General features: G+C 64.8%; 58 protein-coding genes (1 of these 58 running past the window's edge). 2 read left to right on the top strand and 56 right to left on the bottom strand.

The features are described from left to right. The 12 genes from EXR94_11760 to EXR94_11815 form a co-directional block, all read right to left on the bottom strand. A partial coding sequence (locus EXR94_11760) for a hypothetical protein (GenBank protein MSR03393.1) occupies positions 1–123 on the bottom strand: 123 nt, incomplete at its 3' end. Positions 124–174: 51 nt separating this feature from the next. Beyond that, positions 175–804 carry a regulatory protein RecX gene (locus EXR94_11765; GenBank protein MSR03394.1) on the bottom strand — a complete coding sequence of 210 codons (630 nt, stop codon included), beginning with the start codon at positions 802–804 and terminating at the stop codon, positions 175–177. Next, positions 791–1,846, bottom strand: coding sequence for a recombinase RecA (gene recA / locus EXR94_11770; GenBank protein MSR03395.1), 1,056 nt, complete (start codon positions 1,844–1,846; stop codon positions 791–793). Before recA ends, EXR94_11765 begins: the two co-directional genes overlap by 14 nt. A 117-nt stretch (positions 1,847–1,963) precedes the next feature. Next, positions 1,964–2,374: a YraN family protein gene (locus EXR94_11775; protein ID MSR03396.1), complete on the bottom strand. Its 411-nt coding sequence runs from the start codon at positions 2,372–2,374 to the stop codon at positions 1,964–1,966. A gap of 377 nt (positions 2,375–2,751) precedes the next feature. Next, entirely contained in the window at positions 2,752–5,007 is a 2,256-nt protein-coding gene (locus EXR94_11780) for a hypothetical protein (GenBank protein MSR03397.1), read from the bottom strand. Next, positions 5,004–5,741, bottom strand: a complete 738-nt coding sequence (locus EXR94_11785; protein MSR03398.1) for a 2-phosphosulfolactate phosphatase — start codon at positions 5,739–5,741, stop codon at positions 5,004–5,006. The genes EXR94_11780 and EXR94_11785 overlap by 4 nt, the downstream gene beginning before the upstream one ends. Next, positions 5,738–7,096: an acetyl-CoA carboxylase biotin carboxylase subunit gene (gene accC, locus EXR94_11790; protein ID MSR03399.1), complete on the bottom strand. Its 1,359-nt coding sequence runs from the start codon at positions 7,094–7,096 to the stop codon at positions 5,738–5,740. The genes EXR94_11785 and accC overlap by 4 nt, the downstream gene beginning before the upstream one ends. A 92-nt stretch (positions 7,097–7,188) precedes the next feature. Beyond that, positions 7,189–7,524 carry a hypothetical protein gene (locus EXR94_11795; protein ID MSR03400.1) on the bottom strand — a complete coding sequence of 112 codons (336 nt, stop codon included), beginning with the start codon at positions 7,522–7,524 and terminating at the stop codon, positions 7,189–7,191. Further along, positions 7,517–7,984 (bottom strand): acetyl-CoA carboxylase biotin carboxyl carrier protein, encoded by a 468-nt coding sequence (accB, locus tag EXR94_11800; GenBank protein ID MSR03401.1) that lies wholly within the window; start codon positions 7,982–7,984, stop codon positions 7,517–7,519. The genes EXR94_11795 and accB overlap by 8 nt, the downstream gene beginning before the upstream one ends. An 82-nt stretch (positions 7,985–8,066) precedes the next feature. Continuing rightward, complete coding sequence (locus EXR94_11805; GenBank protein ID MSR03402.1) at positions 8,067–9,149, bottom strand: aminopeptidase P family protein; 1,083 nt, start codon at positions 9,147–9,149, stop codon at positions 8,067–8,069. Continuing rightward, on the bottom strand, positions 9,142–9,579 hold the full coding sequence (gene aroQ / locus EXR94_11810) for a type II 3-dehydroquinate dehydratase (GenBank protein MSR03403.1): 438 nt from the start codon (positions 9,577–9,579) through the stop codon (positions 9,142–9,144). Before aroQ ends, EXR94_11805 begins: the two co-directional genes overlap by 8 nt. Next, complete coding sequence (locus tag EXR94_11815; protein ID MSR03404.1) at positions 9,579–10,772, bottom strand: tetratricopeptide repeat protein; 1,194 nt, start codon at positions 10,770–10,772, stop codon at positions 9,579–9,581. The genes aroQ and EXR94_11815 overlap by 1 nt, the downstream gene beginning before the upstream one ends. A 168-nt stretch (positions 10,773–10,940) precedes the next feature. On the opposite strand from EXR94_11815, the gene EXR94_11820 reads away from it, so the two are divergent. Further along, a complete protein-coding gene (locus tag EXR94_11820; protein MSR03405.1) occupies positions 10,941–12,794 on the top strand; it encodes a hypothetical protein in 1,854 nt (617 codons plus the stop codon). 89 nt (positions 12,795–12,883) lie between these two features. Here EXR94_11820 and EXR94_11825 read toward each other — a convergent pair whose 3' ends face one another. The 34 genes from EXR94_11825 to gmd form a co-directional block, all read right to left on the bottom strand. Next, positions 12,884–13,132 (bottom strand): twin-arginine translocase TatA/TatE family subunit, encoded by a 249-nt coding sequence (locus tag EXR94_11825; GenBank protein ID MSR03406.1) that lies wholly within the window; start codon positions 13,130–13,132, stop codon positions 12,884–12,886. Positions 13,133–13,145: 13 nt separating this feature from the next. Further along, entirely contained in the window at positions 13,146–13,418 is a 273-nt protein-coding gene (locus EXR94_11830) for a DUF4321 domain-containing protein (protein ID MSR03407.1), read from the bottom strand. Positions 13,419–13,421: 3 nt separating this feature from the next. Further along, entirely contained in the window at positions 13,422–15,182 is a 1,761-nt protein-coding gene (locus EXR94_11835; protein MSR03408.1) for a hypothetical protein, read from the bottom strand. A gap of 175 nt (positions 15,183–15,357) precedes the next feature. After that, on the bottom strand, positions 15,358–18,885 hold the full coding sequence (tatC, locus tag EXR94_11840; GenBank protein MSR03409.1) for a twin-arginine translocase subunit TatC: 3,528 nt from the start codon (positions 18,883–18,885) through the stop codon (positions 15,358–15,360). 13 nt (positions 18,886–18,898) lie between these two features. Next, complete coding sequence (locus tag EXR94_11845; protein MSR03410.1) at positions 18,899–19,687, bottom strand: tetratricopeptide repeat protein; 789 nt, start codon at positions 19,685–19,687, stop codon at positions 18,899–18,901. Further along, complete coding sequence (locus EXR94_11850) at positions 19,684–20,244, bottom strand: peptidoglycan-associated lipoprotein (protein ID MSR03411.1); 561 nt, start codon at positions 20,242–20,244, stop codon at positions 19,684–19,686. Before EXR94_11850 ends, EXR94_11845 begins: the two co-directional genes overlap by 4 nt. A gap of 43 nt (positions 20,245–20,287) precedes the next feature. After that, positions 20,288–21,583, bottom strand: a complete 1,296-nt coding sequence (locus tag EXR94_11855; protein ID MSR03412.1) for a hypothetical protein — start codon at positions 21,581–21,583, stop codon at positions 20,288–20,290. Continuing rightward, positions 21,580–22,272, bottom strand: a complete 693-nt coding sequence (locus EXR94_11860) for a hypothetical protein (protein MSR03413.1) — start codon at positions 22,270–22,272, stop codon at positions 21,580–21,582. The genes EXR94_11855 and EXR94_11860 overlap by 4 nt, the downstream gene beginning before the upstream one ends. After that, complete coding sequence (locus tag EXR94_11865) at positions 22,269–22,706, bottom strand: ExbD/TolR family protein (GenBank protein ID MSR03414.1); 438 nt, start codon at positions 22,704–22,706, stop codon at positions 22,269–22,271. Before EXR94_11865 ends, EXR94_11860 begins: the two co-directional genes overlap by 4 nt. Further along, the gene (locus EXR94_11870; protein ID MSR03415.1) at positions 22,706–23,455 is read right to left on the bottom strand and encodes a hypothetical protein; all 750 of its coding nucleotides are present in this window, start codon (positions 23,453–23,455) and stop codon (positions 22,706–22,708) included. The genes EXR94_11865 and EXR94_11870 overlap by 1 nt, the downstream gene beginning before the upstream one ends. Positions 23,456–23,570: 115 nt before the next feature. Continuing rightward, positions 23,571–24,779, bottom strand: a complete 1,209-nt coding sequence (locus tag EXR94_11875) for a LysM domain-containing protein (GenBank protein ID MSR03416.1) — start codon at positions 24,777–24,779, stop codon at positions 23,571–23,573. Then, positions 24,751–25,227, bottom strand: coding sequence for a single-stranded DNA-binding protein (gene ssb / locus EXR94_11880; protein MSR03417.1), 477 nt, complete (start codon positions 25,225–25,227; stop codon positions 24,751–24,753). Before ssb ends, EXR94_11875 begins: the two co-directional genes overlap by 29 nt. Positions 25,228–25,324: 97 nt before the next feature. Next, positions 25,325–25,837 carry a ribosomal-protein-alanine N-acetyltransferase gene (gene rimI / locus EXR94_11885; protein ID MSR03418.1) on the bottom strand — a complete coding sequence of 171 codons (513 nt, stop codon included), beginning with the start codon at positions 25,835–25,837 and terminating at the stop codon, positions 25,325–25,327. Further along, the gene (tsaB, locus tag EXR94_11890; GenBank protein MSR03419.1) at positions 25,755–26,654 is read right to left on the bottom strand and encodes a tRNA (adenosine(37)-N6)-threonylcarbamoyltransferase complex dimerization subunit type 1 TsaB; all 900 of its coding nucleotides are present in this window, start codon (positions 26,652–26,654) and stop codon (positions 25,755–25,757) included. Before tsaB ends, rimI begins: the two co-directional genes overlap by 83 nt. After that, on the bottom strand, positions 26,471–26,878 hold the full coding sequence (tsaE, locus tag EXR94_11895; GenBank protein ID MSR03420.1) for a tRNA (adenosine(37)-N6)-threonylcarbamoyltransferase complex ATPase subunit type 1 TsaE: 408 nt from the start codon (positions 26,876–26,878) through the stop codon (positions 26,471–26,473). Before tsaE ends, tsaB begins: the two co-directional genes overlap by 184 nt. Position 26,879: 1 nt before the next feature. Beyond that, entirely contained in the window at positions 26,880–28,943 is a 2,064-nt protein-coding gene (gene uvrB / locus EXR94_11900) for an excinuclease ABC subunit UvrB (protein ID MSR03421.1), read from the bottom strand. 52 nt (positions 28,944–28,995) lie between these two features. Next, the gene (locus EXR94_11905; protein MSR03422.1) at positions 28,996–29,403 is read right to left on the bottom strand and encodes an EVE domain-containing protein; all 408 of its coding nucleotides are present in this window, start codon (positions 29,401–29,403) and stop codon (positions 28,996–28,998) included. 20 nt (positions 29,404–29,423) lie between these two features. Continuing rightward, the gene (locus EXR94_11910) at positions 29,424–31,586 is read right to left on the bottom strand and encodes a bifunctional (p)ppGpp synthetase/guanosine-3',5'-bis(diphosphate) 3'-pyrophosphohydrolase (GenBank protein MSR03423.1); all 2,163 of its coding nucleotides are present in this window, start codon (positions 31,584–31,586) and stop codon (positions 29,424–29,426) included. Continuing rightward, the gene (gene radC, locus EXR94_11915) at positions 31,583–32,266 is read right to left on the bottom strand and encodes a DNA repair protein RadC (GenBank protein MSR03424.1); all 684 of its coding nucleotides are present in this window, start codon (positions 32,264–32,266) and stop codon (positions 31,583–31,585) included. Before radC ends, EXR94_11910 begins: the two co-directional genes overlap by 4 nt. Before the next feature lie 120 nt (positions 32,267–32,386). Continuing rightward, a complete protein-coding gene (gene secA, locus EXR94_11920; protein ID MSR03425.1) occupies positions 32,387–35,530 on the bottom strand; it encodes a preprotein translocase subunit SecA in 3,144 nt (1,047 codons plus the stop codon). Then, a complete protein-coding gene (gene nadD / locus EXR94_11925; protein ID MSR03426.1) occupies positions 35,530–36,099 on the bottom strand; it encodes a nicotinate (nicotinamide) nucleotide adenylyltransferase in 570 nt (189 codons plus the stop codon). Before nadD ends, secA begins: the two co-directional genes overlap by 1 nt. A gap of 1 nt (position 36,100) precedes the next feature. After that, positions 36,101–36,898, bottom strand: a complete 798-nt coding sequence (gene bamD, locus EXR94_11930; GenBank protein MSR03427.1) for an outer membrane protein assembly factor BamD — start codon at positions 36,896–36,898, stop codon at positions 36,101–36,103. Continuing rightward, positions 36,895–37,806, bottom strand: a complete 912-nt coding sequence (locus EXR94_11935) for a hypothetical protein (GenBank protein MSR03428.1) — start codon at positions 37,804–37,806, stop codon at positions 36,895–36,897. The genes bamD and EXR94_11935 overlap by 4 nt, the downstream gene beginning before the upstream one ends. Beyond that, positions 37,803–38,510, bottom strand: a complete 708-nt coding sequence (locus EXR94_11940; GenBank protein ID MSR03429.1) for a tetratricopeptide repeat protein — start codon at positions 38,508–38,510, stop codon at positions 37,803–37,805. Before EXR94_11940 ends, EXR94_11935 begins: the two co-directional genes overlap by 4 nt. Positions 38,511–38,675: 165 nt before the next feature. Next, a complete protein-coding gene (locus EXR94_11945) occupies positions 38,676–39,608 on the bottom strand; it encodes an SDR family oxidoreductase (protein MSR03430.1) in 933 nt (310 codons plus the stop codon). After that, the gene (locus EXR94_11950; protein ID MSR03431.1) at positions 39,605–40,909 is read right to left on the bottom strand and encodes a UDP-glucose/GDP-mannose dehydrogenase family protein; all 1,305 of its coding nucleotides are present in this window, start codon (positions 40,907–40,909) and stop codon (positions 39,605–39,607) included. The genes EXR94_11945 and EXR94_11950 overlap by 4 nt, the downstream gene beginning before the upstream one ends. Position 40,910: 1 nt before the next feature. Further along, positions 40,911–42,203: a nucleotide sugar dehydrogenase gene (locus EXR94_11955; protein ID MSR03432.1), complete on the bottom strand. Its 1,293-nt coding sequence runs from the start codon at positions 42,201–42,203 to the stop codon at positions 40,911–40,913. Positions 42,204–42,206: 3 nt separating this feature from the next. Beyond that, positions 42,207–43,400, bottom strand: a complete 1,194-nt coding sequence (locus tag EXR94_11960; protein ID MSR03433.1) for a Gfo/Idh/MocA family oxidoreductase — start codon at positions 43,398–43,400, stop codon at positions 42,207–42,209. Then, positions 43,214–44,329, bottom strand: a complete 1,116-nt coding sequence (locus EXR94_11965; GenBank protein MSR03434.1) for a DegT/DnrJ/EryC1/StrS family aminotransferase — start codon at positions 44,327–44,329, stop codon at positions 43,214–43,216. Before EXR94_11965 ends, EXR94_11960 begins: the two co-directional genes overlap by 187 nt. A gap of 160 nt (positions 44,330–44,489) precedes the next feature. Continuing rightward, a complete protein-coding gene (locus EXR94_11970; protein ID MSR03435.1) occupies positions 44,490–45,059 on the bottom strand; it encodes an N-acetyltransferase in 570 nt (189 codons plus the stop codon). Next, positions 45,052–46,011, bottom strand: coding sequence for a UDP-N-acetylmuramate dehydrogenase (gene murB / locus EXR94_11975; protein MSR03436.1), 960 nt, complete (start codon positions 46,009–46,011; stop codon positions 45,052–45,054). The genes EXR94_11970 and murB overlap by 8 nt, the downstream gene beginning before the upstream one ends. Beyond that, on the bottom strand, positions 46,008–49,286 hold the full coding sequence (carB, locus tag EXR94_11980) for a carbamoyl-phosphate synthase large subunit (protein ID MSR03437.1): 3,279 nt from the start codon (positions 49,284–49,286) through the stop codon (positions 46,008–46,010). Before carB ends, murB begins: the two co-directional genes overlap by 4 nt. Further along, complete coding sequence (locus EXR94_11985) at positions 49,270–50,220, bottom strand: NAD-dependent epimerase/dehydratase family protein (protein ID MSR03438.1); 951 nt, start codon at positions 50,218–50,220, stop codon at positions 49,270–49,272. The genes carB and EXR94_11985 overlap by 17 nt, the downstream gene beginning before the upstream one ends. Then, positions 50,217–51,182, bottom strand: a complete 966-nt coding sequence (gene gmd, locus EXR94_11990) for a GDP-mannose 4,6-dehydratase (protein ID MSR03439.1) — start codon at positions 51,180–51,182, stop codon at positions 50,217–50,219. The genes EXR94_11985 and gmd overlap by 4 nt, the downstream gene beginning before the upstream one ends. A gap of 83 nt (positions 51,183–51,265) precedes the next feature. Here gmd and rpmB point away from each other — a divergent pair, with 83 nt between their 5' ends. Next, positions 51,266–51,457, top strand: a complete 192-nt coding sequence (gene rpmB, locus EXR94_11995; protein MSR03440.1) for a 50S ribosomal protein L28 — start codon at positions 51,266–51,268, stop codon at positions 51,455–51,457. A 76-nt stretch (positions 51,458–51,533) separates the two neighbouring features. Here rpmB and EXR94_12000 read toward each other — a convergent pair whose 3' ends face one another. The 10 genes from EXR94_12000 to EXR94_12045 form a co-directional block, all read right to left on the bottom strand. Next, positions 51,534–51,890 (bottom strand): 50S ribosomal protein L17, encoded by a 357-nt coding sequence (locus EXR94_12000; GenBank protein MSR03441.1) that lies wholly within the window; start codon positions 51,888–51,890, stop codon positions 51,534–51,536. Continuing rightward, entirely contained in the window at positions 51,890–52,936 is a 1,047-nt protein-coding gene (locus EXR94_12005) for a DNA-directed RNA polymerase subunit alpha (GenBank protein ID MSR03442.1), read from the bottom strand. The genes EXR94_12000 and EXR94_12005 overlap by 1 nt, the downstream gene beginning before the upstream one ends. A gap of 13 nt (positions 52,937–52,949) precedes the next feature. Further along, positions 52,950–53,594 carry a 30S ribosomal protein S4 gene (locus EXR94_12010; GenBank protein ID MSR03443.1) on the bottom strand — a complete coding sequence of 215 codons (645 nt, stop codon included), beginning with the start codon at positions 53,592–53,594 and terminating at the stop codon, positions 52,950–52,952. A 3-nt stretch (positions 53,595–53,597) separates the two neighbouring features. After that, entirely contained in the window at positions 53,598–54,035 is a 438-nt protein-coding gene (locus EXR94_12015) for a 30S ribosomal protein S11 (protein MSR03444.1), read from the bottom strand. Positions 54,036–54,038: 3 nt separating this feature from the next. Next, entirely contained in the window at positions 54,039–54,419 is a 381-nt protein-coding gene (locus EXR94_12020) for a 30S ribosomal protein S13 (GenBank protein ID MSR03445.1), read from the bottom strand. 3 nt (positions 54,420–54,422) lie between these two features. Then, positions 54,423–54,539 carry a 50S ribosomal protein L36 gene (locus EXR94_12025; GenBank protein ID MSR03446.1) on the bottom strand — a complete coding sequence of 39 codons (117 nt, stop codon included), beginning with the start codon at positions 54,537–54,539 and terminating at the stop codon, positions 54,423–54,425. A 378-nt stretch (positions 54,540–54,917) separates the two neighbouring features. Continuing rightward, positions 54,918–55,142 carry a hypothetical protein gene (locus EXR94_12030; protein ID MSR03447.1) on the bottom strand — a complete coding sequence of 75 codons (225 nt, stop codon included), beginning with the start codon at positions 55,140–55,142 and terminating at the stop codon, positions 54,918–54,920. Next, positions 55,139–55,924 (bottom strand): orotidine-5'-phosphate decarboxylase, encoded by a 786-nt coding sequence (locus tag EXR94_12035; GenBank protein MSR03448.1) that lies wholly within the window; start codon positions 55,922–55,924, stop codon positions 55,139–55,141. The genes EXR94_12030 and EXR94_12035 overlap by 4 nt, the downstream gene beginning before the upstream one ends. After that, complete coding sequence (locus tag EXR94_12040) at positions 55,812–56,744, bottom strand: dihydroorotate dehydrogenase (protein MSR03449.1); 933 nt, start codon at positions 56,742–56,744, stop codon at positions 55,812–55,814. The genes EXR94_12035 and EXR94_12040 overlap by 113 nt, the downstream gene beginning before the upstream one ends. Then, positions 56,684–57,671 carry the 3' portion of an N-acetylmuramoyl-L-alanine amidase gene (locus tag EXR94_12045; GenBank protein ID MSR03450.1) on the bottom strand. 251 nt of this gene lie beyond the right edge of the window, so the window shows 988 of its 1,239 coding nt (coding positions 252–1,239); its start codon lies off the right edge, out of view — the gene reads right to left on this strand; its stop codon occupies positions 56,684–56,686. Before EXR94_12045 ends, EXR94_12040 begins: the two co-directional genes overlap by 61 nt.

Consider the following 57,671-nt stretch of genomic DNA (forward strand, 5'->3'; position numbering starts at 1 on the left):
GCCGGCGTTGGTGAACAACAGGGTTGGATCATCGGCCGGAACCAGCGCCGACGAGGGGACTTCGCGATGCCCTTTGGCCGCGAAGTAGTCGAGAAAAAGTCTCCGAATCGTGCGTGCGTGCATGAGGCGGAATATAGGGAGTGACCCCCGGATCCGTGAGGCGGGCGGCCCGCCCTAGGCGACCGCCCGGATCAGCCGCACGACCTCGGATCCGGTATATCCGCGGCGGGCCAAGTAGGCCAGCAGCCGGCGCCGGACCGTAGCCGGTGGCAGCCCCTTGAGCTGCCCGGCGCGCCGGGCAATCAGGCCCTCGATGGCCGCCTGGGCCACCTCCGGCGCGCTCAACCCTTCGAGCGCCGTTTCCACCAAATCCTTGGCGACCCCCATTTGCACCAGCTCCCGCCGCAACCGGGCCGGGCCCCGCCCCCGCTCCGAACGCGAGCGGACGTAGAAAACGGCAAACGCCCGATCATCCAGATAGCCACCGGCTGCGGCCCGGTCCAGCGCCAACTGGACCATGTCGGGCGGATGGCCCTTGAGCGCCAGCCGCCGCTCCAAGTCGCGGCGCGCAAGCGGTCGCCGGCCGAGCAGTCGAATCACCGTGCGGTACGCGGCCTCCTGGTCAATCGCCCGGCTCAGCCGACCCGCTTGGTCGGGGCCGATGACGACCCCGACCTCCAGCCCCTCCTGACGAATCGCGTCCGCCGGCACGAGGAACACCGTTTTCCCACCGATGACGATGCGGACGGTTCCCTCGCGCCGGATGTCGGGCTCGATCGCCTCGATCGGCCTATTCGGCGTCACTCTCGTCCTCAGGGGGGCCGAGCCCCGGTTTCACCCCGAGCCATTCCTTGACCTTCTGCTCAACCTCGGCCAGCATGACCTGATTGTCCCGGATGAACAGCTTGGCGTTCTCCCGGCCTTGGCCGATCCGTTGCTCGCCGTAGGAGTACCAGGCGCCCGACTTCTGGATGATGTTGGCTTCCGAAGCCAGATCGACCAACAGCCCGGTGTGGCTGATGCCTTCGTCGAACAGAATGTCGAACTCCGCCTGTTTGAATGGCGGCGCCACCTTGTTCTTGACCACTTTAACCCGGACCCGGTTGCCGATGATGTTCTCCCGTTCTTTGACCGGACCGACCCGCCGGATATCGAGCCGGAGCGAGGCGTAGAACTTGAGCGCTTTACCGCCGGTCGTGGTCTCCGGATTCCCGAACATCACCCCGATCTTTTCGCGGAGCTGATTGATGAACACAACCGACGCATTGGAGCGGTGAATCGCCCCGGCCAGCTTCCGAAGCGCCTGGCTCATCAGCCGCGCCTGCAAGCCCATGTGACTGTCGCCCATTTCGCCTTCGATTTCGGCCTTTGGCACCAGCGCCGCCACCGAGTCGATGATCACCAAATCCACCGCGCCCGAGCGGACCAGGATCTCGACGATTTCGAGCCCCTGCTCCCCGGTATCGGGCTGCGACACCAGCAGGCTGTCCACATCCACGCCGAGCCGCCGGGCGTAGTCCACGTCCAAAGCATGCTCGGCGTCCACGTACGCCGCCGTTCCCCCGGTTTTCTGGACGTTGGCCGCCAAGTGGAGACACAACGTCGTCTTGCCCGACGACTCCGGACCGTAGATCTCGGTAATCCGGCCCCGCGGGATTCCGCCGATCCCGACCGCGGCATCGAGGTTCACCGCCCCGGTCGAAATGGCCCCGATTCGCTCCTTGGGCGCATCGGTTCCCATCCGCATGATGGAACCCTTGCCGAGCTGTTTTTCGATCTGGGCAATGGCGAGGTTGAGGGCCTTCCGGCGGTCGGCGGTGTGCCGAGATTCTTCTACAGGTGGCATTACGAGGGTTCCTTTTGGGCTTGAAGTACGCTTGTACCAACGTGGCCGTTTTTGATCCACAACATTACTTCAATGAATCTAGTGCCGAACATTATCCGAAGCAAGGGGTACACTTTTTCACTTTCCCACACCCCTCCAGGCGTCTTCGATGTGGAGAACATGTGGAAAACCTCCCACCGGCCAGCTCACTTCCACCACATCAAACCGGTACGCATCGTTCGGCCGACCTCGCCGAGCGATCCAGATTCCGGCCACCAAGCCCAGAACCTGGCGCTTCCGCCAGCCAATCGATTCGGCCCCGGTACCGAAGGCCACCCCCGAGCGCGCCTTCACCTCGACGAAGGCGACCAGAGCGCCCCGGCGGGCAATCAGGTCGAGGTCGTGGTGCCCGAACCGGAATCGGTGGGCTTCAATCCGCCAGCCGAGCGACTCGAGGTACTTGGCGGCGGCCAGTTCGCCGGCCAGGCCCCGCCGGTGACGAGGGTCGCGCCATTCGGCGGCGGGTCGGACCACGTTGGGCATCGGCATGAGCCAACATAGGAACGGACCGCCGGATCAAATAACCTTTCGAGCCCGGGCCAGGGCCTAATCAGCGCGATTTGGTTTCACGCTGACAATTGGTTCGGGGCGGCCAAGACGCCCGCCCCAGACTCCACCTATGGTTCGCTCCAGTGGGTCCGACCCCTTCTTCCCGGAGCTTCTCGATGGCGATTGCCCGCCTCTTCCTCCTGCTCGCCACGGCCCCACTGCAGGGGCAAGAACCAAAGCCGGCGGGCGGGTTGGATATGGGGGCCAGTTCCTGATCGTGATTCCGGAACTGGATCTGGTCGCGGTCGTCACGGCGGGCAACTACAACCAATATCGGATCTGGCGGGCGTTCCGGGAGTTCGCAGTACGGGGGGTCCCTACCCGCAGTACTCGTCCAATTGATCGAAACTGATCAGCACTTCGCGCGGTTTGCTGCCATCCGGCGGCCCGAGAATGCCCGCCGCGTGCAGTTGGTCGATGACCCGGGCGGCCCGGCCGTACCCGATCCGGAGCTTCCGCTGCAACAGCGAGGTCGAGCCGCCTTGGTTCTGGAGGCAGGCCTCGGCCGCCTCCCGGAAGAGCTGGTCCCGGTCGGCGGTGGCGGCGCCCTCGGGGCCGCCGGCCTCATCCGACTCCTGGGCTCGCATGAACTCGAGAATATCGGCTTCGTCCCGTTCCTTCTGCTCGGCCGCCCGGCGGGCTTCGCGCCGGACCCGGAACCACTCCATCACGGCCTCGGTCTCTTCGGTGCCGATATAGGCGCCTTGAATCCGCATCGGCTCGCTCTTGCCCGGGGGCAGGAACAGCATGTCGCCATTGCCTAACAGCGCCTCGGCGCCGTTCTGATCGAGGATGGTCCGGCTATCGACCTTCGAGGCAACCCGGAACCCGATCCGGCTCGGAAAGTTCGCCTTGATGAGACCGGTCAGGACGTTCACCGACGGCCGCTGGGTGGCGAGAATCAGGTGAATCCCGATAGCCCGGGCTTTCTGGGCCAACATCGCGAGTGGGGTTTCGACCTCGGCCGCGACGGTCATCATCAAATCCGCCAACTCGTCGACGACGATGACGATGTACGGCAGGATCCCTTCGCCATAGATATCGGATGGCGGCAGGTCGGGCGCCGTCGTCTCCACTTGGTTGCTGATGTCCTTGAGCGTCGGCGTTGGCCGGAGCGGGTTCCGAAGGGACTTACCCTCCTCGAGCTTGCGGTTGAAGTCGGCGATGTTCCTCGACCCGTTGGCGTGCAGCAGCTCGTACCGCCGGTTCATCTCGTAGACGGCCCACTTCAGGACCCGGGCGGCATCGTTGTTGTTGGTGACGACCTTGTGCCGGAGGTGGGGCAAATCATTGTACATCGAGAGCTCGACCATCTTCGGATCGACCATCAGGAAGCGGAGCTGCTTGGCGGTGTACCGATAGACGAGACAGCTGATGATGCTGTTGATCCCGACCGATTTGCCGGTGCCGGTGGCGCCGGCAATCAGGAGGTGGGGCATCTTCGCCAAATCGGCAATGACCGGTTTGCCCTCCAGGTCCCGGCCTAACACGACGGGCAGGATGGCCTTGGACCGATCCCACTCTTCGGCCTCGAGCATTTCACGGAGCGTAACCATCCGCGGCGAGGGATTCGGCACCTCGACCCCCACCGCACCTTTGCCGGGAATCGGCGCGACCCGGATGCTCGAGGCCCGCATCGTAATGGCCAAGTCATCGGCGAGCGCGATGATCCGCCCCGCCTTGACGCCCGGCGCCGGCACCACTTCGAACTGGGTCACCACCGGCCCGCTGGTCCGCCCCGCGATGGTGCCGTCGACCTTGAAGGTGCGGAGCGTGTCCATCAACAGTTGGCCCAATTTGTCGAGGGCGGCGGCGTCGGCGGTCGTGTCCTGGGCCGGAGGAGACTGCAGCAACTCGACCGGTGGGAGTTCGTTCTCGTCACCGGTTGGCAGGACCGCGGCGACCGCGGCCTTGAGGGCTTTGGCCACCTTGGCCGCCGGCTTCTTCTTCTCCGGCTTGGGCTCCGGCTCGGGCGGGGCCTCGACCACTTGATCGTCGTCCACCAGCGGGGTCGGTACGGCCTTGGCCACTCGCTTCGCTTCCGCGGGGGCCTCGGCCGGCACCGGCACCACCCCGGGCCGGTCGGCCTTCTCGAGCCGCCGGAGCGGATGCCAGGCCAGCGTCAAGATCGTCAGGGCCGACCCCGACAGGAACGCCAACAACAGACCCCCGGTCTTCCCGATCAGACCGGTCGCGCCGTAGGCCAACAAACCGGGCACGATTCCGGTGGCCCGGGCCGGCACGGTCCAGTCGAGCAGCGGCGGATCGAAGGCGGCCGGCGCGGCGCCGGTCACCACCCCGATGGTGAACGGGACGATCAGCGCCAAGCCGCCGAGCAGGAGCGCGGTCCGTTTCATGTCAAGGCGGGGCAACCGGTCGAAGCCGGCCAGGGCCAGCGCCAACCCCAGCACCGGCAGGCCCACCGCCCCGGCGCCCAGCCCCTTCCAGAGCAGGCTGCCTAACGTCCGGCCCACCGCCCCGGTTGGAATCTCGGGCACCAGGCAGAGCCCGGCAAAGACGCCGAGCACCAGGGCCGACAGGGCGCCAAGCCGGCGGCGGTCGTCGGTCGTCATCCGGGCATCCCCACCAACCGCCGGTCGTGAAACACCGGTAACACCGGATAGCGGTCCTGTTTGGCCGCCTCGCTCACGTCGTCCGACATCCCGATGGCCTCGAGGCCCCGGCCCGCGGCCGAACCCACCAGCGGCAGATCCCAGCGGCGGCCGTACCGGCGTACCAAGTCGACCGCGGCCACCGCGGCATCGTTCAAGCCATCGAGCCGAGTCCGGCTGCCTAACGTCTCTATCACCAGCCGGCCGGCCGTGTAGGCGTCGTCGAGCCCGAACCGCCCGTCCCGCCCGGCACACATGATCAAGAGGTCGAGGCCGTCGGCCAACAGCTGCCGGGCCCGGGCGCCCGCCACCGAGAGATTGACCGCCGAGACGACATACACATGGGCCGCACCCACGGTCGCGAGGAGCGCCCCCGTGCCATTGGTGGTGGTCATCACCAAGGTTTTGCCCTTGACCCGCGACTCGGTCATTTCAAGGGGGCTGTTCCCGAGGCCGAAGCCGGGAACCGGTTTGCCATGCCGTTCGCCGGTCAGGACGACATCGTCCGATCCGAGCGTTTGGAGCAGCTTCATCGCCTCTTCGATCGAACCGACCGGGATGATGCTCTTAGCGCCGTGCCAGAGCGCCGCGCTCATCGTGGTGGTGGCCCGGAGCACGTCGATCACGAATACCCCCCGGCCCGCGACCTCATCTTTCGCGAGGCTCGCAGGCGTGAAGGCGACATCGAGACTCATGGTTCCGGACGAAGGAGCTGGTTTTCCCGCTCGAGGAAACGGGTGTCGATGGTGCCGGCCACGAAATCGGGATGCCGAATCACCCGGGCCAAGAACGGAATCGTGGTCGTGACCCCTTCGAGAATGAAGCTGTCGAGGGCTTGCCCCATCCGCCGGAGCGCCTCATGCCGGTCCCGGCCATGCACGATGACCTTGGCCAGCAAGGAGTCGTAGTGGGGCGGGACCCGGTACCCGGCGTAGACATGGGTGTCGACCCGGACCCCAGGCCCGCCCGGAGGATGGTACGCGGTGATCAAACCCGGCGACGGCTGAAAGTTCCGATAGGGGTCCTCGGCGTTCACCCGGCATTCGATGGCATGACCCCGGAGACAGTTGAAGTTGACCGGGAAGCTGAGCGGCTCGCCCGCCGCCACCCGGACTTGCTCCTTGACCAAGTCAAACCCGGTGACCATTTCAGTAACCGGATGTTCGACTTGAATCCGGGTGTTCATTTCCATGAAGTAGAACGAGCCATCGGTATCGAGCAGAAACTCGATCGTCCCCGCGCCGACATAGCCGATGGCCGCCGCCAACGACACCGCCGCGGACCCCATCTGATCCCGGAGTTCGGCCGTCAGGGCCGGGCTCGGGCTCTCTTCGATCAGTTTCTGGTGGCGCCGCTGCACCGAGCAGTCGCGCTCGCCCAAATGCATGACCCGTCCATGCTGGTCGCCGATGATCTGGATTTCGACGTGGCGGGGATGCTCGAGGTACTTCTCGACATACACATCGCCGTTGCCGAAGGCGGACAGCGCTTCGTTCTGTGCCAGTCCGAACAACTGGCCGAACTGGTCGGCGTCATGGGCGATCCGCATGCCCTTCCCGCCCCCACCGGCCGTCGCCTTGATGATGACCGGGAACCCGATCTCCTGGGCCACCACCAGCGCCTCATCGACATCCGCCAGGATCCCCGCCGAGCCCGGCACCGTCGGCACCCCGGCCTCCTTGGCCAGTCGGCGGGCGGAGGCCTTGTCACCCATTTGCCGGATCTGATCGGGGGTCGGGCCGATGAAGGTGATGTTGGAGGCCCGGCAGATCTCGGCAAATTCGGCGTTTTCGGCCAAGAAACCGTAGCCCGGGTGAATGGCGTCGGCCCCGGTGATTTCGGCCGCCGCGATCAGCCGCGGGATATTGAGATAGGAACTCCGGCTCGGCGCCGGCCCGATGCAGACGTCGTCATCGGCAAACCGGACATGGAGCGACTCCCGGTCGGCCTCACTGTAGACGGCGACCGTGTGGACTCCGAGTTCCCGACAGGCGCGAATCACCCGAAGGGCGATCTCGCCGCGATTAGCGATCAGAACCTTATTAAACATGCCGGTCGTTGGAGGTAGTTCGACGCCGAAACACCCCGAGTCCGCCATCTGGCTGACCCGGGCTTCCCGGTTTCAACGTCGAAGAATGCCGATCAGGTCAGCGACACGTCTCTGGTCAAGTCCGACGGCGCCCAGTTGATCCCCGGAACATCGGCGAACGTCCGGTCCGAGGCCGCCGTCACCCCAGCGGCCCGCAAGGCGAACTCGCTCGGGTTACTCGCGTAGAACAGGGCACCGTCATAACGGATGACGCCCCGCTTGTACCACTGCATCAAGGATTGGTCGAACGACAGCATCCCGTACCCGACCGAACCTTCGGAGATCAGGTCGGGAATGTTGAGCGATTTCTCCAGGCTCCGGACGCTCTCGGCCACCGCCGCCGAATTGATCAAGACCTCCGCCGCCCCACCGCCGACCGGCTCACCCATTGGGATCCACCCGGTAAAGGACCTGGCCGAACTCAACCGGAGCCGAATCCTCCATGCACACCTCGCGAATGACTCCGCCGAACTCGGCCTCGATCTCGTTCATGATCTTCATCGCCTCGATGATGCACACCGTCCGCCCGGGCGAGACCCGGGCCCCGGCCTTGACGTACGGCTCGGACCCCGGCTCCGGGGATGCATAAAAGGTACCCACCATGGGCGACTTGATCTCTTTGAGCGTCGAGCGGACCGGCTCGGCCGGCGCCGGGGGCCCGGGGGGCGAGGCCGGGGCGGCTGGCATGGTATGCATCGGCATCATGGCCATCCCGGCCGGGGCCGAAAAGCCGTTGGAGGTCCGAGTCAGCACGACCCCGGTACCGAACCAGCCTTTCAGCTCGATCGAACCCACCTCGGGGGTTTCCCGGAGCAGGTCGACCAACCGCCGGACGTCCTTGATGTCGATCCCCTTGATCCCGGGGACCTTCTCGAACACTGCAACGAGTGCCTTGATCTCTTCAGGATTCATCGGTTACCGACGGCGCATGTTAGGTCAGTTCCATTAAGTCGGTTTTGCCGTCGGACAGGCAGACGGCCTGGTGCTCGAGCAAAACCACGTCGTCCTCGATCCGGACGCCCCCCCAACCTTCAAAATAGACGCCTGGCTCGACTGTGACCACCGCCCCCACCGGCAAGCGGGCCTCGTTCGTCTGGGAAAGCCGCGGCGCTTCATGCACTTCGAGCCCCAATCCATGGCCCAGCGAGTGACCAAACGCCTCCCCCATCCCCGCCCGGGCAATCAGGTCACGAGCCAGGGAATCGGCCTCCCGCCCGGTTAACCCGGCCCTGAGGCCCTCCCGGGCCCGCATTTGGGCCTTCTGGACGACCTCGTACACCAATCGCTGCCGTTCGTCGGCCCGGGCCCCGACCACGAACGTCCGGGTAATGTCGGAACAGTACCCGCCCACCTGGGCCCCGAAGTCCATCACCAGAAAGTCGCCCGACTGGATCGGCCGGGCGGTCGAACGGGCATGGGGCAGCGCACTCCGAGGGCCGGACGCCACAATCGACTGAAACGGGTGCCATTCGCTGCCGCGACGGCGAAGTTCCGCCTCCAGGTCGGAGGCGACCTCGAGTTCAGTGCGGCCCGCCCGGATCCCGGACTCGACCGCCGCCAGGGCCTCAGTCGCCAACCGGGCGGCCTCGCCGATCGCGGCAATTTCGGCTTCGTCCTTCGTGGCCCGAAGCTGCTCGACCACGTTACTCACTGGGACGAGTTCGAGGCCCGCCGGCTTCAGTTGATCCAGATCGGCCAGGGTAGTCCAGGCCCGGTCGATCCCCACCCGGGTAATCTGGTGGGCGGCCAGGGCCTGTCGGATCCCATCCCACAAGCTGGATCGTTCGACCCGGAGGTCGACGCTCCGCCCGACTTCTGCCGGGGCTTGGGTCGCGTACCGAAAATCGGTCACCAACACCACCCGTGCTCCGGTCACCAGCATCTTGGCCGAGGTGCCGGAGAATCCCGTCAGATACCTAATGTTGGCAGACCCGGTCACGATCATCGCCTCGAGCCCGAGATCCGCCAGTCCCTTCCGGAGCGCCGCCTGCCGCCGTTCCGTGCCGCTAGCCATCCGTCAGCCGGGCCGCCAGAGCCCGGAGGCCGAGCAAATAGCTCTGGGGCCCAAACCCGGCAATGACGCCGAGCGCCAAGTCGGCGACCAGCGAATGCCGCCGCACCTCATCCCGGGCAAACGGGTTCGAGAGATGCACTTCGACGAATGGGGTCCGGACCGCCAACAGCGCGTCCCGAATGGCCAGACTGGTGTGGGTGTAAGCCCCGGCATTCAAGATCAAGCCGTCGGCCCGGCCCGGCAGTGACTGGATCTGATCGATCAGGGCACCCTCATGGTTGCTCTGCGACCATTCGATGGTCATTCCAAGGTGCGCCGCCTCAACCCGGACGAGCGACTCCACTTGGTCGAGGGTGGCCCGGCCATAGACCTCGGGCTCCCGGGCGCCCAACAGGTTCAGATTGGGTCCGTTGAGGACGGTGACCCGCATTACCGGCGGAGCCCTTTCAGCCAACCGGTGAAGCTCTCGAGGTCATCGCCCGCGCCCGGCTCTTCAGCGTAGAACTCATCGAAGCTGGGCCCGGCTTCGGCCGACACAGGCGCGCTTTGGGTCCGCCGGTCTTCGCCGAAGACCGCCCCGAGACTCAAGCCCGAAGGAAGCTTGGCCTCCGGCGGTCTCGGTCGGCTGGCCGACAGCAACTGCTCGAAGAAGGACCGCACCGAGGTTCCCCCGATCAGCACGGCGGCAAACCCGGGAAGCGACAACGCCCCCGCCGGCTTGAGCTCAGCTTCGAGCCGCTCGATCGCCAGCCGGATCCGCTGGTCATCGGAGCTTCGGCCGACCAGCTGGCTGTAGACCGCGAGGGCGAGTTCCCGGTGCCCCTGCCGGAGGAAAATCTCCGCCATGGTTTCGGTCACCACCAGGTCGGGCTCCGCTTCCACGCCCGTCACCGCGGCTTGATCGTCGGCATCAAGCGACTGGTCGACTCCAACGTCGGCTTCAGCCACGACGGGGTCACCGACCTCAACCCGAAGTGACTCCGAGTCTCCCGCCTGCTGGTACTCGGTCGACGAGGCGGAAGAAAGCTCGATGGGGTCGTACCGCAGCACCTGGATCTGGTCTGAAGAATCGTCAACGATCTCGGCCCGGGGGAGGGTGTCGTCGCTTGCGGCGATCGGATCCCGGACCGCCTCAGCCACTTCGAGGAGCGGGCTTTCCACCTCCGGTTCAGCGACCGGTACCGGGGCCAGGTCGGCCGGCGGCGGGTTCGAGCCGGCCAGCGCCGACCGAACCCGGTCCCACTGCGAGCGGGCTTCCTCGTTGTTGCGATCGAAATCGAGCAACCGCTCCAACCGCCGCGCCGCGTCCGGGTAGCGCCCCGCCCGCTCGGCAATCTCCGCCAAGCCCTTCAGGGCAATTCCGTTTTCCGGATCGAGATCGAGGACCCGGCCATAGGAGGCATCCGCCGCGCCATCGGCCCCGGAATCGACCAGACAGCGACCGCGGACAATATGGGCCGGCACGTAGTTGGGATGCTGGGCGAGACCGGCCGTGAGCAGTTCCAGGGCCTCCGGCACCATCCCATCCTTGCGGTATGCTTCGGCCAAGGGCGCGAAGGTCAGCCCGAGCCGGTTTTCCTGCCACCGGCGTTGGAGTTTCTCGATTTCGCGGGATGGCGCCATAGGTTTTCGTGTCTTATGCGCTAAGTTGTTGCGGCATTTGAGGTAACATTAGTACTTCGGAACCGGACCTGTCAATCGGCAACCCAACCCGACCGCTTGAGCAACACCCCGACGCAGGTTACCTTTTCCGGTTTCCCAGCTGTGGTTTTTCTCGGAGCGTATCGCCCCATGATGCAAGCATTTCGAAACGCAGCGAAGCCAGTCATCTTCGTGGTGACCATCTCGTTCTTTGCCTGGCTCGTGTTTGACCTGAGTGGGCTCGGCACCAGCACTGGGAGCATCTTTTCGTCCCAATCGGTCGGGAAAGTCAACGGCCGCTCGATCGATGTCCGGGCCTTTGACCAGCGGGTCCAGAACGTGATGTCCCAACAGCAACAGCAAGGGGCATCGCTCGGGCTCGACCAGATCCAGGAAATTCGCAATCAGGTCTGGGATGAATCAATCCGCGAGGTGCTGCTCCGGGCCGAATACGGGAAACGGGGCCTCTCGGTGTCGTCGGACGAAGTGGCGGACGCGATTCGGAACGTCCCGCTGCCGGACCTTCAACAGGTCCCAACCTTCCAAACCGACGGCCAGTTCGACATGGAGAAGTATCGGCGCTGGCTCGCGTCTGCGGAAGGCCAGCAGTACGTCCCCGGCCTCGAAGCCCAATATCGCGACCAACTGCTCCAGGCTAAGCTGTTCCGTTCCGTGGTGTCGGACGTGTTCATCTCCGACGCCACGCTCTGGGAGCGCTACCGCGACGAGCGAGAGCAGGCCAAGGTCGGGATGGTCCGGATCGACCCGGCCACGACGGTCACCGATCAGAGCGCACCGGTCACGGCTCAGGAGGCCGAGGCCTACTATGGCCAGCACCGCGATGAATTCAAGCGCGAGAAGAGTGCCTTCCTGAGCTACTTGTACGTGCCGCGAACCACCGTGACCTCCGACTCCGCGGCCGCCATGGCCCGGGCGGTGGCCGCTCGCGACGAAATCACGAAGGGCGCTCCGTTCGACGAGGTGGCCCGCCGTGAGTCATCCGACAGCCTGAGCGCCGCCAAAGGCGGCGACCTCGGTCAGTTGAAGCGTTCCGATCTCCCGGCGCCAGTGGCCACTGCCATGGCAAGCTTGCCGCTCAACACCGTGTCGGCCCCGGTTCTGAGCCAGTTCGGCTATCACCTCCTCAAGGTCGAGAGCCGCACCGGCGATTCAGTGCGGGCCCGCCACATCGTGATCCCCGTCGAGGTCACCGGGGCACACCGCGACCAGCTTGACAAGATCGCGGATTCCCTCGAACTCCTCGCCGCCGAGAAACTCGACCCGTCGGCGATCGATACCACCGCGCGGGCCCTCGGCCTCACGGTCCGGCGAGTCGGTCCGGTCACCGAGGGATCCCGGGTCTTCGTACCCGAAGGTGGGCAGGTGCCGGATGCCGGGGTGTGGGCGTTCCAGGCCAAGCCGGGCGAGCACAGTCAGATCATCGAAGCGCCGAACGCGTTCTACGTCTTCCGGCTCGACAGCACCCAGAAGGCGGGGGTCCCCCCTCTCTCGGCCGTCAAAGCGGAGGTCGAGGCCAAGGTCCGATCCGGCAAGAAGACCGAGGAGGCCAAACGGATGGCCGGGAATCTGGCGAAGCAGGTCGCCGCTGGCACCGGCCTGGCCAACGCCGCCAGGGGGATGGGCTTCGAATACCGCGAAATAGGGCCCTTCGCGCGACTGACGTCACCCTTGGGAGCGCCGACCCTCATTGGGACGGCGTTCTCTTTGAAGCAGGGGGAGATCGGCGGACCGGTGACCCTCAATGCCAGGACCGGCGACGCGGGGGTCTACGTGTTTGAGGGTCTCGGGATTACGGCGGCCGACTCGGCCGACTTCGTGAAGAACCTCCCGTCGATCCGCCAGCAGGCCCTGCAGTCAGCCAAGCGAAGCCGGGTTCAGGCGTATCTTGCCGCGCTTCGGGAGTCGGCGACGGTGGTCGACCGCCGGTCGGAGATCTACAAGACCGCGGCGCAAACCACCGCAGCCTTGCCGGCCTCGCGTTAGCGGGACGGCCGGCTCGGTCCGAAACGCCAAACGGGGCGACCACTCAGTGGTCGCCCCGTTTTCCGTTCGGTGCCGGCCCCGAATCTGACTTACTGCGAGAGCCGCTTTGGTTCACTCGATGTCGGCGGTTGGGCGGGGGCATCGAGTTGGCGCGACGGGGCTGCCCGGTCATCGGTGCCGCTGGTGACGGCGTCCGACGTGTCGGAGAGACTCCGCTTGAACTCCCGAATTCCCTTGCCAAGCGACTGCCCGATTTCCGGGAGCCGTTTGGCGCCGAAGACCAACAAGGCAATCAGGCCGAGAACGAGGATTTCGGTAAAGCCGATATTCGAGAACATGGGGAGACTCCTGCTAGAAAAGCGACCGGGCAACCAAGTAGGCTATCAGCACACCAAGCACACTAAGCAGCGATACCTCAACCCCGACAGGGCCGAGAGTGAAGTCTAGCACGAGGAGCTTCATGGTGACAGGTCCGAACTCACCCCGGGCGGCTGTGGTAAAGAACGCCCGGGCCGGACTTTCCGGTAGAATCCGGCTCAGGAATGCCTGGAGGAAACCGCCTAACAGAAAGCCAGTCACCAAGATGGCGACGTAGTAGCGGGGCCGACGGGGTCCGGATGTCATGGCCTAATTTCGGCGTTCCATGACGAACGTCACGGCGGCTCGAAGGAGCTCGCGATCGGGGCCCGGCGCCAGCCATTCCAGTTCCCGGGCCGCCTCATCCGCCAGGCGCTGGGCCCGGCCCCGGGCATACTCGAGTCCGCCGGCGGTCCGAACGTGCTCCACCACCCCCGCCACTTGTTCGGCAGTGGGATCCGGAGCGGCCATGAGGGCGTTGACATCGCTCCGTTGCGGACCGGTCAGCCTGGGCAACGCGTGAATCAGCGGCAAGGTCACCTTGTGCTCCCTGAGATCGTGGCCAGTGGGCTTTCCGGTCACCGTTTCGACTTCGGTAAAGTCAAGCAGGTCATCGACGATCTGAAAGGCCATCCCGAGCGCATTTCCGAACCTGGCCATGGCCGCGCGCACCTCTTGAGACGCCCGAAGGGCGCCGCACTCGCACGCCCCCGAGAGGAGGGAGGCCGTTTTAGCCCGAATCAGGAGATCGTAGCTCTCTTCGCTGAAGGTCAGCGGGTCGTGGGCCAGCAGCTGCCGCATCTCCCCGATGGTCATCTCGTTGGTGACCCGGCCGAGCACTTCGAGCGGTTTGAGGTCGGCGAGGTTGACCAACTCGATCACGGCCCGCGAATAGAGATAATCGCCCATGATCACCGACACCTGGTGACTGAAGAGCGCGTTGATCGTCGGCATCCCGCGGCGGAGGACGGAGTGATCGACGGAGTCGTCGTGCACCAAGGTGGCGAGGTGAATCAGCTCGACAACGGCGGCCAACCGGACCACCCGGTCATCGAGCGAGCCGGTGGCCCGATTGACGAGGAACAGCAGGGTCGGGCGGAGCATCTTGCCCTGCATCCGCAGGAGATGCGAATTGACGTCCCCAATCAGCGCAAAGTCGGCCTCGATCGCCCGGCCGATCTGGGTCCGGACCCCCTCGAGATTGTCGTGCAGGTCGGCCTGCAGATCGGCGAGCGACACCACGGTCGCGCTCGAGGTCACGGAGCCCCCGTTCAGGAGTTCCAGGCCATCGACCGGCCCGGTCGGCTCTGCGGGCCGATCGTAGCTCGCCCCAAGATCGAGAAAGACCAGTCCGTCGCCACCGGCCCCCGGCCGATACGGCGACGGCAGGCTGGCACCCGGATTGGCCGCCGAGCCGTTGGCGTCGGACTCGAGCGTCTCGGTCCGCTCCCGGCTGGCCTGGGACCCGGCGGCGCTGCCCCGCGACTCGAGCTCCACGGCTAGGCGTTCAAACTGCTCCCCGGCCTCTTCGTTCCGGGACGCCGCGCGGAGCAGCTCCACCAACATCGGACCGATATCAGGATTCCCGACGAACTGCTCGGCAAACGAATTGACCGCCTTCAGGGCCTCCTCGCGGTGGTGAAGCGCATCCATCCGCTCGAGGTACTCCACCAGATTGCGCTTGGCGTCGCTGACAAAATTCTTCCGGGCATTGAGCTGGGCGAGGCGGAGGTAGGTGCTGGTCCGGCCGGGGTCCGCTCGGAGGATCTTACTGCACAGCGCAATCGCGTTGTTGAAAAACCCCTGCTCGGTGTAGAGATCGGAGGCCTGCTCGTAGGCGCGGATCGCGGCGCCGGAGTCGCCACCGCGCATTTCGAGATCGCCAATCCGGTTGTACGGCGACGGGTCGGGCACCCCTTCGCCCGACTCTTCGAACTCCCGGAGCGCTTTCTTGTACACGTCAATGGCAGGACGCCACTGGCCGCTTTGCTCGTACTTGCGCGCTGACTCTTTGAGCTTGTCGAGGTTCATCCGACTCGCGAGTAAAGGGGGCCGAGTGGCACGAATCGCACTAGGCGCGTCAACATCTTGTAGCGACGTAAGATAGGCCCGCTGGAACGGGCCAGGCAAGCCGGGTCATGGGGGCCGCCGCCCGGTCGGGACGGCCTGCAGGGTCCGGGCCAGCGGCTCCCCGGGCCGATCGGACCTACCGCCGGTCGGATTGGATGGTGTTTTGGCGGTAATCGAACTTGATGTCCGGCAAATCGATCAGGGTCACCAGGAACGAGAACTGGAAGTTGCCATTCGGGCTTCGGAGGAATGAAAAGGTCGCTCGCCAGTCGTGGAGGTCGCGGGTCAGATTGAGTTGTTGAGACTCAAATTTCTTTTTGGTCACGTCATACTGGGTGTTCCAGCTGACCTGCCAGAACTGGGTCGGGGCAAAGCTGGTATTGAGCGAGAGGTTGCTTCGGTTCGGGGCCCGGAGGGCGGCCGTCTGGGCTACGGGCCGGTTCCGGGCGATGGTCAAATTCACATTGGCGTTGAAGCCGCGCTGGCCCCGGGTGTAGGTCTGGTTGGAGGTGAAGCCGGTGCCCCGCCGGAGGTCGTCGACCCCGCCAAACGGAGACTGGCCCGGCAGGTTTGGGGCCCGGGCCGGCTGGGCCGTTTCCTTGGTCGCCGGTTCCGTGGTCAGGCCGAGCAATCGTCCGATCGACTTGAAGGTGCCGTCGGTCAGCGAAAAACTCGCCGTCACCCCGGACAGGAACGGGTTGAATCGGGCGGTGTCGCTGTCGAACTGGCCGATGAAGAGGTCGTGGGAAAGCGACAGGTTGAGCCCGGGCACCAGATCGCTGAGGAGACTGTTGGTCAGTGAGCCGCTGCCCCAGCCGGTCCGGCCGGGCTGTTTGGCCTTTTCGAAGTCATAGGACATTCCGCTGGTGCTGATGCTCAGGATCCGAATCTTCTTGACCGCGGCATCGGTCGTGTCACCGGCCGGGCGCTTGGACTTGCCCTCGAAATTCTGACTCAGGGTCAGGTTGAGATTCTGGCTCGGAATGCTCTCCAACACCAGCGGCTGGCCGACCGGGGTGATCGCCCGGGCAAACTCGAGCGGAACCGCGGCGGCCGGGCTATACGAGTAATTGAGCGACGGCTGAATGGTATGGCGAATCTTGGCGAGGGGGCCGATCCCGGGAAAGAACCCGTAGAACGTGGGCGACACCGACACCCCGAACTGCAGCCGCTTGCCTTGCCGGACGAACTGTCCGTCGGTCCGTTCGTTTCGAACGGCAAAGGGCCCCGACGTAATGTTGGTGATGCCCACGTTCGGCGTGACCTTCCACGAGGTCCGGAACACGATCGGCAAGTTGATCCCGGTTTGCCAGTCGAATTCACTGCCGAATCCCCCACCCCGGACCCGCCGGACCGTGATCGAGTCGGTGGGATCAGGGGTGTCGTCGTTCGGCAGTTTGACGACCTCTTCCCGAAGGCCGGCGGAGTCGGCATCAATCAAGCTCACCGCGTTCTGCCATTGGAATCCGCCGATTCGAAGCGGCGTGTTCATAGTAAAACGGCTGACCCGACTCCCGCCCGTCACCTTGAGCGTGTCGACCTGGCCGCCGATACCCCGGGGCACCAGCACCGACGGCAGCGGCTGCCGGAACCTCACGTCGCGATTGAAATTGAGGTCCGGCGACCAGGTGACGTTGGTCCCAAAATCAAGCGGCTTGGGCGACACGGAGAGCGACGGCTCGGTCCGCGAACCGCTGCCGTCGGTCACGTTCTGGCTCCGGGTCCAACCAACCGCGACGTTGCCCCACTTGAACTGACGGTTCAAATTGGAGGAGCTTCGAATCTGCTGGGTGGTGAGGCGCGGGTCGATCGAGTTCCGGCGAATGATCGACGAATTGGTCGAGTAATCGAGGCTGACGTTCAGTTTGGTGGTGATGTTGAACGACTGACTGTGGTTCCAGACGATCCGGGTATTGGAGTTCCCCGACCCCGACCCGATTTCACTGCTCTTCGAAAAGCTGACGGCCCCCCGCGCAAACTTGTCGATCCACCGGTACTGCCCCTCGAACCCCAACTCGATATACCGGTTCGAAAACCAATCGAACCGGCCGAGCAGATCGACATAGTCGTTGGGAGCCCAATAGTACCCGATGTTCCGGACGGTTCGATTGTAGGCGCGGCTCGGCCGGACGATGTCGTTAAAGCCAAATTCGGGGATCAAGATCCCCGAACGCCGACCCCGCTTGGTATCCTGAAAGAGAAACGGAATCCAGGCGATCGGGACATCCCGGATGTACAGAACCGCGGGCCGGGCCACCATGACCGACCCGTTGACCCACTTGAGCTCTTTGGCCGCAAAGTGGTAGTGCGAATCCGGCAAGTCACAACTGGTGATCTCCTGGGCCCGGGCGTAGATCCGGCTGGTGGACGAATCCATCGCGATATTGCCGCTGATGATCCAGTTGGCTCCCTGCTGCGGAAAGGTCGTCCGGCCATCCTGAACCAGCCCCCGCTCCGCACAGGTGTTGAACTGGACCTGACGGCCGACCACCACGGTACCCTCCTGAAACAGGTGGGGCTCCCCCTCCGCGTCGAACCGGCAATCGCCCGCCCGATAGTCGATGTGGCGAGCTTCGAGCGTGGATCCCGCCCGCTCGGTCATGGCATTGCCGTCCAGTTTCACGACCCGGTCTATAGTTTGAACCCGGGCCGTATCCGACCGGTATCGGGTCACATCATACCCCTCGAGTTCGAGCAGATCATCGACAATCGAGTCCGGGGCGGCGAAGCTCAGCTTCGGGGCGGTGGGAATGCCGAGGCGGCGGGCGCTCGCGGTATCAAGCGGGGTTGGTGTCCGAGTGCCGGTGTCGGCCGGATTCTGGCGGGGACTCTGCTGGGCCACCGGTCGGGGCGGCGGGATCGGGCGCTGGGCGTCGAGCCGGGTTGGAAACCCAAACGCCACCAGCGCCATCAACGCGGCGGCGGCCGCCCGGATCCGCCGTCGGTGGACGATCCACGCCCCCGCAAACCCAACCTCGTACAGGATCAACAACGGAATCGACATCATCATCATCGAGAAGATGTCGGTACCTGGCGAGAGAATCGCTCCGCCCGCAAAAGCCAGGACCGCGGCAAACCGGCGGAACCGGTGCAGCATGGCCGGGGTCACGACCCCGAGAACCGCCAGCATGATGATGACCAGCGGCAGTTCGGCCGAAATCCCCATGGCCAGCACCACCTGAAGCACGAATGAAAAATACTCGCGATAGGTGATGAGCATATCGAACGTGCCGGGCTGGAACCCGAGCAGGACGCGAAGGGCCTCGGGTACGATGAAGATGAAGCTCAGCACCGCACCGCTGACGAACAAAAGGAACCCGGCGAAGAGCGCGGGGACGATCGCCCGCTTTTCCCGGTCGTAGAGCGCCGGGGCCAAGAACGCCCAGAGCTGCCAGATGAGGACCGGCGACGCCAACACCAGCCCCACGATGAGCCCGAGCTGCAACACGATCATGAACGGCTCGGTCGGGCTATGAATGACGAGATGCCGGCCCTCGAGCAGCGGCGTGATCGGGGCTTGCAGGATGTCGACGAGGCGGAACTGGCTGACAATCCAGATCCCGGCCCCGACCGCCGCCGCCAGGGCAATCACGGCCTTGACGAGTCGACTTCGAAGTTCCTCGAGGTGGTCGAGGAACGGCATTTCACCGCTGGACCGAGCCATCACCCACTCAACCTTAAGGTTTCAGCGCCTCGAGCCGGGTCTTAGCCAAGTCGGCATCTTCGGACCTCGGATACTCGGCGACCACCCGCTGGTAGGCGGCCCGGGCTCGGACCGGATATTTGAGGCTCTGTTCGTACAGGCGGCCGACCTTGTACAGCGCGGCCGGCGCCCGAGCCGACTGCGGGTACTTCGCGGTCACCTCGGTAAACCGGGCAATCGCGGTATCTGGCGAGGCGGTCTCGAACGTTTCGGCCACGAAATAGAGCGCGTCAACGGCGTTGGGATGCGTGGGATACTGCTGGAGGAAATCGAGAAACGCCCGCCGAGCCGTTGCGACGCTTCCGCGCCGGTATTGCTGGAGAGCCGCGTTATACATCTGCTCGGCCGACGCCGCCGGGACCGTCCCCGGACCGCGGACCGCGGTGTCCGGCACGGCTGGCGCGACCGGCGTGCCAATCTGGGCCTCGGCTCGAGCATCGAGTTGGCCCCGGAGCTGGCTCAGGTTGCGCTGACTTTGACCAACCACCTCTTGCACCGCCAACAACTGCCTCATCATGTCGGTGACGTCGTTGGTGGTCTTCGCGTCCATGACCCGGAGCGCCTGGCGGGTCGCCGTCAATGAGTCGATGACCTGCTGCTGGAGCCGGATGAGCCGGGCCAATTCGGCGGCCCGGACGGATTCGTGACGGGCCGTTTCGGCCCGCAGCACCATGACCTGGGTCTCGACCCGGCGGACATTCCCTTTCGTCGCGCAGCCAGCCAGCGACGCCAGGGACGCCGCCAAGACCCACCGGCGCATCACCGCGGTCTCACCAAACGGCCGGCCCCGGCCACGAACTCAAACTCATCCCGACGGTTCTTAGCCCAGGCAGCTTCACTCGACGCTGGGTCGGTCGGCCGTTCCTCGCCGAACGACAGCGTCTCGATCCGGTTGCCGTCGATCCCCTTGGCCTCGAGATACCGCTTGGCGCTGGTGGCCCGCCGATTCCCCAGGACCAGGTTGTACTCATCGGAACCGCGCTCATCGCCGTGTCCCGAGATCTTGATCCGAAGAGCCGGATTGGCCAGCATGATGGCCGCTTTGAGATCGAGCACCGGCTGCCCGTCCGCCCGAATCGCGTCCTGGTCCAGGTCGAAGTAAATCGATTCCTGCATCGCCCGGGTCAGGTCGGCGGTGATCGCCGCCGCATCTGCGGACCCGGGATTGGTCGGAGTGGTTGCCCCACCGCTGGTACCGCCCGGTGTTCCGGTCCCCGGGGTGGTCGTCGTTCCGCCGGTCGGGGTCGGCACGGCTTCCGGTTGCTTCTTGCCGCAGGCCGACAACATCGCGAGTACAAGGATCATGGATCGAATACGCATGCGGTGGTTCTCCCTTTGAGGGGAAGTCGTTTCAGGCCTTGCTTCAGCGGCCGCGACCGATGGGCCGTGACCACGACGGTAATCGAGCGGAACCGGGTGTCGCGAGTTGCCGGACCCGGCCGGTTTCCAAATCCAGCACATGGAGCTGCCCGCGACCGGTCCGGTTCGACACGAACACCACGTGACGGCCATCGGGCGCGAAGCTCGGATCCTCATTCCGCCCCGACGAGGTCCTCGCTTTGAGCTGTCGAGCCGAGACGTCGAAGGTGACGATCTGCGGACTGCCCCCCGACTCGCGGTGAAACACGATCATGGTGCCGTCGGGCGCCCAATCGGGGGCGAACGAACTCCCCGACGCCCCATAATCGAACGGAATCATCAACTCCTGATCCGTCCCGTCGGCCGCCATGGCATAGATCTGCGGCGACCCGGCGCGGTTGCTGACATACGCGATCCGCCGACCGTCGGGAGAATAGGCAGGCGAGAGGTTTTCTGCAAACCGCCCCGCGGTCAATCGCTCGACGCAACAGAGGTCGGCGACATTGACCGCATGGAGGTTGGCCGCTTGCTCCGTCAGCCGCGAAAACACCAGCTTCCGTCCGTCGGGCGAGAAGGAGGGGGTGATGTTCTGGCCGACGTTGGTCGTCGGCACCACCTGCCGGGTGCCCGTGGCCACCGACTGGACGATGATGGCCCCGGCCCCTTCCCCGCCAAGCTGCATGTAGGCGAACCGGCTCCCGTCCGGGGACCACACCGGCGAAATCGCCAGCAGGTTGGCCGGGCTCATCGGCACCACACCATGACCGTCGGAATCGACCCGGTAGATCCGCTTGTCGCCGTTGTTGAGGAAGAGCATTCGAGTGGCCGCTACCCCGGGCTTCCCGGTCACCCACCGAACGATCTCGTCGGACACCCGGTGAACCGCCATCCGGGCCTCACCCTGGCCTGACGGATCGAGCGGCACGGCCATCTCCTGCCGAACGAACTCCGCGGCCAGGTCATGGAGACGGACCGCCACGGTGCCGTTGACGCTCACGATCTCGACCGCATAGCTCGCCCGGAGGGTCCGATAGAGCGGATAGTTAATCGGCGCCCCGGTCGCCGGACCGACCGGCCCGCCGGTGGCGGGGAGCGCGATGACTTCAAATCGGTCGCTGAAATCGAGGTCCCGAGCCACAATGCCACGAATCGAGTCGAGCGCGACGACCGTCGGCATCACGACCAGCCCGGGCCGAACCCCCGGATCGTACACACCCTGAACCCGAACCGTGTCCTGGGCCGTCGCCGACCTCACCGTCAAAGTTCCGACCAAGAGAATAGCTGCGCGCCAACGCCTCATGGCCGATTCCTCGGTCGGAAGAGAAACGCCACCTGCAGGATGTCCGCCGGCCAGACCTTCGGCAACGGACCAAAGGCAAGATCCTCGGACGCCTTCTCGATGGCACCCTGCGCTTCGAGATCGAAGGAATAGCTGCGCGACGTCCGAAGCACTCTGATACCTCGCACCGAACCGTCCCGCATGATGGTAAAGGTCACTTCTGCCTCTAGCGCGCTCGAACCGACCGGCCTGGCCCACCGCCGCAAGATCTCATTAGTCAGGTTCCGAAGGTAGGTCGGATCCGGAAACTGCCGCCCATCAGTGACCCGGACGTCCGCTACGTCGGTTCCGGCTCCCGGCGTTTCGCCGGGGGCCAGCGGAGTCGAGGTTTTGGGAGGTGGCGCCGGCCCAGTCTTGGGATCCACCTTGGTCGGCGGTTTGGCCTTCACCGGTACCGGCTTCGCGGCCGGTTTTGGTTTCGGCGCGACTTTCGGGGGGGCCGGTGGGGGGGCCGGGACCGGCGCCGCCGCCACGGTCGCGGCCCGTGGGGCCGCCACCAACTCGACGTTATAAACGATCGGCTGGACCCGGGTGGCCCCGCGCGATGCCGCCAGCACAGCCAGCACCAGAGCGCCATGCACCAGGAGGGTCCCGGTGGCTCCGGCCACCACCCCCTGACGCGGCATCGTCGGCACCGACCGGAGTCTCATCGCGAGACGTCTTCCTCTTCGGTGACCAGCCCCGCCGAGGTGATCCCCGCCTCGTGCAGCGCCGCGATGACCCGGACCACGTTCCCGTACGGCGTGGCCCGGTCGCCCCGGACATACACGCTCGAGGCCCGGCGCTGATCCATGAGCCGGCGAACCGTGGCGCGGAGCTCCGCCTGGGTAACCGGAATGTCGTCGACGAAGATTTTCCCCCGCCGATCGACGCTGACCACGATGCCGTCCTTGGACGCCAGGGGCGTGGCCTTGGCCTGGGGCAGCTCGACATCGATGCCCCCCTGCATGATCGGGGCGGTGATCATGAAGATGATCAAGAGGACCAACGCCACATCCACCAGCGGGGTAATGTTGACATCGGCGTTGACCGCCGGCGACCGCCGCCGGCCGATGCCAGCGCCCCCGACGCCTCCGCCCGCCATTAGAGCCACCCCTCCTTCGCCATCCAGCCCACCAGGCCGTTGGCGAACCCCTCGAGTTCGCCCTCAAGGACCGCCGTCTGGGAGGCGAAGTAGTTGTACGCCACCAGCGCCGGAATTGCCGCCGCAATGCCGGCCACCGTCGTGATCAACGCCTCAGCGATGCCGGGGGCCACCGCCGCAATGTTGCCGGCGCCTTTCTGCCCCATGCCCAAGAAGGCGTCCATGACGCCGAGGACCGTCCCCAGGAGGCCCAACAGAGGGCTCACGCTGCCGACCGTGGCAAGCGACGGAATCAACTTGGCCGCCGCGTCCCGTTCGGCGCCGACTTCTTTGCCCAGGACCATCTTCAGGGCCTCAAGCTGGGTTACGGTCAGACTGACCCGTTCGACCGACCCGTCTTTGAAGACTCCCGGGGCCAGGTCGCTGTAGAAGCTCATGGCTTCCCGGAACACCCGCCCGATCGGTGACGGCGGCAGCTTGAGCACCACCCGGTGCGCATCCTGAAGCCGCGGAGCGCCTTCCAAAGCCCGGAGTAGACGGGTGTTTTGGGATCTGATCTTTCGAAGTTGCCATGCCTTGACGCCGATGACGAACCATGAGACGAGCGAGAAGAGCGCCGTCACCGCGAGCACGACGATCGTCGCTGGAGTCGCAAGCTCGAGGAGCTGCCAGATCGAGGTTGGGATCAGGGTCGACGCCTGGAGGGCCAAGATCATCCATACTCCTTCATGGGGTGAAAACGGTGCCATCGGCCGGGAGACGCCCGAACGACCGCTTTCGTGACAACCATGAAGATAAAACGACGCGGGGCCGTTGGAACGGCCCCGCGGCTACTGAAATACCCGGTGTCAGGCTACCCCAGGATCAGGAGGGCAGCTTGGCGACCAGTTTGATCCGGGTTCCCGGGGGGATGTCGGGTGAGATCACGTTCAGGATCTTGACCGTGGCGCTCCGGTCCCGGACGTGGACCACCTGGAGCACGGCCATCAGCTCGTCGACGGTATCGGAGGCCCCGACCCGCGGCCGGACATCTCGCCGAACCTCGAACATATCACCCCGAGCGACGCCATCGCGCTTGCCCTTGTCGATGAACAGGAACCCCTGAGGATGCTTGAGCTCGCGGGCCTCCCGCTCAGCGAGGATCGCACCGGCCAAGCCGTTCTGGACGGGCTGAGCCCGGGTCGAACCCCCTTCGGAGAACGTCTCCGCGGGGATCGTCAGTTGCCCGTTCCAGATCGGACCATAGACGGAGACGACCGACGCGACCGCCTGCTTGCCCGTCGTTTCGGTAACCCGGACCATGCCGGTGGGAACGACAATGTCACCGAATCCGGCCGGACCCTCGTTGGTTTGAACGATGAGCAGCATATCACCGACCTGATACTGCGCCCCCTCGGGCGGCATGATCGCCACCTGAGTGTAGAGAGTAGCCGTGGCCCGCTCGCTCAGGTTCCGAATCTGCGGCGGCGTCACCGTACCGAGCAGGCGACCGAACGACAGCGCCTCCCCCTCGGTCAAGTAGCCGGCCGAGAAGAACTCACCCTTGCGAAGCGGCTGATAGGGCTGCTCCCGGTAGGTCCGAAGGGCCGAGCGGGCATCGAGTCCCCGGCGCTTGGCAAAGAGGGAATCGGGCCGAGGCTCCTGCGCTTCCGGCTCAGGCTCCACCACAACCGGCGGACGCTCGGGCTGCGGCGTCGGCAGGGTCATTTCGGGCGGCTCACTGACCACCGGCTTCGGCGGAACGGTGGCCGGGGCCGTCGGCTCCGGCTTCGGGGCCGCTTCAGCCGGAGCCTCCGCCACCGCGTCCGATGCCCCGGTCCGGAGCACTTGCCCCGGAACGATGTGCTTCGGATCGGTGATCCGATCGGCATTGAGTTGATAGATCTGGTTCCAGAGGGATTGATCCCCCAGGAATCGCCTGGCGATCGAGACCAGCGTATCGCCCGGCTTGACGGTGTAGGTCGCGGGTTTCGCTACCAGCTGGGCTACAGCCGCCGATAACGGACCGGCGGCCGCGCCCAACAAGACCATTGCCAGCGAAACATTAGAACGGAAGATCGTCGTCCTCGGCATCAAGAGCCTCCGGAAAATCGTCGAAGGATTCCGATTTCTGCGGCGCCGATGCGGCCGCAGCACTCGCCTTCGAAGGCGCGAAGGACTCACCCTCGGCACCGCCGCGTCCGGACAACATGATCAGCTCTCGGGCTTGGATCTCGGTGGTGTACCGAGTTTGCCCCTCGCGATCCTGCCAGTTCCGGTACTCGATGGCGCCTTCGATGTAGACCTTGTCGCCCTTCTTACAATAGCGTTCAGCAATGTCAGCAAGATTTGAGCCCTTGTTGTTCCAGAGCACAACCCTATGCCACTCCGTCTTTTCCTGCTTCTCCCCGCTCTGGTTCTTCCACTGGCGTCCGGTTGCAACCGAGAGGGTGGCCACCCGGCCCCCATTCGTCGTACTGCGCACCTCGGGATCGGCGCCGAGGTTGCCAATCAAGGTCACTTTGTTCAGACTGCGGCTCATAGAACTCTCCTCAGGTTCGGGTCGGTGTCGATCGGTAACGCCGCCCAAGATAATGGGGCCGTAACCCCTTCAAATAACCATAGTTAAGATGTTTGTATCATTTAACCGCAGAACGGAGATCCGATCGCATGATGACGGCGTTTTCTCGGGGCTTCCGATAGTAATCGGTCCGGAAGCCGACCGCCCGGAAACCCCGCCCTTCGTACAGAAACCGGGCGGATGTATTGGACTCCCGAACCTCGAGGAATACCTCGACGGCTCCGCCGGCGATCACCGCGGCCACCACCGAGTCGAGCAACCGCCGACCAACCCCCTGCCGCCGATACAAGGGTAGCACCGCGATGTTCAGAATCTCGGCCTCCCCCGCGATCACCCGTGCAAAGGCGTATCCTGCAAGGCGCATTTCCAGGCCACCTGCCAACGCCACCCGGGCCGCTACCGCCTCATTTTCGAACAGTTCCGCGATCCCAGCCGCGCTCCACGGATCACCGAAGCAGAGTCGCTCCGCCTCGGCGATCCCGGCCGCGTCAGCGAGGGTCGCCGGTCGAGTCAGCCAGAGCCCGGCCATGGACCTTCTCCCATCGAGCCTGCGCTTCGGCCGGCCGCCCATAATCCGGTTCCCAGCCCGGGAGATCGGCCACCACCCTGGCGCCGCCCGGACGACCCACCAGGCCTAACAAGGCCCCGGCCGTGGGAAATCCTTCCGGCGGACCAATCAGACGGCTCCGCACGGCCCAGTCAAAGCCGACCCCCTGTCCCACCAGAAAGTCGCTCACAACCACGTCGGGCACCAGGTCGGCCCCGAGTGGCTGGCCGCCGGCTAGCACCGCCGGCCCAAGCAGGGTCTGGATTGGGCCCCCCCGGTGACTCATCCGATAGACCGCCGCGTAGGACTCACCCCGGAGCGCCGAGCCAAGGCCAACGACCACCCCGGCCCCGTCGGCGACGACCGCGCGGACTAACAGCGTGGAGGCCGCCCAGACCCTGACATCCCGGCCTCGGCACACGCCCTTGACCCAGGCCGCCCCGACCCGAAGCCCCGTGAAACTACCCGGCCCGTCACTCACGGCAATGTCGGTGAGTTGTCCGATGCGGACGCCGAGGTCGGCCAGAACCTCGGTGACCAGCGGCACCAGCAGCGCAGCGTGGCGTCGGGCTCCAACCGCCACCCGCTCGACCACCCGGTCACCGGCCGTTCCCGCCACCGACAGGCGATCGGTACTGGTATCAACGGCCAGAGCAATCACCGGACGACCTCGAACCAGCGACGATCGGGCTCGGTGGCGTGGCCCAGCCGGACCCGCCAGGTCGGCGGCGCGGCCCAGGCGCCGGCCCGGTCGGGCCACTCGACGAGCAACACGTCGCCGCTGGTGAGGCCCTCCCAGTCGAGATCGCGCGCTTCGTCCGGTTGTCGCAGCCGGTAACAATCGACGTGCACGACCGGACCGCGGCGCCCGGCATAGCGGTGCACGAGGGCATAGGTTGGACTGGTGGCGCCGCCGGCGACCCCGAGGGCCTCGGCGATGGCTTTCACCAGAGTCGTCTTCCCCGCCCCAAGGTCGCCTTCCAACCAGACCACCGCGCCCGGCTCGAGTTGGCCGGCCAGGGCGCGGCCTTTGGCCATGAGCTCGGTCTCCGACACCAATTCCACGTTAGGCTCTCGCTCGTCGCGAGGACCGGGATCGGGCCGGCGCCCCGGGCGAGGGACGGGCCACGTTGCCGGCCTGGACGGCGCGCAGGTCGTTGAGCTGGTCCCGAAGCATCGCGGCCAGTTCGAACTCGAGGTTGGCCGCCGCTTGGCGCATCTGCCGCTCCAAAGCCTGGATTGCGGTGGCGCGGGCCGCCGGATCGTGGAGATCGACCGTGGCGCCTTCCCTCTTCTTGACCGGCCGGTCGCGGTCCGTTCGCGCATCGGCGACGTGGGTCGACAGCTTGACCTCCGCCATCGACTTGATGATGGAGCGAGGAGTAATCCCGTGCTCGGCATTGTATTCGAGCTGACGCTTTCGGCGCCGGTCCATCTCGTCGAGGGCGCGCTGCATCGATCCGGTCATCCGGTCGGCGTAGAAAATGCCGAGCCCGCTGAGGTTCCGGGCCGCCCGCCCCACCGTCTGGATCAACGACCGGTCACTCCGGAGAAACCCTTCGTGGTCCGCATCGAGGATCGCGACGAGCGACACCTCGGGAAGGTCGAGTCCCTCCCGAAGCAAGTTGATCCCCACGAGCACATCGAAGTCGCCAAGGCGCAAACCCCGGAGAATCTCGATCCGCTCGATGGTATCGATATCGGAGTGGAGGTAGCGAACCCGGACTCCAACCTGCTGAAGGTAATCCGTCAGGTCCTCCGACATTCGCTTGGTCAACGTCGTGACGAGCACCCGCTCGCTCACCTTGACCCGCTTGCGGATTTCCTCGAGCAGATCGTCCACCTGCCCCTTCACCGGGCGGACTTCCACCAGCGGGTCGACCAGATACGTCGGGCGGATGATCTGCTCGACCACATGCCCGGCCGAGATCCCGAGTTCGAAGTCGCCCGGGGTGGCGGACACCATGATCAGTTGCGGGACCAGGGACTGGAACTCTTCAAACGTCTGGGGCCGGTTGTCGAGGGCACTCGGCAGCCGAAACCCGTATTCGACGAGGGTCTTCTTACGGGCTTGGTCGCCATTGAACATGCCCCCGATCTGGGGGATGGTGGCATGAGACTCATCGACGACGACCAAGTAGTCGGCCGGGAAATAGTCGAGCAGGCACGCCGGCCGCTCGCCGGGACGCCGGTCGCTCAGCGGCCGGGAGTAGTTCTCGATGCCAGGACAGGTGCCGATCTCGAGAAACATGTCGATGTCGAAGTTGGTTCTCGACTCGAGCCGCTGGGCCTCCAAGAGCTTGCCGGCAGCCCGAAACTCCGCCAGCCGCTCGGCCAACTCGGCCCGGATCAGCTTGACCGCCCGTTCGACATTCGGCCGTTCCGTGACATACTGGGTGGCCGGCCAAATCGCGCTGGTCTCGAGTTGGGCGATCGTCCGCCCGGTGAGCGGATCGATCTTGGAAATCCGCTCGATGGTGTCGCCCCACAACTCGACCCGGACCGCTTGCTCATCGTACGCCGGGTAGATCTCGACCGTGTCGCCACGGACCCGAAAGGTGCCCGGCTCGAACGACACGTCGTTCCGATGGTACTGGATGGCGACCAAGTCGGCCAGGATCCCGTCGCGCCCTTTTTCCTCGCCCTGCTTCAGGGTCAGCATCATCCGCCGGTAGGTTGCCGGATCGCCGAGGCCATAAATGGCGCTGACCGTGGCGACGATGACGACATCGTCCCGCTCCATCAAACTCGAGGTGGCCCGAAGCCGGAGCGACTCGATGTCTTCATTGATCGAGGCGTCCTTTTCGATGTACATGTCGGTGGAGGGGACATACGCCTCGGGCTGATAGTAGTCGTAGTAGGAGACGAAATACTCGACGGCGTTGTTCGGCATGAACTGCTTGAGCTCGCCGTAGAGTTGGGCGGCCAGGGTCTTGTTATGCGACAACACCAATGTCGGTTTGCCGTAATTGGCCAGCACGTGGGCGAGGGTCATCGTCTTGCCCGACCCGGTAACGCCGAGCAGGGTTTGATATTTTTGACCGGCCATCAGGCCGGCGGTCAGGGCCGCGATGGCTTGCGGCTGATCGCCGGCCGGGGCAAACGGCGCTTGGACTTCGAAACGAGGCATAAGGAGGGAAAGCTATGTCGGTATTTCTTCGGGGTCTAGTCCCCCAGACAACTCACTCCTTCCAGGTGAGCACGGCATCCCACTGGGCCTCGGAGAAAGGCATCACCGAGAGGCGGGGCAGCCGCACCAGGTCGGCGCCGGCGAATTGGTCGGAGGCCTTGATCTCCCCGAGCGAGACGGGCCGCGCGACCCGCCGGACTGGCACGAGGTCAATGACCACCAGCTTGGGATCGGCCTGTTGAGGGTCGGGGTACGCGGCCCGGGTGACTCGGGCGATGCCGACGATGCGTTTCTGATCGCCGGTGTGGTAGACGAAGCACTCGTCGCCGACGGCCATCGTTCGGAGATGTTTGAGCGCGACTGGGTTGGCGACGCCGTCCCAGACGCCCTTGCGGTCGCGCTCGAGATCGTCATAGGCGTAGGTGGACGGTTCGGTCTTCAGTAACCAGCGATTGGCCACGGGGAACTCTCCGGAGAATGTCAGCCTGCTTGGATTTCGCGCCGATCAACCGAGACGACGCCTTTGATCCGGCGTACGGCTTTGAGCACCTTGGCCAGATGGGTCAGATTATCGACCTCGACGAAGATGGTTCCGAACGCCGAACCGTCTTTGGTATGGAGGTCGGCGCGCCGAATGTTGGTGCCGGTTTGGCTGACCGCTTGGAGGATATCGGCGTAGAGACCTCGACGGTCATCCGCGTTCCAGAGTAACCGCACGGCAAACGACTCGCCGGCCTGCTCCTGCCAATCGATCTCGACCCGGCGATCGCCTTCCTGAAGGGTGAGCAGGTTGGGACAATCGGCCCGGTGAATCGAGATACCCCGCCCCTGGGTCACGTACCCGACCACGGTGTCGCCGGGTACCGGCTGGCAGCATTGGGCGTACCGGACCAGCAGGCCGTCGACGCCCTGGATCTTGATGCCCCTCCCAAGCCGGATCCGGTTGAGCATCCGGCCGAACACGGTTGGCTTCGGTTCCCGGAGGTCTTCGTCGGTGAGGTCCGGGTAGAGGGCCTTCATCAGCTGGCCAATGGCGAGGTCACCTCGTCCGATCGACACTTCGAGGGCCCGGCCCTCGGTCAACCCGAGCGCTTTGGCTGCCCGGTCCAGTGCGGCGGCGGCTGGGGGGTCGAGTCGGCGGCGCTTGACCTCCCGGGCCAGAATATCGCGGCCCAAGCCGATGCTGACGGTCTCTTCCTCGTGGCGGACCCACTGCTTGATGCGCTGCCGAGCCCGGCCGGTCCGGACATGGTTGAGCCAGTCCCGGCTGGGCTTGGCCGTCGGCGAGGTGAGAATTTCCACGGTGTCGCCGTTTTTGATCTCGCGGTGCAACGGGGCGATCCGGCCGTTGATCTTGGCGCCCTGGCATCGGAGCCCGACCTCGGTGTGCACGAAGAACGCGAAATCGATCGCGGTGGCGCCCTTCGGCAGCTGTTTGACGTCGCCCTGGGGCGTAAACACGAAGATCTCGTCCTGGTACAAATCGAGTTTGAGAAACTCGAGGAACTCTTCCTGGCTATGGGTGTCCTGCTGCAGCTCGAGCAATTCGCGGAACCACTCGAAGTGCTGGTCGAACTCGTCGCGTTCGGTCCGATCGGACTTGTAGAGCCAGTGAGCCGCGATCCCGAACTCCGCAGTCCGATGCATGTCCGGGGTTCGGATTTGGACTTCGTAGAGTTGACTGCCCGGCCCGAAGATCGTGGTGTGGAGCGACTGGTACCCGTTGGACTTGGGACTCGCGATGTAGTCCTTGATCCGGTCCTGGACCGGGGTCCAGCTGTGGTGCAAAATGCCGAGGACGTGATAACACGACGGCACATCCGCGACGACGATCCGGAGCGCCATCATGTCGTAGACCTGATCGAACGGGAGGGCCCGTTTCCGCATCTTCTGGTAAATCGACCAGAGATGCTTGGGCCGCCCGGTCACCTCGGCGTGCGCGATCCCGGCCTTGGCGAGTTCGCTTTCGAGGGGCCGCCGGAGCGCTTCGATCATCTCCTCGCGCTCAGCCCGCTTTGAGGCCACTTGGCGCGCGAGCCCGCTGTACTCTTCCGGCTCGAGAAACTTGAAGGACAGGTCCTCGAGTTCGGCCTTGACCTTGGCCATGCCGAATCGGTGGGCCAGCGGCGCGTAGATCTCGCCGGTTTCGGTGGCGATCCGCGCCTGGCGTTCAGGTGACAGATGCTCCAGCGTCCGCATGTTATGGAGCCGGTCGGCCAGTTTGATGATGATGACGCGGGCGTCCTTGGCGATCGACAGCAGCAGCTTCCGGTAATTCTCGACCTGTTCCTCCGCCCGGCTCCGGAACGTCAGGTGCGAAATCTTGGTCAGGCCGTCGACCAGTTCGGCAACCTCCGGTCCAAATTCCGCGGCGATATCCTCGACGCCAAGTTCGGAGTCTTCAACGACATCGTGGAGCAGCGCCGCCGCGATCGACGTCGAATCCAGGAACTGGTCGACGAGAATGGTGGCCACCGCGATGCTGTGCGAGACGAAGTCCTCGCCCGACATCCGCTTCTGACCCCGGTGGGCCGACGCGCTGAACGCGAGCGCCCGGTCGATCAGTGAAAGATCGAGCCGTTCGGCGTGCTTGGCGAGCAGGCCGCGGAATTCCGGAACCGGGTCGAGCGCGGTACCTGTCACAGCAATCCTTGGGTCGCGAAACTGATCCACCGGTCGCCGGCCACGATCACGTGATCGAGCACCGGAATCCCTAACACCGAACCGGCCGCCACCAGCTGCCCGGTGACCACCCGGTCTTCCGGGGACGGCGTCGGGTCGCCGCTCGGATGATTGTGCACCACGATGATACCGGCCGCGGCCTCCACAATGGCCGGCCGAAACACCTCCCGGGGGTGCACCATGGAACCGGTCAAGACCCCTCGGGAAATCAGGACGGACCGGACCACCTCCCGCTGAACCGACATCACCAGCACGTGAAACTCTTCGACCTCGAGATCCCGGATCCGGTCGCCGATGATCCGGACCACGTCCTCCGGGGTCCGGATCCGGGCCCGGGGCGGCCGCTCTTCCCGAGCCAACCTCCGGCCCAGTTCGAGCGCCGCCACCAGGCGCCCGGCCTTGGCGCCTCCGACCCCGCCCACCCCCCGCAGCTGCCCGAGGGGAAGCCCCGCCAGCCGGCGGAGCGACCCCCCCGCCGAGCGATACACCGCCTGGGCCACCTCAACCGCCGGATGACCCGGCCGACCGGTTGCTAACAGAATGGCGAGCAACTCCACTGTCGTCAATGCGCCCGGACCGTGCCGAGCCAATCGCTCTCGAGGCTGGTCATCGGCCGGGGCAAATCCTGGATGAGTGGTCATCCACCTACAGTAGACTCACCCCACCCGGGACCGCTCATCAATAAACCGGAAACCGGCGCAAAACAAACGGGAGGCGCCTTCACGCCTCCCGCCGAGTGCCAAGTGCCGAGTGCCGAGCCCCTATCCATTCACCCCGTGGCACTTCTTGTACTTCTTGCCCGAACCGCAGGGGCACGGGTCGTTCCGGCCCACGACCGGGACGTTGCCCGTCGGCCCGCCAACCCGGCCCACGCTACTCTGCACCACCGGAGCGGGGGCCGGACTGTTGCGGGCCGGCTCGACAAAGAGGTCGTCGGTCGAGGCCGCCGTCGGGATGGCTGGAGTCAGCCAGGGCAGTGGTTCCGGGGCACGCGGCGGACCCTCGGCGCTGACCTGAACCTTGAGGTAGCGATCGGCGAACGTGGCCCTGAGATCCCGGATCAGGTCTACGAACATCTCGAAGGCCTCTTTCTTGTACTCCACCAGCGGATCTTTTTGCCCGTAAGCCCGGTACTGGATCGCGTTCCGGAGCTGATCGAGATCGTAAAGGTGGTCCTTCCACTTCTCGTCGATTACGCCAAGGGTGACCTGGGCCAGGACCTGTTGGTCGACACCGGGCACCCCGATCGCCACGCCAAACTCGCGGAGGTACTCCACCTTCCGGTGGAACGCCGCTTCGCCCTCGGCGAGCGCGGCCGCTCGAATGCTGTCGATCGTCGGGGTGGCTTTCGGATCCGCGATGGCCTCGGGCACCACGAGGAACTGCATCGTCAGGGCTCCGACGAGCCCGTCCCGATCCCAGGTCGAGGGATCGCCGGCGTCCTCGAGGAACTTCCCGACCAGATGCCCGATTGCCGAGGCAATCATCCGCCGGGCCTCAGCCTTGAGTTCTTCGCCCTTGTCGATCGCAAACAGCCGAAGGGAGTAGATCACTTCGCGCTGCTGGTTCATGACGTCGTCGTATTCCAGGAGCCGCTTCCGTTGCTGGAAATTCTGGAGCTCGACTCGTTTCTGGGCCGACTCGATCGCGGCGGTCACCAGCTTCCCGGTGATGACCTCGCCCTCCTCCGCACCCGCCCGATCCATATAGCGGGCAATCCGGTCGGAGCCGAACAACCGCATCAGATCATCTTCGAGCGAGAGAAAGAAGAGCGACGCCCCCGGATCTCCTTGGCGCCCGGCCCGGCCCCGAAGCTGCCGATCGATCCGGCGCGACTCGTGGCGCTCCGTCCCGATGATCTGGAGGCCCGCTTCGGTGGTATTGAGATCGAGACCCTTCCCCAGTTTGATGTCGGTGCCACGACCAGCCATGTTGGTGGCGATCGTGATCGACCCCGGTTGTCCGGCTCCCGCCACGATCTCGGCTTCGCGCTGGTGATACTTGGCGTTGAGGACCTCGTGCTTGAGCCCCCGGCGCTTCAGCATCTTGCTGAGGGTTTCGGACACCTCGACGGACGTCGTGCCGATGAGCATCGGCAGTCCGAGCTGATGCAGCCGATCAACTTCGTCGAGGACGGCGTTGTACTTCTCGCGACGGGTCTTGTAGATCCGGTCCGTCTGGTCGTTCCGGCAAATCGGCCGGTTGGTGGGCACCACCAGGACCTCGAGGCCGTAGATCGAGTAGAACTCCGACTCTTCCGTCTCCGCCGTGCCGGTCATCCCGGCCAATTTGTCGAACATCCGGAAGTAGTTTTGGATCGTGATCGTGGCGAGGGTCTGGGTCTCGCCCTTGATCTGGACCCCTTCCTTCGCTTCGACCGCCTGATGGAGCCCGTCGGACCACCGCCGCCCGGCGAGGACGCGGCCGGTGTATTCATCGACGATAAGGACTTGGCTGTCCTGTACGATGTACTCAATATCTTTCTCGTACAGGGCATGGGCCTGCAGCAGCTTGTGGATGATATGGAGTTTCTCGCTCTTGGCGGCATACTCCATTTCAACCCGTTGCCGTTCATTGCGCTTCTCGGCCACTGACAAGTCGGGGTCCTTCTCGATTCGGTGCACCGCCTCGGAGATATCCGGAACCAGGAAGAGCCCCGGATCATCCGGAGAAAGCGCCGCGCTCCCCCGGTCCGTCAGGTGAACGGAGTGCCCCTTTTCGTCGAGAACGAAGTAGAGGACCTCGTCGATGCCCCGCATTTCCTGCTGCTTCGTGGGCAGCTTTCGATCGGCCACATGTTTGAGTTCGGCTTGCTGGACCAGTTGTTTGACGCCCGTTTCGTTGAAGAACTTGAGCAGTTTCTTGTTCTTCGGCATCCCGAGCTGGGCCTGGTAGAGCTTGGCCGCACCCTCTGCTTTGGTCTTGTCGCCCGCCAGGAGCGGCTCGGCTTCCGCAATCAATTGGTTGACGACGGCGGTCTGACGCCTGGCCAATTCGGCCACCCGGCCGTTGTATTCCGAGTATTTCCCATCACCGTCGTTGCCGACCGGCCCGGAAATAATCAGTGGCGTCCGGGCTTCGTCGATCAGGATGGAATCGACCTCGTCGACGATGGCGTAGGCGTGGTCTCGTTGCACCCGGTGTTCGATCGCGAACACCATGTTGTCTCGGAGGTAGTCAAACCCGAACTCGTTGTTGGTCCCGTAGGTAATGTCGCAGAGGTAGGCCGCCCGCCGTGCCGGGGTCTGAGGCTCGGTGTCGTCGATGCACCCCACGGTCAGACCCAAATACGTAAACAGGTACCCCATCCACTGCGAGTCGCGGCGAGCCAGATAATTATTGACGGTAACCAGGTGGGCACCCCGGCCCGCCAAGGCATTGAGATAGAGGGGCAAGGTGGCGACCAATGTCTTGCCCTCGCCCGTGCTCATTTCGGCGATCTTGCCCCGGTGGAGGGCGATCCCGCCCATCAGCTGGACGTCGTACGGCACCATGTCCCAAGGCAGGTCGTGCCCAGTGACCACGACCGTCGAGCCGAGCAGTCGGCGACACGCCTCCCGGACGGTCGCAAAGGCCTCCGGGAGCAACTCGTCGAGCACATCGGCAACGGCCTGCTTGTAGGCCTGCTCCAACTGGTGAAACTCGCCCTCCAGCCGCTCGCGCTCGACTGGATCGGCGCACTCATGCTTCTTGGTCCGAACGTCGTCGAGCGTGGCTTTGGCCCCGCCGGTCCGCTCCGCCAGCTGGGCTCGGAACCGGGCGGTCTGGGCTCGGATGTCTTCATCCGAGAGCGGGGCAAGCCGGGCTTCATGCCGGTGCACGTCGGCCAGCAGCGGAGTGAGTTTCTTTGCGTCCCGTTGGTGGCGGGTTCCGAAGATCTTGGAGATCAGGGTATTCACAAACATCAGGCGTCCCGATACAGACCATGGGTTTCGATGTATCGGGCCACCCGATCGGGCACCCAATAGCGAATCGATTGGCCGGATCGAACCCGGCTCCGCACAATCGTGGATGAAATCTCGATCCGCGGCACCAAAACGACCCGGTCCGCGACACCATCAGGGACGGACTCTCCGCCCCGGGCGAACACTACCACTTCAGCCTGAGCCCGGATCTGGTCCGGGTCCCGCCAGGTCGCGAACAGCGCGGCGGCATCGCTGCCCAATACCAGACACAGCGCGGCCTCGGGAAATCGGCGCCGAATGTCCCTGATGGTATCGACCGTGTAGGATGGTCCGCGGCGGTCAACCTCGAGCCGATCGGCCACCAACCCCGGATCGCCCTCGACGGCCAGCTCGACCATCGCAGCCCGATGGTCGGCACTCGCGGCGTGCTGCCCGACTTTGAACGGCTGCTCGCCGGCCGGAATCAGCCGAACCTGAGCGGCTCCGAGCGCTTCCCGGGCGATCCCGGCCACCACCAGGTGCCCATGGTGGATCGGATCGAACGAGCCCCCTAACACCGCAATCCTCATCCTACTTGGAAACCGCCGAATCGCCGGCCGCCACGGGCTGCTCCGGGCAGAGACGCCGGGGCCCCTGCCCAACCGAAAAACTCTGGGCGATGTAGCCGCAGGTTTCTTTAATGTCCTCTTGGTAGCCGAGGGCGATGTACGACTGGACCAATTTTTCCAGTGCCTCCGGCACGACGGTGGCCCGAGGGTACTGCAGCACTAGGGATCGAAGAATGAGGATGGCCGACTCGTAGGCTTTGAATTTATAGTAAAACAAGGCGCTGGAGAATTCTTTCCGCGCGAACTGGTCGTTGAGTTCTCTGACTTTGGCGTCGGCCCGTTTGGCTGCCGCGGTGGTTGGATACCGGCTTTGGACCTCTTGGTAGACGCCGAGGGCCGTTTGTCCGTAGGTCGGATCGAGCTCGGGCCGTTTCCAGAGGGCGGCGTACGCATCGGCGGCCCGAAGAAGCGCATCGGGCGCCATGGAATCGTCGGGCGCTTCGTCGGACAGACGGCGGAACTGACGAACCGCGTCGAGTTCATTCCCCAACGCCATTTCGATCTCGCCCTTGTAGAAGTTCAGGCGAGCAATCCGCGGGTCGGCCACCGGCATAGCAGTGCCCAGGCGGGCAAAGACCTGGTTGGCCTGATTCCATTGCCCGGCATTAAACGCCCGTTGCCCCACTTGCCACAGGGAGTCGATCGTCCTCGGCGAATTAGATACCACCGCGGAGGGCGCGGCCTTCGGCTTGCCCTTGAACGGCCAACACCCGGTCAGGGCCACGACGGCTCCGACCGCGACTAACGTCCTGGATCTCATTCGCCACCATCAGCCGGCGGTTCCGTCGAGACGGCCCCCAGCCCGTTGAGCTTCGTCACGGCAACCTCGCGGAGACTGTCCGACACCCCGCCGGCCGCCAACACCGCCTGATACGCCACCGCCGCCCCGAGCGCGTCGCCCATGAGAATGCGGGCATCACCCAGCCCAATCTGGGCCCGAATGCCGCGAAGCGTTGCCGCTTCGAAGCCCAGAACCAGATCAAACCACCGTTCAGCTACCCGCCCGTTCTGGACCGAGAGGGCGTCGTGCCCCAGCAACAAGGCGCATTCCGCCAACCCCGACCGAGCCCCGCCTTTGAGACGCCCATCGGTCGTTCGACGGAGCAAGGTGCGATAGCTTCCCGCGGCATCCTCGCACGCCACCGTGGCCCGTTGGGCGTCCGCGAGCCTCAAGAGCAAGGAGTCAATTCCCCGAACGGTTCCGGTCGCGGCGAGCGCCGCCGGAATCAGGCCGAGCGCATCGGACAACTCCATGTCGTCCGCCAACGAAGCCCGGGCCAACCGGCCCAGCGGTCGGCCGGGTGCCAGAGAACGAATCGCCAGGACCGCCTTGGTCACGGCGGCCTGTCCGCTGATGCCGGCCCGATCGGCCGCCCGGGCGACCCGATCCAGCCCGACCACCGCTTCCATCAACCGGGTGGGATCCTCGCGAGCGAGTTCGGAGTAGGCCGTGGCGGCCGCCCCAAAATCTTCAGCCTTGACCGCCGCCGCTCCGGCTTTGGCCCAAACCCGGCTCCGAGCCCCGCTTCGTTGAGCCGCCTGGTACTCACTCAGCGCCTTGGGAAACCGCCCCGACCGATACGCCTCGTCGCCCAGCCGCTCGTGATCCGCAGCCGGTGCCGAGCAGGCGACCCCCAGCCCCGCCACCAGGACGAACCAGCGGGTCATGAACCGAGCCGCTTTGCCATCGCGAGGTAGGCCCCGACCCGCGCATTGCCCGGCCGCTGGCGAAGGCAATCGGCCCAGATCTCCTGAGCGCCGGTAGCGTCCCCCGACAGATAGTGCGCCAAACCAAGGGTCGCGGCCGCGTCGCCGAACATCGGCTGAGCCGCGACGATTCGTTCCAGTTCCTCTCGGGCTTCGAGCGGCCGGCCCGCCTCGAGAAGCAACCAAGCCAATCGGTATCGCAGGTCGTGAAAATCAGGGCCGAGGCCGACGGCTCGCTGATATTCGTGGATCGATTCCGCGGCCGCCCCAATTTCGGCGTAGGCATCGCCCAGTTCGGCGTGGAGGTTTGCCAATCGCGACGCCACCGGCCGCGAAAACCCGCCGGGCCCCGTCTGCCCGAGAGCGGCCGCCTGCTGAAATGAAGCGTCAGCCTCGGCCGAGCGACCCAACTCGGCCAGAATGACCCCGCGGTGGATCTGAGCGTCGATGTACCGCGCATTCACCACCAGACTGCGGTCGAACTCTTCCGACGCTTTTTCAGGCTGACCCAGCAACGACAGGCACAACCCCCGCGGATGGTAGACATCGGCAAACCGCCGTCCCGACTCGAGAATCTCATCGAGGAGGTGGACGGCCCCGTAGTGGTCCTGAACGGCGAACCGTTCATGGGCCTGCTGGAGAAAATGCTCGGTGCTGACTCGCATGGCCGATTGGTTGCCGATCCCGAACGTTCACTGACGCAATGCGACACCCCCGTCGATGAACCACCCGACGCGAGGGTCGCAACCAGGTCCCGGGGTGGGTTGAAAAGCTCCCTCCGGGAAACGGGTAAGATAGCGTGGTCGGCGGATTTGCGCGGCCCGAATGGACTATCGGATGGCCCTTTGGAAGTACGGGATCGTGCGCTCAAGTCCGGTCCGAAGATCAACCGAAGCCGACCAGCCCAAGACCTCCTTGGCAATGCGGATATCCGGTTGCCGGGCCTTAGGATCGTCCACCGGAAGGGGCTCCCGTTGGATGTTCACCGCGGTGCCCACCATCTCCCGGACCAGTTCGGCCAACTGGGCAACCGTGAATTCGACGGGATTCCCGATGTTGGTCGGGTCGACCAGGCCGGAGTGAAAGAGCCGGTAAATCCCATCGACCAGATCGGAGACGTAGCAGAACGACCGAGACTGGCTGCCGTCGCCATAGATCGTCAGTGGCTGGCCACGGAGGGCCTGGACAATGAAATTCGACACCACCCGGCCGTCGGCCGGCCGCATTCTCGGGCCGTAGGTATTGAAGATCCGGACGATGCGGGTTTCGAGGCCATGATAGCGGTGGTAGGCCATGGTCATAGCCTCCGCAAACCGCTTGGCCTCGTCGTACACCCCGCGGGGTCCGACCGGGTTCACGTGCCCCCAGTAGCTCTCGGGCTGAGGATGAACCTGGGGATCGCCGTACACCTCGGAGGTCGAGGCCAGGAGGAACCGGGCGCCCTTGGCCTTGGCGAGGCCGAGCGCGTTGTGGGTGCCGATGGACCCGACCTTGAGCGTCTGAATTGGGTAGCGGAGGTAGTCGATCGGGCTAGCGGGCGAGGCGAAATGGAGCACTCCATCGAGGGGCCCGTCAATGGCAACGAATTTCGAAACATCGTGTTCGACGAACTCGAAATTGGGGTTCCCCTCCAGGTGCGAGAGGTTGGAACCGCTTCCGGTAATGAAGTTGTCGATCCCGATGACCTGGTGTCCCTCAGCGAGAAACCGGTCGGTGAGATGCGAGCCCAGGAACCCGGCGGCACCAGTGATCACCAGTCTCATAGTGACACCCTCCCGATGCTTAAGTAACGGAATCCGGCGCGCCGCATCCGGGCGGGATCGAACAGATTCCGGCCGTCGATCACGATCGGAGCCCGGAGCCCCGCCTTCACCCGCTCGAGGTCCGGATTCCGATAGACCAACCATTCCGTGACGATCACCAAGGCGTCAGCGCCCTCGATCGCCTCGTACGGGTCGGCCGCGTACCGGATCCGATCACCGAAGACGGCCCGGGCCGAGTCAGTGGCCTTGGGATCGTGGGCCACGACCTTCCCGCCGGCGGCCAACACGCCCTCCACCAGCGGAATCGACGGGCTTTCCCGCATGTCGTCGGTCTCAGGCTTGAAGGCCAGGCCCCAGACCGCGATCTGGCGACCCCGAAGATCTCCAAGGGCGTGGGTCAGTTTTGCGAGCAGAACCAACTTCTGGCGCTCGTTAACCGCGTCGACCGACTCCCAGAGGTCCGAGGGGATGGCCAGTCCCTTGGCGGTGCGGATCAGCGCCTTCACATCCTTCGGGAAGCAGGAGCCGCCGTATCCCGGACCTGGGAACAGGAACGCCTGACCGATTCTCCGGTCGGTTCCAATACCCTTCCGGACCGCTCCCACATCGGCGCCAACCTGTTCGCAGAGCTGGGCGATTTGGTTCATGAACGAGATCCGGGTGGCCAACATCGCGTTGGCCGTGTACTTCGTCACTTCCGCCGAGGGAATATCCATGAACAACACCGGATTTCCGGTGCGAAGAAACGGCGCGTACAGCTGTTCGAGGGTCTCTTCTGCCTCAGGGGAGTCAACCCCAACCACCACCCGGTCCGGCTTCATGAAGTCATCGATCGCGGCCCCTTCCTTGAGGAACTCAGGATTGGAGGCCATGAAAAAGGGGCCGACGGCCTCCTCCCGCACGGCAGCCCGAACGGCCTCAGCCGTCCCAACCGGCACGGTCGACTTGGTGACGATCACTTTCGGCTCGTTGAGGTTCCGCCCGATGGTCTTGGCCACCGCCAGTACGTGGCGGAGGTCAGCCGACCCATCCTCATCGGCCGACGTTCCGACCGCGATGAACACAACCTTCCCGTGCCGAACCGCCGCCCCGATGTCGGTCGTGAATGCCAGCCGACCCTCGGCTTGGTTCCGGACCACCATCGACTCGAGCCCCGGCTCATAGATCGGAATCTCGTTGCGTTTGAGCCGCTCGATCTTGGTGGCGTCCACGTCGGCGCAGACCACCTCATTGCCGGTCTCGGCCAAGCAGGCACCGGCCACGAGCCCGACATAGCCCGACCCGATAATCGTGACTCGCATCTTAGGTGGTCCAGGTTCGCTTGAGGGCGTTCCGGGTATCGACGACCAGCTTGGCGTGGGTGCGGACCATTTCGTAGTCGGTGGCCGAGTGATCGGTCACAATCACCACCAAATCGGCCGCGGCCAACGTCTGCGGCGTCAGGGGTACCGAGGCCGCCTTATGGCCGTTCTCCTCGAACGTGGGCACAAAGGGATCATGATAGGTAACCTTCGCGCCGCGGCTCTCCAGCAACCGCATGATATCGAGCGCGGGACTCTCCCGCATATCCTCGATATCGCGCTTGTAGGCGATGCCCAGGATCAGCACCGAGGCCCCTTTGACGGATTTCCCGGAGTCGTTCAGTGCCTCGCCGGCCTTCCCGACCCAGAACACCGGCATCTCGGTATTGAGCTCGCCGGCCAGATCGATGAACCGGGTCTTGTAGTTCAAGCCCCGCATCTTCCACGCGAGATAGTGGGGATCGATCGGAATGCAGTGCCCGCCCAGCCCGGGGCCCGGCAGGAATTTCATATAGCCGAACGGCTTCGTCGCCGCGGCCTCGATCACTTCCCAAACATCGACGCCCAGTTTGTCGCAGACGATCGCCATCTCGTTCGCCAACCCAATATTCACGCTCCGAAACGTGTTCTCGAGCAACTTCACCAACTCGGCGGCCTCCGTGGTCGTGACCGGCACCAAGGTGTCGATGGCCGGCTGATAGAGCGCCATCACCACCCGTCGGCAGTCATCGGTGATCCCGCCCACCACCTTGGGCGTGTTCTTGGTTTGGTAGACCGGATTGCCCGGATCGACCCGTTCCGGGCTAAAGGCCAGAAAGAAGTCCTTGCCGACCTTGAGCCCTGTGCTCTCGAGTGCGGGAAGCATGATCTCCCGCGTGGTGCCCGGGTAGGTCGTACTCTCGAGGATGATGGCTTGGCCGGGACGGAGAACCTTCTTGATCGTCTCGGTGGCCGCGACGATGTAACTGACGTCGGGGTCTTTGAACTTCGACAACGGCGTCGGGACGCAAATGGAGATCGCGTCGCACGCGGCCAGTGCGGATCCGTCGGTGGTTGCCGAGAACAGTCCCTTATCGACGACCGACTTGAGCTGGGCGTCCGAAATGTCTTTGACGTGGGAGGTCCGGGCATTCAATCCATCGACGACCCGTTGGCTGACATCAAAGCCCAAGACTTTGAACCCGGCGTTCCCGAGCTCCACCGCGAGCGGCAGCCCGACATAGCCGAGCCCGATGACGCCGAACAGCGCCTCGCGCCGCTCGGCCTTCTGAATCAGTTCTTTCGCCCAAGGCATTGGTTACCCCTCCACAAGGACCGGCCGGCCGCCGTCCTGCAATGATCTGGTGGCGGCCTCCAGCACTTGGACGACCCTGAGGCCGTCCGTTGCTCCGGCCCGAGTGGCCCCCCCCCCTCGGGCCACGTTGACGAAATGCGCCAGCTCGAGCCCCAGGGGCTCAGCGTTCGGCACCTTCGGAATCAGAATGTCTCCCTCTCGCACGGCCAAACTCTCGCCATACGAGCCATACTCCGGTGGCCGATCGACTCCCTTGTCGTAGAGCCGAAGCTTTTCGCGCGGGGCCATATCGTCGAACACCGCCATTTGCTTCGACCCGACGACCGTGAGCTTCCGTTCCTTGTGGGGATCGAGCCACGACATATGGGCGTGGGCCACGACTCCCGACTTGAACCGCATCACGAGGAAAACAACGTCTTCGATGCCCCGCTGCAAATACGAATGGCCCTGCGCCGACACCGACTCGGGCGCCTCGCCGAGCAGGTAGAGCGCCACCGAGATGTCGTGCGGCCCAAAACTCCAGAGCGCGTTCTCATCAGGCCGAACCTGACCGAGGTTCAGTCGCTGGGAATACAGGTAGTAGACATCCCCGAGAGCACCGTCTCGAATCATGGAGCGAAGCCGGTCGATGACCGGGTGGAACTCCAGCAAGTGCCCCACCAACGCCGGCACCTTGCGACGCTCGCTCTCCTCGACAAGCGCCACGGCATCGGCCACGGTCAGCGCGAACGGTTTCTCGATCAAGACCGGCTTCCCTGCCTGGAGAGCCCGAAGCCCCAAGGCGGCATGGGTTCGCGCCGTCGTGGCCACGACCACCGCGTCAACCCGCTCCAACAGCGCGTCGACCGAATCGGTGACGAACACCCCGGGGAAGCCCTTGGCGATCCGATCCCGGGTCGCTGCCGACAGATCGCACACCGCAGTCAGATCGACGGCCGGCATGGCAGCCAGCGTCCGGACATGATTCCGGCCCCACGCCCCAGCGCCGATGACGCCGACTCGAAGCGCGGTCACTTGAAAAAGCCCGTCACGGCCGCTGCCACCCGGTCGACCTGGCCATCGGTCAATTCCGGGTACACCGGCAGCGAAAGTACCTCTTGCATCGCCCGCTCGGTCTCGGGCAATGAGCCAGCCCGGTATCCGAGCGCCGAAAAACAGGGTTGGAGGTGAAGTCCCACCGGGTAGTAGACTGCACAACCGATGCCGTTGGCCTTCAAATGGGCCAGGAGAAGATCCCGTCGGGGTACCCGGATGGTGTATTGGTGAAAAATGTGTTCGTTCCCCGCGTCGACGGCCGGCGGCACGATCTCGGAATGCCCGGCGAATGCCTCGGAATATCGGGCAGCCCGGCCCCGGCGGCCCTCGCTCCAGCCCGCCAAATGAGGCAGCTTGGCCAACAGCACCGCCGCCTGGAGCGTGTCGAGGCGGCTGTTCGTTCCCACTTCTTCATGGTGATACTGTTTGGCACCGCCGTGGAGGCGGAGCTTTCGGAGCCGGGCCGCCAGGTCATCCTGTTGGGTCACCATCATCCCGCCGTCCCCGAACCCGCCCAAATTCTTGCTGGGGAAGAACGACAGCGTGCCGCACCAGCCGAGTTCGCAGGCCATCCTCCAGGTGCCGTCAATCAGCCGGCGGGCCCCAATGGCTTGGGCCGCGTCCTCGATGACCGGGAGCCCATGCCGGCAGGCGATGTCGAGGATCGTGTCCATGGCGGCCATCTGGCCGAAGAGATGGACCACGATAATCGCCCGAGTACGCGGAGTGATTGCGGCCTCGATCGCAGCGGACGAGGCGCAGAACGTCTTGGGGTCGATGTCGACGAATACCGGGGTACCCCCGGCGTTGTGAATCGTGCCGGCCGTGGCGAAGAAGGTGAAGCTTGGGGCAATGACTTCGTCTCCCGGCACCAGATCGAGGGCCTTGAGCGGCAGCAGGATCGCATCGGTGCCGCTGGCGCAACCGATGCCGTGCTTGGCATGGCTCAACCCGGCCACCGCCGTTTCGAGCTCTCCGACCTCGCGACCCATGATGAACTCTTGACGCTCGACCACCGAGTTGATCGCTCGGGTCACGTCGGTCTTGATCGAGTCGTACTGGGCCTTGAGGTCAAGCAGGGGAACCGTCACGTCAGCCATCCTCGCCATTGAAATCCGAGCTGCCACCAGAGCAAGAACCAGGCGCTCCAACCGCCCCGCGGCCGGGGCGTAATTCATCTGCCGTTCCAGTCCGGGTCCAGCGCCGCAAGTCTTGTGTTGGCAGCAACTTAGACAGATCTACCCCGGCGAGTCAACCCGGGCGGAGTACCCCGTGTTCCTCCTGGTACGAAGCCCCGCAACCGCGACATTGCGCCATTCCGTCCCGGACCGTCAGGCGAACGCCACACTGGCACATCCAACCGATCCGACGGGCCGGAACCCCCACCATGAGCCCGTAGGCCGGCACGTCGCCCCGGACCACGCTCCCGGCCCCGATGAAGGCATACTCTCCGATGACTCCGCCGCAGACGACCGTGGCGTTCGCCCCGATGGTTGCCCCCCGCTTGACCAGGGTCCGCTGGTACTCCGTCTTCCGGGAAACGTGGCTTCGCGGATTGAGCACGTTCGTGAAGACACAGCTCGGACCGCAGAACACATCGTCCTCGAGCTCCACACCTTCGTAGATCGACACGTTGTTCTGAATCTTCACATTGTCGCCGATCTTGGTACCGGGCATCACGACGACGTTCTGCCCCAAGTTGCATCGTTCGCCGATCACCGCACCGGGCATCACGTGACTGAAGTGCCACACCTTGGATCCCGTGCCAACCACGGCGCCGTCGTCGACGTAACTCGACTTGTGCACGAAATAGTCAGACATTATTCCCCGCTCCCGTGAGATATTCACCCCGCGATCCGATCATCTTGACCTCCGGCTCCAGCGTCACCCCAAACTGCTCCAGCACCCGAGTCCTGGCCATCGCGATCAACCGGCACACATCGGCGGCGGTCGCGGCCCCGGTATTCACGAAGTAGTTGGCGTGCATCGGCGAGACCTCGGCGCCACCGACCCTGGTGCCCTTGAGCCCGGCCGCCTCAATCAATTGGCCCGCCGTTCGGGCCCCACCAACGTCCGGTTCCGGATTCTTGAACACGCTGCCGCAACATGGCGAGTTGAACGGGGTGCCCTGCTGTCGCCACGCGAACAGTCTCGCGACCTCACCGGCCAGGACCGACGGATCGCCGGCCTCGAGCCGCACGGTGGCCTCGAGCACCACCCAGCCATCGAGACCACTCCAACGATATCGGAATGGGATGTCCGAGCGGGAGAAGACCCGGGACTCGCCGCGGGGGTTCACCGCGACGACCGACTCAACCCGATCCGACCACTGCCCCCCGTGACAGCCGGCATTCATATAGACGCCGCCGCCCACCGTGCCCGGTACGCCGACCATCATGTGGACCCCGGCCCATCCGGCCTGAGCCGTCTTCCGAGCGGCAATCGGCGCGGGAAGGCCCGCCCCAAACCGCCATCGATCGCCGGTCTGATCGATCCGGTCCACACCTTTGCCGAGCCGGAGCACCAAGGCATCCATGCCGTCGTCGGGGAGCAACACGTTGGAGCCGAACCCTAACGCAAACACCGGGACGCCCGCCTTGGCCGCGAACCGAATCGCGGCGGCGGCATCCTCCGGATCGGCGGGCAGGACAACCGTGGCGGGCCCGCCAATCCGGTAGGTAGAGTAGCGAGCCAAGCTGTCCTGCTCCCGAACCTCGCCCCGGATCGCCGCTCGTGCGGCGACGACGAGTTCGGGATCCCGGGCCGACGTCACGCCCCCTGCTCCGCCGCGAAATTCCTGGCCATCTCATGCCATTCCTGGAGCGAGCGCACCTCGCCGGTGCGGCTCCGCATCGCGATCACCGCGTCACAGGCGGCGGCCGCCGCCGTCATTGTCGTCGTATAGGGCACCTTCTCCTGCAGCGCCGTCCGTCGAAGGAGGTAATCGTCACGCTGGGTCAGCTTGCCAAACGGCGTGTTGATCAGCAACTGGACCTGCCCCGACACCATCAGGTCGACCGCATTCGGACGGCCTTCGTGGACCTTGAGCACCCGTTCGGCCGGAATCCCGCGCGACCGGAGGTGTTTGGCCGTTCCCTCGGTCGCCAGCACCCGAAACCCCAACTCATGGAACCGGCGCGCAATCGGGATCACGGTCGCCTTGTCGGCGTCGTTGACCGTCACGAAGATCGTCCCGCCCAGCGGCAGGCTCCCGTCCACGCTGATCTGGGCCTTCGCAAAGGCCATTCCGAACGAATCCGCAATGCCCATGACCTCGCCGGTGGAACGCATTTCCGGACCAAGAACGAGGTCGACACCCTGGAATTTCCCAAAGGGGAACACCGCTTCTTTGACCGCGACGTAGGGGTGGAGGCCGTCGCCGATGCCAAGCTCGGACAGCCTCCGACCCGCCATGACCTGGGCCGCCAAACTCGCCAACTGAATACCGGTCGTCTTGGACACAAATGGAATGGTCCGAGATGCCCTCGGATTGACCTCCAGGACGAAGACCCGTCCATCCTTGATGGCGTACTGGACGTTCATGAGTCCAACCACGCCGAGTTTGAGTCCAAACCGCTTGGTGTGCTCCCGCATTTCAGCGACTTGGTGCTCGGTAATCAAGTAGGGCGGCATCACGCACGCCGAATCGCCCGAGTGAATCCCGGCATCTTCGATGTGCTGCATCACGCCGCCGATGATACAGTCAGTTCCATCGCAGAGCGCGTCGACATCCACTTCGAATGCATCCTCGAGGAACTTGTCGATCAACACGGGGTGTCCCGGGGCCACGCGTTCCGCGGCCCCGAAGAAACTCTCGAGCGACTCAGCATCGTAGACGATCTGCATGGCCCGGCCGCCCAGGACGTAGGATGGCCGAAGCAAAACCGGGTACCCCACGGCCTCGGCCTCCCGGAGCGCGTCGGCAAGGGTCAGGGCGGTGCCGTTTTTCGGCTGCTCGATGCCAAGCTCCCGAGCCAACGCCTCGAACCGGCCCCGGTCTTCGGCGGCGTCGATCGCATCGGGTGAGGTGCCGAGGATCGGAACCCCCTCGGCCTCGAGCCCCCGCGCCAAGCGGAGCGGCGTCTGGCCGCCACACTGGACCACCACCCCGAGCGGCTTCTCAAGATGCACGATCTCCAGCACGTTCTCGAGCGTCAGCGGCTCGAAATACAACGCATCCGACATGTCGAAATCGGTTGAGACCGTCTCAGGATTCGAATTTACCATCACCGTGCGATAGCCCATCTCCCGAAACGCCATGACCGCCCGAACGCAGCAGTAGTCGAACTCAACCCCTTGACCGATCCGGTTCGGGCCCGAGCCGAGAATGATGACGGTCTTGTCGCCCACCGCGCCGGCCTCGTTCTCGTCGTCGTACGACGAATAGAGATACGGGGTCTTGGAAGGAAACTCCCCGGCGCAGGTGTCCACGATCTTGAAGGCGGGTCGGACGCCTAACGCCTGGCGGCGGTGCCGCATGGCCGTTTCAGTGGTGGCAACCAAGTCGGCCAACTGCCGATCCGAAAAGCCCATCCGTTTCATCCGGCGAATCATCGCCCGTTCAGCCGCGTCGCCGGCCGCTCCGGCAGGCCGGACATTCCACTCCGCCACGAAGGCCCGCTCGGCCTCGATCAACGCCTGCCACTGGCCGATGAACCATGGATCGATCATCGAGCGCTCCGCGATCGTTTCCGCCGGGACATCGCGCAACAGGGCTCGCTTGATTTGGAAGAAACGTTCCGGGGTCGGCTTCCGGAGCGCGCCCAGAATGGCCTCGATCGAACTGTCTTCCAGGCGGTCATCGCCGATGGCGTCGCCAACGACCCAGCCGGAGCGACCGGCCTCCAGCGACCGGAATCCCTTTTGGAACGCCTCTTTGAAGGTTCGACCGATCGCCATGACCTCGCCAACCGACTTCATCTGCGTGGTCAACCCGGGGTCGGCCGCGGGGAATTTTTCAAACGCGAACCGGGGAATCTTGACGACGACGTAGTCGAGCACCGGTTCGAAACTCGCCGGAGTCGTCTTGGTGATGTCGTTGGGCAACTCGTCGAGCCGGTACCCCACCGCGAGTTTTGCGCCGATCCTGGCGATGGGAAAGCCCGTGGCCTTTGAGGCCAGCGCCGAGCTCCTCGACACCCGGGGATTCATTTCGATGACCAACTGCTCGCCGGTTTTCGGGCTCACGGCGAACTGGACGTTACACCCCCCGGCTTCGACCCCGATTTCGCGGATGATCTTGCAGGCGGCGTCGCGCATCCGCTGATACTCCCGGTCCGACAGCGTCATGGCAGGCGCCACCGTGACCGAATCACCGGTGTGAACCCCCATCGGGTCGATGTTCTCGATCGAGCAAACGATGACCACGTTGTCGGCCCCATCACGCATCAACTCGAGCTCGAATTCCTTCCACCCGATGATGCTTTGCTCTACCAGCACCGAACCGACCGGCGAGGCCTCGAGTCCGCGCCGGAGCATGGTCTCGAATTCATGGCGATTGTAAGCAATCCCTCCGCCGGTACCCCCGAGCGTGAATGACGGCCTGAGGATGGCCGGGTAGCCGGTTTGCTCGACCGCGGCATTTCCTTCCTCCACCGACCGAACCGTGGTCCCCTCCGGTGTGGCCAGGCCAATTCGGCGCATCGCTTTGGCGAATTCGTCGCGGTCTTCGGCGATCCGAATGGCCCGTTCGTTGGCGCCGATCAACTCGACGCCGTATTTCTCGAGCACGCCCGACCGGTAGAGGTCCATCGCCACATTGAGGCCGGTTTGCCCACCCATGGTCGGGAGCAGCGCATCGGGGCGTTCCCGGGCGATGATCTTCTCGACCCATTCGGCGTTGACCGGTTCGATGTAGGTCCGATCCGCAACCTCGGGGTCGGTCATGATGGTGGCGGGGTTCGAGTTGACCAGAATGACCCGATACCCCTCCTCCCGGAGTGCCCGCGCCGCTTGAGTGCCGGAATAGTCGAACTCCGCGCCTTGGCCAATGACGATCGGACCGGAGCCAATGAGGAGGATTGAACGAAGGTCAGTCCGCTTGGGCATCGAGCAGGTCTTTCAATGTTTGTTCGAGAGGAATGGAGGGCTTCCACCCGGTATCCGCAACGAGACGGCTGGGATCGCCGACCAAGTACTGGAGGTCGTTCGGCCGGGCGAGGTTCGGATCGGCCTCGAGAATAACCCGATGACCCACGACTTCCATTAAGCGAAGGACCACCTCGCGGAGCGTCACGCCGTGGCCGGTGGCCACGTTGTATGTCGACCCAGCCTGGCCCTGATCGATCAGGGCGTGATAGGCCGCCACCACATCCCGCACGTCGAGCACGTCACGCACCGGTTCGAGGTTTCCGGTCTTGATGACTGGCGCCCCGATCCGTTTCGCGGTCCGAATCCGATCGGCCAACGCCGGAATGGCATATTGGTCGCTTTGGCCCGGCCCGGTGTGGGGGAACGCTCGGACGACGATGGTCCGGAGCCCAGTGCGACGGGACACCTCCGCGACGGCAATTTCCGCCCCGACCTTGCTCGCGGCGTACGGGGATGCCGGCACCAGAGAGTCGGACTCGACCGAGGGGCGCCCCTGGCCATGGCCATAGACTTCACCGGTCGACGCCAGCACGAACAGCGGGTCGGCGGCTCCATCACGCCGGAGCCGGCCCATCGTCTCCGCCAAGCGAGCCGAACCCGCGGCGTTCACCGCCCACGCCTCACCCGGGTCCCGCCGAGCATCCACCCCTGAGGCGAGGGCGGCCAAATGGACCACGACATCCGGCGAGAGTTGCCCAACTCGGCCGACCGAGTCGGACGACACGAGGTCAAAATCGACCCACTGAACCGCCTGACGCTCAGCCTCCGACAATCCCTTGGACGGCCCCCACCCGACCCGCACCGCGCCAAGAACCCGGTGCCCGGCCTGGAGCAGCCGGCGCACGAGCCAGCCCCCCACAAAGCCGTCAGCGCCGGTGACCAGTACCCTCATCGCGAACCCTTGAGCCGGGCGAGGTCGGCGTCGACCATCATCCGAACCAAATCGACGAACGACACCCGCGGCGTCCAACCCAACTCGGCGGCGGCTCGCGAAGGATCCGCGATCAACAGATCAACCTCCGCCGGCCGCATATGGGCCGGGTCGGTAACTACATGATCATGCCAGTCGAGCCCGACGTGGCCGAACGCCAGTTCAGCCAGGTCCCGAACGCTGTGCGTCGTGCCGGAGCCGATCACATAGTCACGCGGCTCGGCCGGCTGGAGCATCCGCCACATAGCCTCCACATAGTCGCCGGCAAACCCCCAGTCCCGCTTCGCGTCGAGGTTCCCGAGCCGCAGTTCTTTCGCGAGGCCGAGTTTGATGCGGGCGACGCCATCGGAAATCTTCCGAGTGACAAACTCGATTCCGCGCCGAGGCGACTCGTGATTGAACAGGATGCCGCTCACCGCATGCAAACCATACGACTCCCGGTAGTTCACCGTGATCCAGTGGCCATACAACTTGGCCACGCCATACGGCGATCGCGGGTAGAACGGGGTCCGCTCATTTTGGGGGGTCTCTTGGACCTTGCCGAACATCTCGGACGAGCTGGCTTGGTAGAACCTCGTCGTCGGACAGGCCAACCGGACCGCCTCGAGGATCCTGGTGACCCCAAGCGCGGTGAACTCGCCCGTCAGCACCGGCTGGGTGAATGACGTTGGCACATAGGACTGGGCGGCCAAGTTGTAGACCTCGTCCGGCTTGACGTCCCGCAGCACCTCGGTCAGGGAGTGCTGATCGAGCAAATCGGCCGTAACGATCCGAATCGAGTCCAGCAGGGGTTCGATCCGTTCGTAACTGTGATGACTGGTTCGGCGAACCATGCCGACCACCTCATATCCCTTGGTCAACAACAACTCGGCCAGGTAGGACCCGTCCTGCCCCGTGACCCCGGTTATTAGCGCCCTCGGCATAAAATCCCTTGTGTCATCCCCAGTTGGGGGTTAAATTTAGCGGCTAGGTCAACACCTAGCACCACGAGTGGAGAGGTATAGCTATGGCACGTGTCTGCGCCGTCTGCGCCAAAGGCCCAACGACCGGCAACCATGTCAGCCACGCCAACAACCGGCGGAAGCGGCGCTGGATGCCCAATCTTCAGACCGTTCGCGTGCTGGTTGACGGCGCTCCGAAGCGGATTCGGGTCTGCACCCGCTGTATTCGCAGCGAAAAGGTCGTCAAGGCGGCCTAGATTCTTCCGGTAGCCGAGGCGGGACCGAAAAAAGGGGACCCGAGGGTCCCCTTTTCCATTGCCGGTACCGCCTCGATCATTCGGCGACGAGCTCGATACGAGCGGTGTCAGCCCCGTCGCCAACCCGGTGCCCCATCTTAAGAATCCGGGTGTAACCACCGGGCCGGGCCGCAAACCGGGGGCCGATTTCGGCGAAGAGCCGCTTCAGGACGTCGCGGTCCTGGATCTTCCGCTCCGCGAGCCGCCGGGCGTGGAGGTCGCCCCGGCGCGCCAAGGTGATCAACCGCTCGGCAAAGGGCCGAAGCTCCTTGGCCTTGGCGATGGTCGTGACAATTTTCTCATGGAGAAACAGGCTCATGGCCATGTTCCGGAGCATGGCTTTCTTATGCGCCGACGTGCGGGAGAGCTGCCGTCCCTTCGAACCGTGGCGCATTACGCATTCCCTTCGGCGGCGCCCATCGTCGGGGCCGCACCGCTCTTCACGATTCGGAAGTCCCCATCGGCTTCCTCAAAACCCATCCCGAAGCGCAGTCCCTCGCGCTGAAGCAGGTCGCCGATTTCGGCCACAGCCTTCTCGCCAACATTCTTGACATCGAGCAACTCCTTTTCGGAGTACTCGACGAGGTCCTTCAGGGTCCGAATGTTCGAGTTCTTGAGCGAGTTCAAGGTCCGGACCGTGAGGCCGAGATCGTCGATGAGCCGCGAGAGCTTGGACCGGAGCCCGCCGGCGACCGCGACGTGATCGTGGCTGATGGCCCGAGCGGTCGGCACCCGGCCGAACTCGACGAAGTAGCGGAAGTGCTCCTGGGCCAGGGCAGCGGCGTAGGCAATGGCATCTTCCGGCGAAATGGTGCCGTTGGTCTCGATCATGACCGCCAGGCGGTCGTAGTCGGTGCGTTGACCGACCCGGGTCTCGCTGACCGTGAAGTTGGCCCGACGGACCGGATTGTAGATCGCATCGATCCGAACCAGGTCCACCGGCAACGACCGGTCGGCCGGGTGCATTTCGGATTCGACGTAGCCCCGCCCCTTGTTGACATAGAGGTCGCAGCTGATCTCCCGATCGTCCTGAACCGTAAAGAGCAAGTGATCCGGATTGACGACCCGGACATTGTTGCTGCCCTGGATGTCCCGGGCGTAGACGGCGCCCTTGCCCTCCCGGCGAATCCGGAGGATGGTCTCGTCGGTGGCCTCGTCGAGCACGAGCGTCAGGGCCTTGAACCGCTGGATGATCTGATGGACGTCTTCCAGGACCCCTTGGACCGTCTGGTGCTCGTGGACCACGCCGTCCATCCGGAAGCCCCACACTGCCGAGCCCCGTAACGAGGACAGCAACATCCGCCGGAGGACATTCCCGAGGGTGTGACCGAAGCCCCGCTCCAGCGGCTGAAGCCGAAACTCTGCAATGTTAGGGTTGTCATCACGCTTGGTCATTTCGACCAAATGCGGATGGACCAAACCGATCAGATCAATCGACATAATGTCCTACCCCTTACTTCGAGTAGAGCTCGACGATGAGCTGTTCGTTAGCGTTCGTCGGGATCGCATCCCGGGTCGGAACCATCGTCATCCGACCGGTGAACTTCTGGTGATCGACCGCCAACCAGGTCGGCGAGACACCGCGGGCCGCCATTTCCTGGGCAACCTTGACCGGCACGATCTCGTGAGACCCGACGGCAATCCGGACTTCCTGACCCGGCTTGACGCGGAAGGACGGAATATCCACGCGATGGCCGTCGACTTCGACGTGGCCATGGCAGACCAACTGACGCGCCCCGCGACGGCTGGTGGCAAAGCCCATCCGGTAGGCGACGTTGTCAAGGCGCGACTCGAGGGCCACCAGCAGATTGGTACCCTTGACGCCGGGCTCGTGCGACGCCCGCTCGAAGGTGTTACGGAATTGACGCTCGGTCAGGCCGTAGGTCCGCTTGACCTTCTGCTTCTCCCGGAGCTGCTTGGCGTACTCGGACATCTTCCGGCCGCCGCCTTTGCCCGCTTGCGCCTGGCCATGCTGACCCGGAGCGTAGGAGCGCCGATCGACGGCGCACTTCTCGGTGAAACAGCGGGTGCCCTTCAGGAACAGCTTGGTCCCCTCGCGGCGACACAGTCGACAGGCCGGCCCAGCGTATCGTGACATGGATCAGACCCTGCGCTTCTTCGGAGGACGGCAACCATTGTGCGGGATCGGCGTGACGTCTTTGATCGAGGCGACCCGGAGACCCGCTGACGCGAGCGCCTGGATGGCCGACTCGCGCCCGCTGCCGGGGCCCTGCACCAGCACATGGACTCGGCGAACGCCAAGATTCATGGCCTCACGGCCCACGGCCTCAGCGGCCACCGTGGCCGCGTACGGCGTGGACTTCTTCGACCCCTTGAAGCCCGCCTTGCCGCAGGTACCCCAAGCGACGGCATTGCCACGGGTGTCGGTGATGGTAATCAGCGTGTTGTTGAACGTCGCAGCGATGTGGGCGATCCCTTCGGATTCGACCAGCTTCTTGCCCCGCTTGGCGGCTTTCGGAGCCGCGACCTTCGCGTCGACCGCCGGCTGAACCGGCGAGGGAGTTTCGGGTGCAGTCATATCTTACTTCTTCGTCGCCTTCTTCTTGCCAGCGATGGCCCGACGCGGACCCTTCTTGGTCCGAGCGTTGGTGTGAGTCCGCTGCCCCCGAACCGGGAGCCCCTTCCGGTGGCGCGACCCACGATAGGAACCGATGTCCATCAACCGTTTGATGTTCATCGCAATTTCAGTCCGAAGGGCACCCTCGACCCGGATGCTTCGCTCGATCATCTGACGAAGCCGAGCGACGTCGGCGTCGGTCAGATCGCGAACGCGGATATCCGGATTGACGCCGGTGCCGCCCAGGAGCTTTTGGCTGGTGGACAGACCGATGCCGTAGATGTACGTGAGGGCGATTTCAACCCGCTTGTCGCGCGGAAGATCGACGCCGGAAATACGTGCCATGGGTTATCCCTGCCGCTGCTTGTGCTTGGGGTTCCGCTTGCAAGTGATCCGGACCACACCTCGGCGGCGAACCACCTTGCAGTGCTCACAGATTGGCTTGACGCTCGAACGTACCTTCATTGAGTTTCTCTCAAACGCCAGGTTTCAGGGTAGCTTGCAAAGCTATCCCTGGATTGGGGTTAATGCAAGGGACTTGGATTCCGAGGGCGGGGCCAACCGGTGAACACCGAGCCACAGCCCGAAAATCCATGTGGCGCAAGCGCTTGCCCAGGCCAAGATAATCGGTGGTTGCCGGTTCGGAACCGGCTACTGGCTCGAGGACGTGATCCAGACTTCCGTGACCCGCCAGCGCCCCTCGTCGAACCGGGCGCTGATCAGGATCTTCTGGCCTTGATCCTCCTGATTTCCGAGGACCCGAAACCGACGGCAAAGCTCGACGTAGCCGTGGCCCGGCGCGACCACCGCGGCGCCCACGGTGACGATCCGGAGGTCGGCCGTTCAGCGGACCATCGAGGCCAGGGCCGCTGCGGCAATCTCCCCCCGCACCGACACTGCTGCCGGCTGACTGGGTAATTCGAGCCGGACCGGCTGCCGGTCGTCGAAAAGCCGGGTAAAATCCCGGGCCTCGAACACCGAGCGGGCGGTCACGGCCAGTTGCCCGAGATCCCGATCCTGAAACGGGCCGGTGAGGAGGGCCAAGGCGGCGAGTCGGAGCCAGTTCATCCGACTTGCCCAAGCAGATCGGCCCAGACCGCGGCCGGGTCATCGGCCTGCAGCACGGGCCGGCCCACGACCAGGTGGGTCGCCCCAGCCTCGGTGGCGGCTTGGGCGGTGGCGGTCCGGACCTGGTCACCGGCGGGGTCGGTCGCTCCGCGGATCCCCGGGGTCACCAACAGGGCGGTTGGGCCGAGGCTGGCCCGAAGCCGGGCCGCCTCCAGAGGCGACGACACGACGCCGTCGGCGCCCGCCCCGACCGCCATGCCGGCCAGCCGCACGACCTCGGCCCCGATGTCGGCCGGACCCTGACCGTAGATGGCCCGGAGGTCGTCCGGGCCATGGGACGTCAGCAGCGTCACGGCGATCACCGCCACCCGCCCTCCGCCGGCGACCTTGGCCGCTTCAATCATCCTCGGACCACCGAGCGCGTGAATAGTGACCATATCGACCCCGAGATCACGGGCTTGGCGAACGGCGCCCTCGACGGTGTTCGGGATGTCATGCCATTTGAGATCCAGAAATACCCGATGGCCCCGAGCTTTCAACCCGGCGATGAAATCGGAACCGGTCCGGGTGAACAGCACCGACCCGAGCTTGACCCATCGAACGTTAGGCACCCGGTCCAGCAAACCAAGGGCGGTGCGGGCATCGGGAAGGTCAAGGGCCAAGACGAGTTCAGCCACCGGCCAACCATTGCCGCGCCAGGCGCTCGGGGAGACGGGGATCGGCCAACCCGGCGGTCCCGATGGCCACCAGCGACGCCCCCGCCAAGAGGTATTGGTGGACATGTTCGAGGGTCCGAATTCCCCCAACCCCGATGATCGGGATGTCGGGCAGCCGCCGACGAACCCTGGTGGTCGCCAGCAGTCCGACCGGCAGGAGGGCCGGACCACTGACGCCGCCGTTGCCGTTGCCCAGTCGAGGGCCCGGCCCTTCGTAGACCAACCCCGGCATCGTGTTGACGACGGTGATCCCGTCGGCACCCGCATCGACCGCGGCGGCCGCGAGCCCCGGGATGTCAGGCAGCGCCGGTGAAAGTTTGGCGATCAAAGGCCGGCGGGTCACGGCCCGGCAGAGGCCAACGATCCGGGCCACCGCAGCCGGATCGGCACCGAATTCGATGCCACCTGCTGAGGTATTCGGGCAGGACAAATTGAGTTCATAGCCGACCATGCCGCCAACCGGATCGAGGCCCTCGATCACGCGGCCGTATTCGCCTTCAGTGAAGCCGACCACATTGACGAAGACTCGGGCGTGGGCAAGGTTGGCTCGAAGCCACGGCAGTTCCGTCGAGGCAACCTCGGCCAAACCGGGGTTGGCCAGCCCGATCGAGTTGAGCATGCCGCCGTCGAACTCAGCGACCCGGGGCGGGAGGTTGCCATGCCGAGGCTCGAGCGAGACGGCCTTGGTGACCAATCCGCCCAACATGTCGAGGTCGACGACCCCGGCGAGTTCCCGCCCGAACCCGGCGGTACCGGCGGCGAGCAGGACAGGATTGGAAAAGGTGGTGCCGAACAAGACCAGGGGGGCCGGGGGTGCGGCGGTCGTCACGCCTGGCCGGCTCCGGTTTGGGTCACCGAGCGGTTGGAACCGACCCGTTGCTGGTATTCGATCAGGTAGCTGACGATGGCGTCGGCGACGGAGGCCGCGAGGTTCCGCTGCGACCGAGCCTCGGTCATCAGGCGGGCGTCCTCCGGATTGGTACTAAAACCCATCTCGAACAAAACCGCCGGCCGCCGCGCCGTCGTGAGTACCGCAAGCCCCGCTTGCTTGACACCGCGGTTGGTCCCCGCATGGACCTCCGCCGCGTGAGACTGCATCAACTCAGCCAGCCGGGCCGACTCGCGGTGGTACTCATTGAGCTGGAGATCTTTGAGGATGAAGTCGAGCCCGCTCGGCTGCTCGCCCTTCGGCTCCTCGAACCGAATCGCCTCGTTTTCCATCTTGGCGACCCGAGCGGCATCTTCCGTCTTCGCGTCAGCGAGGAAGAAGGTCTCGAAGCCGCGGGCCTTCGTATACCCCGCCCGCTTGGGCAACGCATTGACATGCAGACTCACGAACAGTCCGCACCGTTCGGTACAAAAGGCAGCCCGCTGGTGGAGATCGATCAAGGTGTCGGTCGTCCGGGTCATGATCACACCGACGCCCCGGCGAAGCAGTTCCTGGCGCACCAAGAGCCCAACCTGAAGCGCCACGTCCTTCTCCTTGATTCCTCGCGGGAAGAACACGCCGGGGTTTCCGGGATCGACGCCCCCGTGACCAGGATCGATCGTGACGACGTGCCCCCGGTTCAGCCCATTCGGCAGGGTCGTCCGGACCGCGTCGGCAGCCCGGGGCGGCTTGGGCTCACTCGAGGCGATGGCGGGCCCGGGGCGGCGCGAACGAGCCTCATCGAGCCGACCGGACCAAGGGTCGTAGCGGAACCGTTCGGTGAGCTCCGCCGGAAGGACTTGGGTGACGAAGTCGAGCGGCAGGAACAGACTGTCGCGCCGGACCACCGCCACGCCGACCAACGGTTTGAGGACGCCGCCGGCG

Source organism: Gemmatimonadota bacterium (assembly GCA_009692115.1).
GTDB lineage: Bacteria > Gemmatimonadota > Gemmatimonadetes > Gemmatimonadales > GWC2-71-9 > SHZU01.

Coding starts and splice junctions, on each gene's coding strand:
- recA (MSR03395.1), bottom strand. CDS start 1,846: ATGCCACCTGTAGAAGAATCTCGGCACACCGCCGACCGCCGGAAGGCC.
- EXR94_11775 (MSR03396.1), bottom strand. CDS start 2,374: ATGCCGATGCCCAACGTGGTCCGACCCGCCGCCGAATGGCGCGACCCT.
- EXR94_11780 (MSR03397.1), bottom strand. CDS start 5,007: ATGACGACCGACGACCGCCGCCGGCTTGGCGCCCTGTCGGCCCTGGTG.
- EXR94_11785 (MSR03398.1), bottom strand. CDS start 5,741: ATGAGTCTCGATGTCGCCTTCACGCCTGCGAGCCTCGCGAAAGATGAG.
- accC (MSR03399.1), bottom strand. CDS start 7,096: ATGTTTAATAAGGTTCTGATCGCTAATCGCGGCGAGATCGCCCTTCGG.
- EXR94_11795 (MSR03400.1), bottom strand. CDS start 7,524: ATGGGTGAGCCGGTCGGCGGTGGGGCGGCGGAGGTCTTGATCAATTCG.
- EXR94_11805 (MSR03402.1), bottom strand. CDS start 9,149: ATGGCTAGCGGCACGGAACGGCGGCAGGCGGCGCTCCGGAAGGGACTG.
- aroQ (MSR03403.1), bottom strand. CDS start 9,579: ATGCGGGTCACCGTCCTCAACGGACCCAATCTGAACCTGTTGGGCGCC.
- EXR94_11815 (MSR03404.1), bottom strand. CDS start 10,772: ATGGCGCCATCCCGCGAAATCGAGAAACTCCAACGCCGGTGGCAGGAA.
- EXR94_11820 (MSR03405.1), top strand. CDS start 10,941: ATGATGCAAGCATTTCGAAACGCAGCGAAGCCAGTCATCTTCGTGGTG.
- EXR94_11825 (MSR03406.1), bottom strand. CDS start 13,132: ATGTTCTCGAATATCGGCTTTACCGAAATCCTCGTTCTCGGCCTGATT.
- EXR94_11830 (MSR03407.1), bottom strand. CDS start 13,418: ATGACATCCGGACCCCGTCGGCCCCGCTACTACGTCGCCATCTTGGTG.
- EXR94_11835 (MSR03408.1), bottom strand. CDS start 15,182: ATGAACCTCGACAAGCTCAAAGAGTCAGCGCGCAAGTACGAGCAAAGC.
- tatC (MSR03409.1), bottom strand. CDS start 18,885: ATGGCTCGGTCCAGCGGTGAAATGCCGTTCCTCGACCACCTCGAGGAA.
- EXR94_11850 (MSR03411.1), bottom strand. CDS start 20,244: ATGCGTATTCGATCCATGATCCTTGTACTCGCGATGTTGTCGGCCTGC.
- EXR94_11855 (MSR03412.1), bottom strand. CDS start 21,583: ATGAGGCGTTGGCGCGCAGCTATTCTCTTGGTCGGAACTTTGACGGTG.
- EXR94_11860 (MSR03413.1), bottom strand. CDS start 22,272: ATGAGACTCCGGTCGGTGCCGACGATGCCGCGTCAGGGGGTGGTGGCC.
- EXR94_11865 (MSR03414.1), bottom strand. CDS start 22,706: ATGGCGGGCGGAGGCGTCGGGGGCGCTGGCATCGGCCGGCGGCGGTCG.
- EXR94_11870 (MSR03415.1), bottom strand. CDS start 23,455: ATGGCACCGTTTTCACCCCATGAAGGAGTATGGATGATCTTGGCCCTC.
- EXR94_11875 (MSR03416.1), bottom strand. CDS start 24,779: ATGCCGAGGACGACGATCTTCCGTTCTAATGTTTCGCTGGCAATGGTC.
- ssb (MSR03417.1), bottom strand. CDS start 25,227: ATGAGCCGCAGTCTGAACAAAGTGACCTTGATTGGCAACCTCGGCGCC.
- rimI (MSR03418.1), bottom strand. CDS start 25,837: ATGGGCGGCCGGCCGAAGCGCAGGCTCGATGGGAGAAGGTCCATGGCC.
- uvrB (MSR03421.1), bottom strand. CDS start 28,943: ATGCCTCGTTTCGAAGTCCAAGCGCCGTTTGCCCCGGCCGGCGATCAG.
- radC (MSR03424.1), bottom strand. CDS start 32,266: ATGACCACTCATCCAGGATTTGCCCCGGCCGATGACCAGCCTCGAGAG.
- secA (MSR03425.1), bottom strand. CDS start 35,530: ATGTTTGTGAATACCCTGATCTCCAAGATCTTCGGAACCCGCCACCAA.
- nadD (MSR03426.1), bottom strand. CDS start 36,099: ATGAGGATTGCGGTGTTAGGGGGCTCGTTCGATCCGATCCACCATGGG.
- bamD (MSR03427.1), bottom strand. CDS start 36,898: ATGAGATCCAGGACGTTAGTCGCGGTCGGAGCCGTCGTGGCCCTGACC.
- EXR94_11935 (MSR03428.1), bottom strand. CDS start 37,806: ATGACCCGCTGGTTCGTCCTGGTGGCGGGGCTGGGGGTCGCCTGCTCG.
- EXR94_11940 (MSR03429.1), bottom strand. CDS start 38,510: ATGCGAGTCAGCACCGAGCATTTTCTCCAGCAGGCCCATGAACGGTTC.
- EXR94_11945 (MSR03430.1), bottom strand. CDS start 39,608: ATGAGACTGGTGATCACTGGTGCCGCCGGGTTCCTGGGCTCGCATCTC.
- EXR94_11950 (MSR03431.1), bottom strand. CDS start 40,909: ATGCGAGTCACGATTATCGGGTCGGGCTATGTCGGGCTCGTGGCCGGT.
- EXR94_11955 (MSR03432.1), bottom strand. CDS start 42,203: ATGCCTTGGGCGAAAGAACTGATTCAGAAGGCCGAGCGGCGCGAGGCG.
- EXR94_11970 (MSR03435.1), bottom strand. CDS start 45,059: ATGTCTGACTATTTCGTGCACAAGTCGAGTTACGTCGACGACGGCGCC.
- carB (MSR03437.1), bottom strand. CDS start 49,286: ATGCCCAAGCGGACTGACCTTCGTTCAATCCTCCTCATTGGCTCCGGT.
- EXR94_11985 (MSR03438.1), bottom strand. CDS start 50,220: ATGAGGGTACTGGTCACCGGCGCTGACGGCTTTGTGGGGGGCTGGCTC.
- gmd (MSR03439.1), bottom strand. CDS start 51,182: ATGCCGAGGGCGCTAATAACCGGGGTCACGGGGCAGGACGGGTCCTAC.
- rpmB (MSR03440.1), top strand. CDS start 51,266: ATGGCACGTGTCTGCGCCGTCTGCGCCAAAGGCCCAACGACCGGCAAC.
- EXR94_12000 (MSR03441.1), bottom strand. CDS start 51,890: ATGCGCCACGGTTCGAAGGGACGGCAGCTCTCCCGCACGTCGGCGCAT.
- EXR94_12005 (MSR03442.1), bottom strand. CDS start 52,936: ATGTCGATTGATCTGATCGGTTTGGTCCATCCGCATTTGGTCGAAATG.
- EXR94_12010 (MSR03443.1), bottom strand. CDS start 53,594: ATGTCACGATACGCTGGGCCGGCCTGTCGACTGTGTCGCCGCGAGGGG.
- EXR94_12015 (MSR03444.1), bottom strand. CDS start 54,035: ATGACTGCACCCGAAACTCCCTCGCCGGTTCAGCCGGCGGTCGACGCG.
- EXR94_12020 (MSR03445.1), bottom strand. CDS start 54,419: ATGGCACGTATTTCCGGCGTCGATCTTCCGCGCGACAAGCGGGTTGAA.
- EXR94_12025 (MSR03446.1), bottom strand. CDS start 54,539: ATGAAGGTACGTTCGAGCGTCAAGCCAATCTGTGAGCACTGCAAGGTG.
- EXR94_12030 (MSR03447.1), bottom strand. CDS start 55,142: ATGAACTGGCTCCGACTCGCCGCCTTGGCCCTCCTCACCGGCCCGTTT.
- EXR94_12035 (MSR03448.1), bottom strand. CDS start 55,924: ATGTCCACCAATACCTCTTGGCGGGGGCGTCGCTGGTGGCCATCGGGA.